We start from the raw sequence: 51,986 nt of genomic DNA, 5'->3' as shown, positions 1-51,986 counted from the left end.
CTTAGCTGGTGGTCTGGGCTGTTTCCCTTTCGACTACGGATCTTATCACTCGCAGTCTGACTCCCGGATATAAATGAATGGCATTCGGAGTTTATCTGAATTCGGTAACCCGAGATGGGCCCCTAGTCCAAACAGTGCTCTACCTCCATCATTCTCAATTCCGAGGCTAGCCCTAAAGCTATTTCGGAGAGAACCAGCTATCTCCAAGTTCGTTTGGAATTTCTCCGCTACCCACACCTCATCCCCGCACTTTTCAACGTACGTGGGTTCGGTCCTCCAGTGCGTTTTACCGCACCTTCAACCTGGACATGGGTAGATCACATGGTTTCGGGTCTACGACTACATACTCATTCGCCCTATTCAGACTCGCTTTCGCTGCGGCTCCGTCTCTTCGACTTAACCTCGCATGCAATCGTAACTCGCCGGTTCATTCTACAAAAGGCACGCCATCACTCATTAACGAGCTTTGACTTGTTGTAGGCACACGGTTTCAGGATCTATTTCACTCCCCTTCCGGGGTGCTTTTCACCTTTCCCTCACGGTACTGGTTCACTATCGGTCACTAGGGAGTATTTAGCCTTGCGGGATGGTCCCCGCGGATTCCGACGGAATTTCTCGTGTTCCGCCGTACTCAGGATCCTCCTAGGTGTTGTCAGCATTTCGTCTACGGGGCTTTCACCCTCTTTAGCGGAATTTTCCAAATCCTTCAACTATACTAACAGACTACCATATTGGAGTCCTACAACCCCAACAAGCAAGCTTGTTGGTTTGGGCTCTTCCCGTTTCGCTCGCCGCTACTCAGGGAATCGAATTTTCTTTCTCTTCCTGCAGGTACTAAGATGTTTCAGTTCTCTGCGTCTACCTCTAATCAGCTATGTATTCACTGAAAAGTAATATCCTATAAAAGATATTGGGTTCCCCCATTCGGAAATCTCTGGATCATAGCTTACTTACAGCTCCCCAAAGCATATCGGTGTTAGTCCCGTCCTTCATCGGCTCCTAGTGCCAAGGCATCCACCGTGCGCCCTTATTCACTTAACCTTATCAACCTTACGGTTGGGTCTTGATCACTTCTTCTAGCGATAGAAGGTTAATCAATAAATAAGCAATTGAACTTATTAAAAAACTCATTCAACGCGGTGTTCTCGGTTTGTTTTGATTCTTTTTACTTCAATATCCAGTTTTCAATGAACGAATGTTTTGAGAGTAGACCTCTCAAAACTGAACAAAGTAAAGACGAAATGTGTATTTCCGTAATATTCCTTAGAAAGGAGGTGATCCAGCCGCACCTTCCGATACGGCTACCTTGTTACGACTTCACCCCAATCATCTATCCCACCTTAGGCGGCTGGCTCCAAAAAGGTTACCTCACCGACTTCGGGTGTTACAAACTCTCGTGGTGTGACGGGCGGTGTGTACAAGGCCCGGGAACGTATTCACCGCGGCGTGCTGATCCGCGATTACTAGCGATTCCGGCTTCATGCAGGCGAGTTGCAGCCTGCAATCCGAACTGAGAGAAGCTTTAAGAGATTTGCATGACCTCGCGGTCTAGCGACTCGTTGTACTTCCCATTGTAGCACGTGTGTAGCCCAGGTCATAAGGGGCATGATGATTTGACGTCATCCCCACCTTCCTCCGGTTTGTCACCGGCAGTCTCGCTAGAGTGCCCAACTAAATGATGGCAACTAACAATAAGGGTTGCGCTCGTTGCGGGACTTAACCCAACATCTCACGACACGAGCTGACGACAACCATGCACCACCTGTCACTTTGTCCCCGAAGGGAAAGCTCTATCTCTAGAGTGGTCAAAGGATGTCAAGACCTGGTAAGGTTCTTCGCGTTGCTTCGAATTAAACCACATGCTCCACCGCTTGTGCGGGCCCCCGTCAATTCCTTTGAGTTTCAACCTTGCGGTCGTACTCCCCAGGCGGAGTGCTTAATGCGTTTGCTGCAGCACTGAAGGGCGGAAACCCTCCAACACTTAGCACTCATCGTTTACGGCGTGGACTACCAGGGTATCTAATCCTGTTTGCTCCCCACGCTTTCGAGCCTCAGCGTCAGTTACAGACCAGAGAGCCGCCTTCGCCACTGGTGTTCCTCCATATATCTACGCATTTCACCGCTACACATGGAATTCCACTCTCCTCTTCTGCACTCAAGTCTCCCAGTTTCCAATGACCCTCCCCGGTTGAGCCGGGGGCTTTCACATCAGACTTAAGAAACCGCCTGCGCTCGCTTTACGCCCAATAAATCCGGACAACGCTTGCCACCTACGTATTACCGCGGCTGCTGGCACGTAGTTAGCCGTGGCTTTCTGGTTAGATACCGTCAGGGGACGTTCAGTTACTAACGTCCTTGTTCTTCTCTAACAACAGAGTTTTACGATCCGAAAACCTTCTTCACTCACGCGGCGTTGCTCGGTCAGACTTTCGTCCATTGCCGAAGATTCCCTACTGCTGCCTCCCGTAGGAGTCTGGGCCGTGTCTCAGTCCCAGTGTGGCCGATCACCCTCTCAGGTCGGCTATGCATCGTGGCCTTGGTGAGCCGTTACCTCACCAACTAGCTAATGCACCGCGGGTCCATCCATCAGCGACACCCGAAAGCGCCTTTCACTCTTATGCCATGCGGCATAAACTGTTATGCGGTATTAGCACCTGTTTCCAAGTGTTATCCCCCTCTGATGGGTAGGTTACCCACGTGTTACTCACCCGTCCGCCACTCCTCTTTCCAATTGAGTGCAAGCACTCGGGAGGAAAGAAGCGTTCGACTTGCATGTATTAGGCACGCCGCCAGCGTTCGTCCTGAGCCAGGATCAAACTCTCATAATAAAAGTTAGAACAATCTTGCGATTGTTAAGCTCAATTTGTTTGCTAGCATATTGCTTGCTTGTTAAAAATGTTTGTTGTCTTGAATTGAATCAAGACGCCCTACACATTTGGTTCGTCTATTCTTTGTTCAGTTTTCAAAGGTCTACGTTACCTCGCAGCAACTTTTATATCATAACAAACTTTCGTTTGAATGTCAAGAACTTTTTTAAAAAAGTTTTTTTAAGTTGTTTTGCTCGGTTGTTGTTGTCTGTTGTGACAACTTCTATATCTTATCATCTCGTTTGTTATTTGTCAACAACTTTTTTGTTGTTTTTTCAAACTTTTTTCGAGAGATTTGAAATCAAGAATTGTTATTTAATTATTGATTTCTGAATCGCTCAGCTGTGTGACTCGCCTTGCGACATGTAATAATATACCAAGATTTCAAGCATTGGTCAATCATTATTTTCACTTTTTTTAAACTTTTTTTCAATACCGATTATTCTTTCTTATCCGATTAGATAAAGTTCGTTTTTTTTATCAGATTACCCATTCTTTTTATTACTCATCTTCGATTTTTTTATTTATTTTTTTGCGAATACAAAAAAAAGATGCCCTTAAGGCATCTTTTTTTATCTCATTGTTGGGAATAGCAAGACATCACGAATTGATTGTGCATCAGTCAATAACATAACTAGTCGATCAATCCCAATACCTAATCCTCCGGTTGGTGGTAAGCCATATTCTAAGGCTTCGATGAAATCTTCATCTACTCCGTGTGCTTCATCATTTCCTTGTTCCCGTTCTTTTTCTTGTTCTTCAAAACGTTCACGTTGGTCAATTGGATCATTTAATTCTGTAAATGCATTAGCAAACTCTTTTCCGATAATAAACAGTTCAAAGCGGTCAGTGAAACGACCATCTTCTGGATTTTTCTTCGCTAATGGTGAAACAGCGACTGGGTGACCATAAATAAATGTTGGTTGTTGCAACGTATCTTCTACAAATGTTTCGAAAAATTCATTAATGATATGACCGACTGTCATGGCATCTGTAATTTCAACATTATGTTCTTTAGCCAACGCACGGGCTTCTTCTATCGTCATCTCTTGCCAAAAATCTACGCCCGTTTGTTCTTTGACCGCATCTACCATGTGTAGACGTTTGAAAGGACTTCCTAAGTCAACCGCTTGACCATCGTACGTGATATCAGTAGTTCCTAAGACTTTTTCCGCAGCATTACGAATAATTCCCTCTGTTAAATCCATCACATCTTGATAATCAGTATAAGCGGTATAAGCTTCTAGCATTGTAAATTCTGGGTTATGAGTGGTATCGATTCCTTCATTACGGAAGACACGACCAATTTCATATACTTTTTCCATGCCACCGACAATTAAACGTTTTAAATGTAACTCTAGGGCAATGCGTAAGTATAAGTCCATATCTAATGCATTATGGTGTGTGATAAATGGACGAGCAGCAGCTCCTCCTGCTTCGTTATGCAAGACAGGCGTTTCTACTTCGACATAGCCATTGCCATCTAGATAACGACGGATTTCGCTAATAATTTGACTGCGTTTCATGAAACGATCAAAGCTTTCTTTGTTACTGATTAAATCCAAATAGCGTTGACGATAGCGTTGTTCCACATTCGTTAATCCATGGTATTTATCTGGCAACGGACGCAAAGCTTTAGTTAATAACGTAATTGTTTGAGCTTTAACAGTAACTTCCCCCGTATTGGTTTTCATTACTTGACCTGTCACACCAAAGAAGTCGCCTAAGTCAGCATGTTTAAATAGTTCATAGGCTTCATCTCCAACTTGGTCCTTCCGAACATAAATTTGAATTTGGCCTTCACGGTCTTGCAAATGGGCGAAACCAGCTTTTCCTTTACCACGTTTTGTCATCATACGTCCAGCAACGCTGACTTCTGTATTCATTTCACTAAGTTCTTCTTTTGTATGATTATCATATTGTTCATGAAGTTCTGCTGAATTATGAGTGCGATCGAAACGTTTACCGAAAGGATCAATCCCTTCTTCACGTAAAGCTTCCATTTTTTCGCGGCGCACGAGCATTTGATCATTTAAATCCTCTAAATGCGCTTGTTGTTCTTCTGCCACTGTTGTTCCTCCATTCTTGATTTCAACCTATCCTAATAATGCCACAGTAATTCGAAAAAAAGCAAGCCGAATTTTACTTTCGGCTTGAATTTTTTATTCTTCTATAGTAGTTACAGCAACTTTGGAAATCTTCTCTACAAAGGCATCAAGTAAATCGACAACTGCTTGTTGTGTTTCAACTTGGTTAATCGCAACTTTCACTTTGGCTGCTCGCGAAATTCCTTTTAGATAGTAAGAAGCATGTTGGCGAAACTCACGGACCGCAATTTTTTCACCTTTTAAATCCACTAATCGTTGTAAATGAACTTTTGCAATGTTAATTTTTTCAGCTGGTGAAGGCTCAGGCATCAATTCGCCCGTTTCCAAGTATTCTTTCGTCCGTTGAATCATCCAAGGATTGCCCAAAGCAGCTCGACCAATCATCACACCATCCGCTCCAACATATTCTAACATGCGTTTAGCATCTTCAGGCGTTTTGACATCGCCATTTCCCATAAAAGGAATGGTTAAATGCTTTTTCACTTCCTTTAAAACGTCCCAGTTGGCTGTCCCTTCGTACATTTGGACACGTGTCCGACCATGCATAGCAATTGCCGAAGCCCCTGCTTGTTCGGCAGCCAAAGCGTTGTCTACAGCATATAGATGATCTTCATCCCAGCCTGTTCGCATTTTTACAGTAACAGGCAAAGAAACTGCCGAAGAGACTGCGTGAACCATCTCATGCACTTTATTCGGATCCAGCAACCATTTCGCACCAGCTTCAGCTTTAATTATTTTATTGACAGGGCAACCCATGTTAATATCAATAATCGCCGCTTGCGTATTTTCTTCCACAAACTTAGCAGCTTCCACTAATGTTTCTTTATCTCCACCAAAAATTTGTACACTTAAAGGATATTCCCGCTCATCAATATATAGCATTTCTAAGGTTTTTTTGTTTCTTAATTTAATTCCTTTGTCACTAATCATTTCACAAACGACTAATCCTGCGCCAAATTCTTTTACAGTCACACGAAAAGCGGCGTTACTAATACCCGCCATCGGAGCTACGACAACACGGTTGGGGATTTCAACGTCTCCAATTTTCCACATAGTCTTTCCTCCTACTTTTGTTTCGTATTGCGAATCGCTTCATCGCGAAGTTCAATTAATTCTTCTTCACTATAGTGATATTTATTGTTACAGAATTGACAAACTGCTTCTGCTCCATGATCTTCATCAATCATCGCATTTAATTCATCGATCCCAACAGCAATCAAAGCGGTCGCAAATTTTTCTTTGGAACAGTCACATTTAAATTGTACAGGCATTTTTTCTAAAATTTCTACTTCGTCTTCTCCCAATAAGCGATACAAGACTTGTTCAGGTGTTTCTCCATTTTCTAGTAATTGTGAAATTGGTGGCACTTCCGCTAGACGCTGTTCAATAAAATCAATGGTACTTTCATCGGCACCTGGCATTACTTGAATCATAAAACCACCGGCTGCTTTCACAGATTCATCCGTGTCCACCAATACACCTAAACCGATAGCTGAAGGAACTTGTTCAGAGACCGCCATAAAATATGTAAAGTCTTCACCGATTTCACCAGAAACAATAGGTGTTTGTCCAGAAAAGGTTTCTTTTAATCCTAAATCTTTAATGACTGTGAAAATTCCTTCGTTACCGACAGCACCACGTACATCAATTTTACCTGTTGCATTCAACTTTAAGCTGACATGTGGATTTTTAATGTAGCCTTTTGTTTCTCCACGGCCATTACTATCAACAATTATAGCGCCAGCTGGGCCATTTCCTTGTACTTTTACAGTTAATTTATCGTCACCTTTTAAAGTCGCTCCTAGTAAAAGGGCTCCAATCAATGTGCGTCCTAACGCTGCGGTAGAAGAACTCCATGTATCATGTCTTCTTTGCGCTTCACTAACAGTTTCAGTGGCACTGATGGCATATGCTCGAATTGAACCTTTATAACAAAGGGCTTTTACTAAATAATCTTCCATTCTTTTTCCTCTTCTCTTGGTGCTTTTTTGTCCATTAGTCAGATAATACTAGGAATCAGGTGTTTTTTCAACCAAATAATCTTCCTTCTATAGAATATCTTAATATTATAGAAGGTGCAGTATTCGTCAACTCGACAAATACTGCACCTTCTACTAATTGGTTATTTATAACGATCTTCGTAGTTATTGCGATCATATTCAGAATTGGAATCTGAATCTTTTTTCTCTTCAGATTGGACTTCTTTTTCTGTTTGTTCGCTTTCTACTTTGACTTCTTCTGCTTCATCATGTAATTCTTTTTTCGCTTCTTCAAAGTCTTGCTTTTCTTCAACTTGTTTTTGCGCTTCTTTTTCTTCTAAAGCACGTTTTGCTTCTTCGAATGTTTGCGCTTCTTTTTCACTAGGATAGTCGCTGTCAGCACCTTCAGGCATTTTACCTGTTTCAAATAATGATTTGATTGCTTTTGCATCTAATGTTTCATATTCTAATAGTTTTTCAGCGATTAGTTTATGTTGTTCACGGTGCGCTTCGATAATTTCATGCGCTTTCGTATGAGCATCCATTAGTATACGGCGAACTTCCTGATCGATTTCAAACGCCACTTGTTCTGAGTAAGCTTTTGTTTGACCATAATCACGACCGACAAAGACTTGATGGTTTCCTTCATATTGAACAGGTCCTAATTTGTCACTCATTCCATATTCCGTTACCATGCTACGGGCAATCCCTGTTGCTTGTTCAAAGTCATTTGAAGCCCCTGTTGATTGAACGCCAAAGATAATTTCTTCTGCTGTACGTCCACCAAGTAAGCCAACGATTTGTTCAAACATATCTTCTTTAGTCATTAAGAATTGATCTTCTTTTGGTAAAGCAATCATATAACCGCCTGCGCGACCACGAGGGATAATTGTTACTTTGTGGACAACACGGGCACGACTTAAGACTAAACCAACAATTGTGTGTCCCGCTTCATGGTAAGCCACCATTTCGCGTTCTTTTTTATTAATCACGCGATCTTTTTTAGCTGGACCAGCAATTACGCGGTCTTCGGCTTCATCCACATCAGAAGCATCAATTTTTTTCTTGTTACGACGAGCGGCAACTAAGGCTGCTTCGTTTAAGACATTTTCTAAATCAGCACCAGCAAAACCTGGTGTTTGTTGTGCAACAACTTTCAAATCAACGTCATCAGCTAATGGCTTGTTTTTCGCATGAACACGTAAAATCGCTTCACGACCTTTGACATCTGGACGTCCTACCAAGATTTGGCGGTCAAAACGACCTGGACGTAACAACGCTGGGTCTAACACGTCTGAACGGTTCGTTGCAGCAATTACGATAACTCCTTCATTGCCATCAAAACCATCCATCTCAACTAATAATTGGTTAAGGGTTTGTTCACGTTCGTCGTGTCCGCCACCCATACCAGCACCACGTTGACGACCAACTGCATCTATTTCATCGATAAAGATAATCGCAGGCGCGTTTTTCTTCGCTGTTTCAAATAAATCCCGGACACGGCTAGCACCGACCCCGACAAACATTTCAACGAAATCTGAACCTGAGATTGAGTAAAATGGCACACCTGCTTCACCTGCTACGGCTTTAGCAAGTAACGTTTTACCAGTCCCTGGAGGTCCTTCTAATAGTACGCCCGCAGGAATCCGTGCGCCTAATTCAGCGAAACGACGTGGATCTTTTAAGAATTCCACTACTTCAACTAATTCTTGTTTTTCTTCTTCCGCACCAGCTACATCTGAGAAGCGGACACGGTTAGCTTTTTTATCGGCTTCTTTGGCTTTTGATTTACCGAAGTTCATCACACGGCCACCGCCGCCACCGCCACCGCCTTGTTGGCTCATCATCATGTAGAAGAAGAAGAAAATAATCACTAATGGTAAGAAACTAAACAACAGTGACAACCAAGCACCACTTGTTGATTGTTCTTTGACAACTAGCTTCACCTTGTTATTTTGTGCCGCATCTTGAATGCCAGCTAAGGTTGTATCACTAGGTAAAACGGTTGTTGTGAAGCCTTTTGACGACGCTTGCGTTGAGCCCCACAATGACAGACCACCTGTGTCTTTCACTTCTTGTTTTTCTTTATACTGACCTTCAATCCGGTAAACCCCATTGGTTGGTTGAATGGTCATGTCTTTGACTTTTCCGTCTTCCAATTGTTGTTGGAAGGTTGAGTAATCGATGTCTGGCGATTGTTGGTTGTTATTTCCAAAAATGAAATAGACAACCATGACCATGGCAAGTACTACTAAGACGTAGTATAAACCATTTTTCATGCCATTATTCTTTTTGTTCATGCCTGTCCTCCTTATGCTCATCATTACAATTCATGTTATTCTTTTATCAATCCTGACCTTTACATTGTAACACAATTAATTCCTTGATAGATATTAATTTGATTCGTAAACTTCAGGTTTTAAAACGCCAATATAAGGCAAGTTGCGGTACGTTTCTGCATAGTCTAATCCGTAACCGACCACAAACTCATTGGGCACATCAAACCCTACGTAGTCAGCTTTAATGTCTACCACACGGCCTTCTGGTTTATCTAATAAGGTAACAATTTTCACAGATGCAGCTTTACGGTATCTAAACAAATCTACTAAATACGCTAATGTACGACCACTATCGATGATATCTTCTACGATTAAAATATGTCTACCTTCGACATTTGTGTCCAAGTCTTTGACAATTTTTACTTCGCCTGAAGAAACTGTCGCGTTGCCGTAGCTAGATACATCCATAAAGTCCAATTCTAAATAAGTATTGATTTCACGAGTCAAATCAGCCATAAATGGTACTGCACCTTTTAAAATACCGACCACTAAAGGATTTTTCCCTTGATATTCTTCTGTCAGTTGCTTGCCAAGCTCTGCAGACTTCGCAAGAATTTCTTCTTTGGAGATTAGGACTTTCTCAATATCTTTTTCTATCATAGTGCGCTCCTTTCAGCATTACTCCTTTGTCTTAAAAAGGAGTCTGTAGTGTATTTTATCAGTTTCTAAAGGAATACTCAAATAGGAATTTGCAAATTTTGGTACCCAAATGATTTCCTCTTGCTCATCCGTAATGACCCAAGCACTCTCTCTCGCTTCATTTGGCACTTTTTGATCAATAAAAACTCTGCTTAATTTTTTCGTAAACCCTGGTTTTAATGTAATCCGATCACCACTTTGGCGATGACGAACGGTCAAAGGTGTGGCTGTGGTCAACGGGATCGCTAACAACTGACCCGTCCACTGATTAATCTCTTCAGGAAGAGGAAACGGTTTGTCTGTCGCAATTAATCCTAGCCACTCGGTTTCCGATAAATAAATCCCCGCACCAGGTACTAATAAATGTGTAACTTCTTCTCGCTGTGCAGCCTGTTTTTGTTCTAAGCATAGCCAATCATAACTTTTAGCTAGTTGCCATTGCTGTTCTAACATAACCGAGCCTTGCGGTTGCCGTTCATCATTCAAAACTTTTAAAATTTGTGTCATCTGGCGTTGGTTTAACGAAACCCCTAATGGCACTAATGTTTTTTGGAAAAACGCGGTTAAAAAGAAGTGCTGGTACGCAAGCGTTTCTTTTAATAATCTCTTCAAAGGAATGCGCCATCCTTGTTTGGTCGGTTCTACGGCTTCAGATAATTGAGGCTCAATTTGTTCTTGAATAAATTCTTGGGCAAAACGTTGTTCATTACTAAAAGAAGCAATCTGATCTAAGAATTGCGGATTTTCCTGCTTTAATAGCGGCAAAACCTGATTACGGAGCCGATTTCTCAAATATTCATTGGTTTGGTTCGTTTCGTCCTCAAAATAAACGAATGCTTGGCGCTGTGCAAATTGATACAATTCTTCTTTTGGATAAATGAGTAACGGACGAATCAATTCCCCTGTCGCAAAAGGACGTCTCTCTTTAATGCCCGCGGAATGGGAAAAATTAGTTCCTCGAATCAGTTTCATTAAAATCGTTTCCGCTTGATCGTCTAGATGATGTGCCGTCATTAAGACCGCCGCACCTTCAATTTCCATGACTTCTTTAAAAAATTCATAACGAAATGTGCGCGCTTTTGCTTCTAAATTCCGTTGCTTTTCAGGGTCTTCCCAACGTGTTTCATAATACGTTAGCTCTCGCTGCTGACAATAGGTAGCGAGATATTGCGCTTCCTGTGCCGACGCTTCTCGCAATTGATGATTGACGTGTGCAACAACCAATTGTAATTGTTCTTTTTCTGCCACCTGTTCCATTAACGTCAAAAGGGCCATGGAGTCTACACCACCAGAAACGGCGACCACGATTGTTTGATGCGGTTGCCAAAATCCTTGTTCTTTTCCTCGTTTATAAAACTGCCAAAACATTGTTCGCCCTTCTTTCTTCCTTAGAATAAAAGAGGAACCGAGAAATAACCCATTCGTTATCCCCAGTCCCCCTATTTGTTTGTGCTTAGCCGCGACGTCCGCCACGTCCGCCACGTTTGCCTTCAGTATTACGTTTTAATGAAGATAAACGATCATCACTATCTTTCAAGAAAGAGCTCATCAATGAGTCAAAATCTTGTTTATTGTTATTGTTATTTGCTTGTGGTTTATTGAAAGGCTTTTTGCCCCCTGCGCGTGGATTACGGTCACGATTCTCATAATTGTTTTCACGACGTTGAAATTCACGTTTTGGTTGTTGCCCTTCTGCTGGCTCTTGTGCTTTACGGATCGATAAGCCAATTTTGCCGTCGTCACCAACTGAGGTTACTTTCACTGTTACTTCGTCACCTACTGTTAATACATCATGAATATCTTTAACGAATCCATTAGACACTTCACTGATGTGTACTAACCCAGTTTTTCCTTCTCCTAAATCAATAAATGCACCAAAGTTAGTAATCCCTGACACTTTTCCTGGCAATTTAGCTCCTACTTCGATTGACATAAAAAAATTGTTCCTCCTATTTTTTCCCTAATTATAATTGCAGTTTATTCAGCTGAAGACTTAGTTGTTTCAGTTGAAGACTGTGATTGACTATTTTTTTCTGAACTGCTCTTGCTTTCTTCCGCTCCAGAAGTCTGTGTTTTTTTCATTTGTTCTGGTGTGGGATAAATCTGTTCGCCTTCTTTTGAGAGAAGGAAACGGCTACGTGCTAATTTTGCCACATAATCATCATCTTTTAACAAAGCAACGTCTTTTTTTAGATCCTTGACCTTCTTATCAACTGCTACGGATTCAGCAATTGCATCTGCTCGTTCTTGTTTGAAAGCACCTAAGCGATGATAATCTTTCATCAATTGGATGCCAGAAAAGGCAAAAATAATGAAGGCCACGAGAAAAATCGCTGCCAAGCGTCTGCGTCTAAAAATCAATTGTTTCTGTTGTTTTTGGAATTCGACATACTGTTCTTTCGTGTAGTCATTTTCCAATGCCGCAACTTTCTTCGAGTTTTTTTCATTCTTTCCCATCGTCTCGCTCCACTCGCTTTGGATTGTCCGTTTTATTATACCAACATCTAAGAACCTTGTCTAATGTTAATTTCAGAGAAGTTAAAGAAAATCAAGCTTTTTTCTAAAATATTCTTTGCTTTTGAAATAACAGCGGTTGATTTATTAATTTTTTTCAAAAGCGGCGCGTCTGTTTCATTAAAACGCTGAAAGGATGAAGCGCTTGGAATATTCATCTTTTCAATGAACTTGCCAAGCGCTCCATCCTCACCTGTTTATTCTTCAGAGACACGTGTTTCTGATTTTATTTCATACATTTTTGTGGCATCTTCTTTTTTCGTAGAGTCATTTAGTTGCAGGACTTCTACTTCTAAAATTCTGTTCCCAAATTGAATTTTGACAAGGTCACCAATCTTAACAGTACTAGAAGATTTGGCTAAGACTCCGTTGATTTGAATCCGACCTTTATCAGCGACTTCTTTGGCAACTGTTCTTCTTTTAATAATGCGAGAAACTTTTAAAAATTTATCTAACCGCATCACATTCACCTCTTTTATTTTTTTTGTCTCATCCGTAAAATTTTTGCGCCATACGGTAAACTTAACCATTCACGTATCGTAAATAATTCTACCTTAATGATGGTGCTAATAAAAACTGTACCACCCACTGCAACACCTAAAACTGTAACGAAAAACGCTTGACTTCGGTGATGCACACCTTGGAACAAGATGGAGATAATTCCTTGATAGACCAGTAATGACAGCATCATGATTGCTAAACTAAGCAACAGTTTTTTCAAAAAGTTTCGTTCTCGAACAAAACAATTAATCGCTGCATCCGATTGTCGGACTAAAACGAATAACGTCGCTAGTAACCCAAGAATAGTAGACCAACTAGCACCTAATGTTCCCCAACGAATGGTGAAAAAGCCCGTTGTCAGTAATTTCACTAATAAGCCCACACCAGCTGCCACTAAAGGACCTTTAAAACGATTGCGACTTTGTTCAATACTTTGGTAGGCCTGAATAATGGCCATAAAAGCGATGGATAAAACATACACCCCTAAAACATCGTTGCCTTTATAATCTTTAAAAAGCGTAAAGTTCATGTACGGCAATAACATCATCAGACCAATCGAAGCCGCCGATGCCAAGGTTGTGGTAAGACGCAAAAAGATTTTTGCAACTTGTAAAAATTGTTGACGGTCTTTTTTCATAAAATATTTTGTCAAACCTGGTAAAAAGGTCGAGCTTAAAGCTAAAGCAATTACCAATCCTAATTGAACTAGTGGTTGTCCTCTATCATAGACCCCTTTGTCAACTTTCGCAGCTAAATCAGAGAGCCCGAAAAGCATGAGGGCATTTTTTACTTTAAAGGAATCAATTAATTGAAATAGAATCAGAAAAGCACTATATAAAGAGACCAAACCACCCTCAATCATTAAACGTTTAAATAGTCCTGTGGTTTGAGGCATAATCTTCCATTGATGCAAGTATTCCGTACTTCCACTAAGAATTTTTCGATTGTAGTACCATAAGACAAGTACCGCTAAGACACCGCCAGCCAACGCACCACTCATGGCCACCGTCCCCGTTTGGTAAATGGAGCCACCAAAGTAATGATAGGACAACGCAGCTACTAGAATAACCCCGACACGCACAAACTGTTCCATCACCTGTGAAATACCACTAGGCACCATCAACAAATGACCTTGAAAATTCCCACGATAGAAAGAAAGAATTGGAACGAGTAAAAAGGTAAAGGAAACAACTTCCATTAATGGTTGGAGTGCAGCATCCCCCATACTAATAGCAATTTCTTGACTACCAAAGAAAAAGAAGGCCCAACAAGCAATCGCTAACCATAACACATAGGGATATAGTTGGCGCAACACTTGTTTTTGACTCCGAATATCTGGTTGTTCAGCAACAATTTTGGAAATAAATTGCGGTAAGCCTGACAATGCTAATGTCATCGCAATCCCATAGATTGGATAAACTTGCTGATACACGTAAAATCCTTCATCCCCTACAAAGTTCTGAAAAGGAACGCGATAAAACGCACTCAACACTTTTGCAATGAAGGAAGCAATGGTTAACACAACGGCACCTTGCATCATTCGTTGCATTTCTTTTTGTGCCATCTTCTAGGCCTCCTTTTAAAGGGAATCCGTTTCTTGCGAATGTTTGTATTTTTCTTGTCGCAATGCGGTTGTAAAAGTAGCAATTTCTTGAATCCAAACAGCTTCTTTACAATCTTTCGGCAACTTCAAGGAAATAGTCATTTGTTCTTTCTCAACTGCTAAATCCGCTTTTAAGCTGGTGGCCGATAACGCTTCAAACAACTGCTCCACAGAGTATGTTTTTGTGCCAATTTTACTTAACACAAACTTGACTTTTTGGTCGCGTTTACGAATACTTTCTAACAAGGCACGGTCGCCATCCATTTTGATACGGCCAGTGGTTAATAAATGCGCCACTTCGTCAGGATACTCTCCAAAGCGGTCTAACAAGTCCGCTTCTAATTCTTCGTACATATCCATATTTTCTAATTGACGAATCCGTTTATAAATTTCAATTTTTTGTCGTTCGTCTGTAATATACGTTCCTGGAATATAAGCATCAATGCCCAAATCAATCTCAACAGACGTTTTTTGGTCTTGGATATTTTTTCCTTGTTTACGAGCAACTGCCTCAGATAACATCTGTGAGTACATATCAAACCCAACCGAATCAATGAAGCCATGTTGTTGGGCACCAAGAAGGTTTCCGGCCCCTCGAATGGAAAGGTCACGCATCGCAATTTTGAACCCAGAACCTAATTCCGTAAAGTCTTTAATTGCTTCTAAACGTTTCTCACTAACTTCGTTTAGGATTTTTTGCTGTTCGTACATAAAATAAGCATAGGCCACTCGATTGCTACGCCCCACACGACCACGTAATTGATACAACGTAGATAAGCCCATGTAGTCCGCATTTTCTACAAACAAGGTATTAGCATTAGGAATATCTACTCCTGTTTCAATAATCGTTGTAGTGACTAATATATCATATTGTCCTTCAATAAAATCAAACAAAGTATTCTCCAGTTGTACTTCTGTCATTTGACCATGTGCATACGCAATTCGTGCATCTGGAACTAGTGCTTGTAACTCTTCAACTTTTCGTTCAATCGTATCTACTCGATTGTATAAATAAAAGACTTGGCCATCTCGGGCCATTTCTCGCTCAATCGCTTCCCGAATCGCCCCAGGATTATTTTCCATGACATACGTTTGGATCGGATAACGATTCTCTGGTGGGGTTTCGATGACGGATAAATCACGGACACCTAACATTGACATATGAAGGGTCCTTGGGATTGGCGTTGCTGTTAACGTCAAGACATCCACTTGTGAACGCAATTGTTTTAGTCGTTCTTTATGTTTCACTCCAAACCGTTGTTCCTCATCAATAATCAACAAGCCTAAATCACTAAAATTAATATCTTGCGACAATAAACGATGGGTACCAATCACAATATCTACTTGGCCATGTTTAATTTTTTCAATTGTTTCATTTTGCTGTTTTTTCGTGCGGAAACGACTTAATAAACCAATTTCTACAGGAAAGCCCTCAAACCGCTCTTGAATCGTTTCGTAATGTTGTTGCGCTAAAATAGTTGTTGGCACTAAAAAGGCGACCTGTTTATTGTTGCTAACAGCTTTGAAAGCCGCTCGTAAAGCCACTTCTGTTTTACCAAACCCTACATCGCCAACTAACAAACGATCCATTGGTCGAGATTTTTCCATGTCGTGTTTAATTTCGGCAGCACTACGTAATTGATCATCTGTTTCAGAATACGGAAAAGCCTCTTCAAATTCTTTTTGATACGCATCATCTGGCGGAAAAGCATAACCTTTTTCCGATTCTCTTGTCGCATAAAGTAAGATTAAATCATCCGCGATATCTTCAATTTTCGAAGCAACTTTTCGTTTAGTTTTCGTCCATTCACTGCCGCCTAGCTTGTTAATTTTCGGCGTTTTAGACTCGGAAGCAACGAACTTTTGAATCAAGTTCAATTGTGTTACTGGAATAAATAACTTGTCATCATTTTGGTACAAGATAGTCATGTAATCTTGATGGACCCCATCAACTTCTAAGGTTTCCATACCAATATATTTACCAATCCCGTGATTCGCATGAACGACATAATCGCCCGTTTTTAAGTCGCTATAACTTTTCAAACGTTCCGCATTAGAGATTGTTTGACGACGTGCCCGTTTTTTGGTCGTTGTATGAAAAATTTCTTTTTCCGTAATCGCCACGAGCTTGTTTTTAGGTAATTCAAACCCTGTTTGTAATGCCCCTTGAACAATTTGGACATGTCCATCTAACAGCTGATCCCAATTGCTTACTACGCTAGGTATGTCAAAGTCCTGGAATAGCTCTTCGACTTTTTGAATCCGTTCTTTCGTAGGAACAAAAACAACAACCGTTTGGTTTTGCTTTTGCCAACGGTCCACTTCCGCTTTTAGCAACGGCATTTGACCGAAGAATTGTTGCATTGAACGATATTGGAAATTATGGACTTCTTGGAAACGAAGATTCCCCATTCCTTTTTGAAAAAGTGAAAAGAAGGTCGTATTTCGTGCAGTTTTTCGCAATTGATCATGAAAGTCTACGCCAAAAGTTTGTTCAGAAAACACGCGCATTTCTTCAATTTTCAGGGTTTGCCATTCCGCTTCCTCTCTAGCGATTTCTCGCTCCGTTTCCATCATACGAGAATAATCATCCACAAAAAGCAAACTATTTTCTGGTAAATAATCTAACAGAGTAGTTTTTTGTTGGTACAGAAAATCTGTATAATAGTGAGCATTTTCTGTAGGAATCCCTTGTTCCCAAGAAGACAGCAAATGACCAAAATATTCTTCTAAAAAATCGGTCTCCGTTTGATCTTTAGCTGTCGCTAAACGTTTTTCTAGAGCATCTTGTAACCTCGTCATGCCATGATTCATATCTGCCTTTGAGAATACTAAATCAGTCATTGGTGAAATCGTTACTTCTTCAAGATTTTCTAATGAGCGTTGAGTATCCGCTTCAAAATAACGGATTGAGTCAATTTCAACATCAAACAGTTCCACCCGAACAGGGTATTCGGCATTTAGCGGATAGACATCAACAATGCTTCCGCGAATACTAAATTCGCCAGGCTTTCCGACCATCGATTGGCGTTCATAGCCCATTAACACTAAGCGTTGCGCGAGGATTTCAGGTTCTACTTCTGTCCCGATTTCCCAATGAAGTTGCGCATTTTGCCACGTTTCTTTCGTTGGCAAATATTTTCGTAGTCCAGCTACTGGTACGACCACGATTCCTGCATTCGCTGTCATCAGGAAATTTAACGCACTCACTCGATCTGCGCGCGCTTCTGGTGAAGAAAAGGCCATTTCGGCGGATAACACTTCATCTACTGGAAATAGATGAACTTGTTCTGAAGGTAAAATATTTAAAAAATCATCTACTAATTGATTGGCATAGTATAGGTTTGGGACCGCAATAACAATTTTTTGATGCGTCTTTTGTAAAGCGCCTGCCATCAGTAATGTTTTAGCAGAGCCTGATAACCCAGTAATTAGTTGGCGCGTTCCTGTTGTCATTAGTTGACTGCGCCATGATTTAGCAATTTCTGTTTGGCTAATTCGTTCGATAATATTCAAACAAGGGCCCTCCTTTCTGCTATTTTCCATTAAATTGATTCATTGTTTCAACAAACGTATGTCCTTCGCATGCATATAAAGCGGCATCGGCTGCTTTTTTTACAGCAAGTAACATCTCTTCGTGTGTTTCTTTGGGAAAAGTACTTAGTACATGGTGGATAACTGTATCATTTTTTGAGGGCCGACCAATGCCAATTTTAATTCTAGGAAAGACATTAGTTCCTAAATGGGCAATCAGACTTTTTATCCCATTGTGGCCGCCAGCACTACCTTTTTGCCGTAAACGAATTTTACCGACCTCTAAGTCTAAGTCATCATAAATAACAATCAAGTCTTCCTCATCTACCCCAAAGTAGGTCAACAGCGGCCCAACAGAGCGACCTGATTCATTCATAAATGTTAATGGTTTCACTAACAATACTTTCTCAGTCCCTATAAAAAACTCTGCAATATCTGCTTCAAAATTACTATTATTAAACGAAACATTTTGCCGATACGCAATTTCATCTAGCGTAATAAAGCCAATGTTGTGTTTTGTTTCTTTGTATTTACTACCGGGATTTCCCAGTCCTACGATTACTTTCATCTTTCATTCTCCTTGGATTATAAGCTTGCCAACACAAAATGGCTGGGAAGCGTATGCGCTACCCAGTTTTATTCATTATACCATAGAAATAAAAAAACTCGCAGTCTTTGAAGATTAAGAAAGATGTAAAAAAATTTTTTAGAAATTTAAATATGCGCAAGATAGTGAAATTACGCACATGTAAGAGCTACCATTTTGAAACAGGTCTGAAAACTGTATCATTTTTACAATCAAAGTTCGTGACATTTTTTACAAACCATGTTACTATCACTTTAGCAACAGGAAATAAAAACTCGTTGCTCACGAAAAAGAATGTAGAGGAAGGAATGGTACACATGACTGCAGCCGCAGGGAATAAAGATCACCAAAAAGTAATTTTAGTCGGGGACGGTGCCGTAGGTTCTAGCTATGCCTTTGCTTTAGTAACTCAGAATATTGCTCAAGAAGTTGGGATTATTGATATTAATGTACCAAAAACTGAAGGAGACGCGTTGGACTTATCTCACGCATTAGCATTTACTTCTCCTAAAAAAATCTATGCTGCTACTTATGACGATTGCCATGATGCAGACTTAGTTGTCTTAACAGCTGGTGCGCCTCAAAAACCAGGCGAAACTCGTTTAGACTTAGTTCATAAAAACTTGAAAATTAATAAAGAAATCGTTACAACAATTGTTGATTCTGGTTTCAACGGTATCTTCTTAGTTGCCGCAAACCCAGTCGACATTTTGACTTATTCAACTTGGAAATTCTCTGGCTTCCCGAAAGAACGAGTAATCGGTTCAGGAACTTCACTAGATTCTGCTCGTTTCCGTCAAGCAATTGCCGAATTAGTTGATGTTGATGCACGAAATGTCCATGCCTACATCTTAGGGGAACACGGAGATACAGAATTCCCAGTTTGGTCACATGCGAATGTCGCTGGCTTACAAATTTACGAATGGGTGAAAAATAATCCTGACGTCGATGAAGAAGCAATGGTTAATTTATTCTTCAACGTACGCGACGCTGCTTACACAATCATCGAGAAAAAAGGAGCTACTTTCTATGGAATCGCGGTTGCACTAGCGCGTATCACTAAAGCTATCCTAAACGATGAAAACTCTGTGTTACCATTATCTGTTTATTTAGAAGGTGAATATGGTCAAAACGATATTTATATCGGTGCACCAGCGATCATCAACCGCCAAGGAGTTAAACAAGTCATTGAAATTCCATTAACAGATGCTGAACAAGAAAAAATGGAAGCTTCTGCTTCTGCATTAAAAGAAGTTATTGAAACAGCTTTTGCTAAATTTGAAGCAGAAGAAGCAAAGTAACTCCTTCTATAATAGTCGAAAATTAAAAACAACCAAGAGTGAACACTATTGTTACTCCGCTTTAAAGCCTGGTACAAAAATCCAAAGTGATTTTTGCACCAGGCTTTACTTTTAATCTGTTTTACTTTACTCATCACTCAACTTTTAAAAAAAATTATTGTTTTGTTTAGCTCGAAAAATAACAATAACCAAAAATAAGTTTGTTATCTAAAATTCACTACACTACTTAATACAGTCCATCTGCTTCTTCTTTTGTCACAATGTAAATATTTTTCATTTGCGTATAAGCATCTAGCATTGATTTATGCGTTTCTCGACCAATTCCTGATTTTTTATAACCGCCAAATGGCGCGCCCGCAGGCAATTGATTGTATGTGTTGACCCACATCCGACCTGTCCGTACACCACGAGCAACCCGTAATGCCACATTGATATCTTGAGAAAAGACCGCACCACCTAGACCATATTCAGAATCATTAGCTAAACGAATGACTTCTTCTTCCGTTTCAAATTTAATCACTGTTGCAACAGGACCAAAGATTTCTTCTTGGGCCACACACATTGTATTCGTACCATTCGCTAATAACGTAGGTGCTAAAAACGCCCCCTTGTCTAGCCCATTTTCTGTTAAACGTTGCCCACCAGTAATCAGTGTAGCTCCTTCCTTCACACCAATTTCGACATATTTTAAAATTTCTTCCAATTGATGCTCATTGATCTGAGCGCCCATTTCAACATCTTTTTCCCACGGGAAACCAACGTTCACTTGTTCAAACTTTTCCTTTAAAGCTTCTACAAATTGATCATAAATACCTGACTGAACGAACACACGAGACCCAGCACAACAAACTTGCCCTTGATTGAATAAAATCCCTAACTGCACGCCTTCTAATGCACGTTCCCAATTGGCATCTTCAAAAATAATGTTGGCTGATTTTCCGCCAAGTTCTAAAGTGGCTGGAATTAGGCGGTCGGCCGCCGCTTTAGCGACAGTGTACCCCACCTCTGTTGAGCCTGTAAAAGCTAGCTTATCAAACCCTGGATGTGCCAACATATAATTTCCTGAATCAGAACCACGACCGGTGATTAAATTCACTACTCCTTTCGGCAAGACTTGATCAAAAATTTTAAACAATTCCAACAGACTTAATGATGTGCTCGAGGACGGATGAATCACAACCGTGTTACCTGCTGCCAACGCTGGTGCTAATTTCCAAGCACCCATTAATAAGGGGAAATTCCACGGAATAATTTGACCCACAACACCGATGGGTTCTTTCACAACAATGGATAACGTATCCTTATCAAATTCTTTGACAGATCCTTCTTCTCCACGAATCACACTAGCAAAATACCGAAAATGGTCTGCACTGGCAGGGACATCAATCGATTGCGTTTCCCGAAGCGGTTTTCCATTATCTAAAGTCTCCACCATAGCCAAATGTTCTTGATTTTCTTCAATCAAATCAGCAATTTTCAATAAAAGATTGCTTCTTGTTACAACGTCAACATCTTTCCATGTCTGAAACGCTTCTTGAGCTGCTTCTACAGCTCGATCCACATCTGCATTTGTGGCATCTACAAATTCTGCTAATTTTTCACCATTACTAGGATTGTAACTAGCAATCATTTTGTTACCACTACCTGTTGTCCACTCTCCATTAATATACAATTGATAGCTACTGGCAACTACTTGATTTATTTCTTTTTTACTCATTTACCCACCTCTTTTTTTATTTTTGTATCCGCTTACAATTATAAGACATCTTCCACCTAAAAGTAAATAATTCTACCTAAAAAAAATATAGCTATCAGCGACTGTTGCTAACTCATCCCGACCTCAAGCCTCCTGGCAATAACTGAATGTATTAAACTTTATTGGAGAGAACTTTTGCCACAAAAAAAGCTAGCACTGAAGAATTAAAATTGCTTCTTCAGTGCTAGCTTTGATTTTTCCAACTCATCCGTTCTTATTGACAAAGAGCTGATTTTTTTATTTATCTTTTGGAACGATATAGTTCATTAAATGTGTTTCATCAGCTGAGATTGTACGTGTCGAAACAACGTTTAATCCCTTCACGTTCATTTCAGAAATTAAGATGCTACCATCTTTAAAGACTTTTTCCACAAATGCGACATGACCATAAGTATTGTCTGCGCCTAAAACGCCAGCTGGGAAGGAAACCGCTGCACCTGCTTTTGGTGTACGACTTACTTTGTACCCGCGTGCACGACCTGTTTCGCCCCAATCTTGACCATTCCCCATTGTTAAGTCCACACGTTTACCTAATTGCGTAATACGGTTGTAGATATATTGTGTACAGTTGCCCCAAGCATAACTATTAAAGGTGTCATAGTTTTTGCCATTATAGGCTGGGAAATTTGATTCCATTGGTTCAACGGTTGCTTTTTCTTTATCATAATAAGTTAAATCGTATGTTTTAATTAACGCATTTAATTTCTTATGGTAATCTTTGTCCGTTGCGTATTTTCCTGTTAGGAAACGTGTCGCTTCTTTGTATGATTTGGCTTCCGTTTTCCAGACACCATGATAGAAATCTTTATTGGAATCTAAACCATTTTTCAATAATTTCGCATAATCTTCCATTGATTCTTTATACGTTGGATATTGACGGAATTTTGCTTCTACTGTGTATAGGTTACCGAAACCATTGTCTTCATAGGTAATAAAAGAAACAGATTGACCTTTGTAATCGCCTTTAATACCAAACAAATTGTAGTTTGGTTTCTGGCTTAATTTACTATTGCCGCTGCCACTTTCTAAAATTGCTTGAGCAATCATCACACTAGCATATAAGTTTTTGTCCTTGGCCACTTTCCGAGCAGATTCCCCGATTTCTTGAATAAACTCTTCTGTCTTCTTCGTTTTGCTGACCGTAAACGTCTCATCGTCTTCCACTAACCCAACCGTTTCATTTGTAACTGGTGGGACTATTTCGGGCTGCGGTGTTGACGCTGCTGGTTGTTCTACTGGTTTTTCAGCTGGCGCTGTTGGTGTCACTGGTTTCGCCGGCTGTTTTGATTCAGAAGTACTCGTGCCAGGTTTTGGCTGTTCTTTAGAAGAACTTGGTGTGGTCGTCGGCGTGGTACTTGATTCAGTTGTACTTGTTGACGTAGAATCTGTGGTTGACTCTGTTGTACTCGTTGAGGTGGAGTCAGTAGTCGATTCTGTCGTACTTGTGGATGTTGAATCCGTTGTGGAATCTGTCGTTTCGGTTCCTGACGTTTCCGTGGACTCCGTGGTTGTAGATTCACTTGATTCGGTTGAACTTTCTGTTTCAGTTGTTGATTCTTCTGTCGCTTCTGTTGTTTCACTAGTTGCTGTCGTTTCAGTGTCTTCAGCAGTTGTTGCTTCTGCGGTTGTTTCTGCAACAGAACTATTTTCAGCTACCAAGTTATTACCTTCTGCAAATGCACCTACTGGCATTGATGAACCTAAAAGTAATAAGGTAGAGAACAGGGCAAATTGTTTTTTCATACTCATTCTCCTTTTTTATTTTTCTCCATTTATTTTTATGTACCAACATATATAATTGACATAGTTATTGTTTAAATGGCTCCTTTTTTAATAGTATACTGTTTCATAAAAAATTTCTAGCAAAAAGTTAAAAAAATAGAAGAAAATTTACAAATTCTTCTATCTTTTTTTGGTAATTTTCTAAGAAAAAAAAGAAAGGGCTTGAACAAACATCAACGTCCTCTCTTTTTCTCGTTATCCTTCAAACAAAATACTTTTTTTTCGAAGTGCCTCTTTGATTTCTTGGAAAGTTTCTTCGTCTGCACAGCGAATAGTATGCAGATGGACGCCTCCTGTTAAAACTGATAGTAATGTAGCATGCTCTTTTTGATACTTGTCCATAAATTTATCAATATCTTTCTCTGATTGAATGCGCAAACTGCCGATTAATTCCCCATAAAGCGGATGTGCAATACTCACATCTACCACTTCTCCACCTTTGGCAACAATGACTGACAATTCTTCTCTCGTTTGTTCAGGTGTATGTTGACAAGCAATTTTCCGTTCAATTCCTTCTAAAGGTTGTTCCAACATATACCCTCGAGCTGTTGCGACAATTTCGACCCCTGTCGCCCGTAATAGAGCGACATCTCCTACAATAATTTGTCTGCTGACATCAAAAGCTTTTGCAAAACGAGTGGCACTAATTGGCTTTTCGGTCTCTCTTAATCTTTTAACAATCTCTCTTCTTCTGATTTCTCCATCCACGACCTTCGCCTCACTCTCCTAAATGTTTTTCTTGGAAACGTTTAGAGGCGTCCATAATTCCCTGGAAAGTCTCAGATAATGTTTCTTCATACTCGGCATTTTCAACATGATTCAGAATAGTTTCTAATACTTGTTGTTCTCTTTCAGAATCAAAAACCGCATGACCTGCTTTCTTTTTCACTGCAGCAATCTCTGCGACGACGTCCATCCGCTGTTCTAATAAACGGACCAGTTCCTTATCGATTTGGTTAATCTTTGCTCGTTGTTGTTCTAAAGAAGTTGTTGGGGCGTCATCTTCAGTCAATTCTTTAATTATCCGTGCTGGATTACCTGCGATCACACAGTTTTCTGGAAACGATTTGGTCACAACAGCACCTGCTGCCACCACTACATTATCGCCTAATGTTACGCCAGGAAGGACAATCGCTCCACCGCCAATCCAAACATTGTTGCCAATGATAATTCGTTTCCCTGATTCCATTCCGCTATTACGCTTGGCCGCTTGTAATGGATGCTCGGCTGTATAAAGTTGCACATTGGGTCCAAACATACAGTTATCGCCAATTTCGATTGGACAAACATCTAAAAAAACGTTATTAAAATTGGCATAGAAATTTTTTCCCACAGAAATGTTGTAGCCATAATCAAATTGAATCATCGGTTCGATGTACGTCCCGACACCCACTTTTCCAAACGTTTCTTCTATTAATTGACGACGAATATAAGTGTCTGGTTGTTGGTTAATTAACGCCATTTGTTCACGGGCTTTTTTGCGATCAGCCACTAATTCAGGATCTGAGGCAAAATATAGTGCACCTGCGATCATTTTTTCTTTTTCTGATTTAAATTCTTCCATTCCGTTACTCCTTTATCGTTAATTCTGCAAATATCGTTTCGGCTTTCGCTTCTAAAAAATAATAAGGTTGTTGTAAAAATAGCGGCGTTTGATTAATGGCTAAAATAGTTGCCGTTGGTTGTTTATAATGAATCAAATCGCAAAATGGATGCACTTGAAAACTCGTGCCGACAATCACGATTAAGTCGGCAGAAGCAACGGCCTGAATGGCTTTTTCAATTGCCTCTTCGGATAGTCCTTCTTCATACAAAGTAATAGCTGGACGGATTTGTCCATGACAATCAGCGTGCCGATCACTAAGCAAATAGTCTTTCCAAGGAACCGTTGCACCACAAGTTTGGCAATAACATTCATATAAATTACCATGAAAGTCCACCACTTCTTGGCTACCTGCTTTTCGATGAAGCCCATCAATATTTTGTGAAACAATTTTTCCCCGTTTCATTTGCTCTAATTGGGCCATTTTCTGGTGAATGATATTAGGTTGTGCGTCTGGATGATAGAGCGTTTTAACGAATTGATAAAACTTTTCTGGCTCTGTTTTTAAGCAAGTCCGGCTCAATAAGTATTCCGGTTGCTGGATTCCTTGATAGACACCTTTTAAGGAACGATAATCTGGCACACCTGAGGCTGTCGAGATACCCGCACCTGTTAAAAATGTGATTTTTTGTTGGGTTGCCAACCAATGAATTGCCTCGGCTTGCGTGATATCTTGCATATCGATTCAGCTCCTAATCTTCTATATTATAACGTATTTTAACATTAGCACCAAAAGTTTTTCCACTTTTTGAAAACTTCTTACCTATATATTGATTTATCTTGAAAGAGTTTGTGACAAATTTCTCAACTCGTGGTAAAATATGCATGAGTAAAAGTGAGGTGAAACAACAATGGTCGCATTTATTATTTATTGGGCTGCAATTATTGCCTGCATCGCTTGGGGCGTTTTAAGCATTTGGTTCTCTGTTTTTTATCTTTCTCGTAAAGAAAACGGAAATCTTTGGGCTTTTGCGTTCTTCAACGTTATCGCTATTATCGCCTTAGCAATTGTTTTATTAGTTTACAAAACTTGGGATTTCGGTATCTTAACTTACTCAAGTCTAATTTATACAATTTTAGCTTCTTTAGGTGTATTGACTGTTCTTCAAGCTATTTTAGGTCGTGAACCAAAAGCTGTCAAAGCTTAAGTAAAAAGCAACTGTTCCTTTAGGAATGGTTGCTTTTTTCGTATTAGTTTCTATTTCGTAGGGAAAATGTTACGCTAATTTCATGGTGTTTGTGTCCTCTTGATAAATTCCTTTGCTGGAACATATTGACTTTCTTCTGGATTTATCCTAAAATTAATAACTGAATTTAATAACTGAATAGTGCCTCAAAAAAGAGGTAGAGGTCGCGGTTTTTATTACGCTTGTGGAGTGAGAGGACACTGGGAAGCAAGTTTAGGATCAATCGCCGAAATGCATAACGGAGCCTCTTCTGTTGTGTGTTGGGACGTAAGTTAAGAGCTTGCGGACTGTCTTAGTAGTGATGCTAAGTTGTGCTATGTTTCGTTGAGGAATTTTTTTCGACATTACCTAGCAACCTTACATCTGTTTGGTTGTTTTTTTGTATTCAAAAATAGGTTGTGACAGAAGTATTCTCCTTTAAAAAGACAGAATCGCTTTTGCTCAGCTGATTATCAAAGCTTGTTGATTGAAAAAAGACAAAACGATCAATCAGACAAGAAATTTAAAGGAGAGAAAAAGATGAACAAAAAAGTTTTTTCATTCAGTCTACTACTTGTCACGCTATTTTCGTTACTTGGCATGACAACCAACGCTTCGGCGGAGGAAAATGGTGAATTTCGTGTCGGCATGGAAGCTGGCTACGCCCCTTTTAACTGGTCACAGAAAAATGACGCACATGTCGCAGTGCCTATTCAAGGCAACTCTTATGCAGGCGGCTATGATGTTCAAATTTCTAAAAAAATTGCCGATGGTTTAGGTCGTAAATTAGTAATCGTCCAAACCAAATGGGATGGCTTGGCGCCCGCCTTACAATCTGGAAAAATTGATGCCATTATCGCCGGAATGAGCCCAACCGCTGAACGAAAAAAAGAAATTGCTTTTACAAACCCTTATTATGAATCACAATTTGTCGTAATTGTAAAAAAAGATGGCAAATACGCTAATGCAAAAAGCTTGAAAGATTTAGCTGATGCTAAAATTACAGCTCAACTAAATACATTCCACTACGGATTAATTGATCAAATTCCAAATGTCAATAAACAGCAAGCAATGGATAACTTTTCAGCTATGCGAACAGCACTTGCTTCTGGCATGATTGATGGGTATGTTAGTGAACGCCCCGAAGGCATAACAGCAACTAGTGTCAATAAAGAATTAAAAATGTTAGAATTTCCAAAAGAAAATGGCTTTGATGCTAGCGCTGAAGACTCGCAAGTAGCAGTCGGCATGCGTAAAGGCGATCCAGACATTGAAAAAGTAAACAAAATTTTAGCAGGTATTTCTCAAGATGAACGGACAAAAATTATGGACCAAGCAATCAAGGATCAACCTGCAGCAACAGATAGTGATGAACAAAAAACAGGACTTATTAACGATTTCAAAAATATTTGGAATCAATATGGCGACATGTTTTTACGTGGTGCTGGTTTAACGCTATTTATCGCGTTAATTGGGACAGTTGTCGGAACAACCCTTGGTTTACTAATTGGTGTCTTCCGTACAATTCCAGATTCTGAAAACCCAGTCGCTCGTCTCTTCCAAAAATTAGGAAATTTAATTCTTTCTATTTATATTGAAGTTTTCCGTGGTACACCAATGATGGTTCAAGCAATGGTTATTTTCTATGGTTTAGCTCTAGCTTTTGGCATCTCTTTAGACCGAACAGTGGCCGCATTATTTATCGTTTCTGTGAATACTGGTGCCTATATGTCTGAAATTGTTCGCGGAGGTATTTTCGCAGTAGATAAAGGACAATTCGAGGCAGCACAAGCGATTGGGATGACCCATGGACAAACAATGCGTAAAGTCGTTATTCCCCAAGTATTACGTAATATTTTACCTGCAACAGGGAATGAATTTGTCATTAATATCAAAGATACGGCCGTGTTAAGTGTTATCGGTGTTGCAGATTTATTCTTCCAAGGGAATGCTGCTTCTGGCGCAAACTTCCAGTTCTTCCAAACCTTTACAATTGTCGGCATCATGTACTTGGTAATGACTTTTGTGATTACACGAATCTTACGTGTTGTGGAACGTAAAATGGATGGCCCTTCTGCTTACGTTAAAGTAGAAGAATTAACTGAAGAAGGAAAAGAAAGCTAGGAGGCAAACAGATGAGTGCAATTATTGAAATTGAACATTTACGAAAAAGCTTTGGCGAAAACGAAGTATTAAAAGATATCAATATGAACGTCAATAAAGGAGAAGTTGTCACCATTATCGGTTCTTCTGGTTCTGGTAAATCAACGTTACTACGTTGTATTAATTTGTTAGAAAAACCAACAGATGGCAAAATCATCTATAATGGTAAAAATGTTTTAGAACGTGGTTATAGTTTGCCCAAATATCGGACCCATTTAGGCATGGTTTTCCAATCATTCAATTTATTTAATAACATGAATGTCTTAGAAAACTGTACTTCTGGTCAGATGACTGTCCTAAAAAGAAACAAAGAAGAAGCCAAAAAAATTGCCTTAGAAAATTTAGAAAAAGTTGGCATGGCTCGTTTTATTGATGCCAAACCTGCTCAATTGTCTGGTGGACAAAAGCAACGGGTAGCCATTGCTCGAGCATTATCAATGGATCCAGATGTTTTACTTTTCGATGAACCAACTTCTGCATTGGATCCTGAAATGGTTGGCGAAGTGCTAAAAACGATGAAAAATCTTGCCCATACAGGGCTAACAATGGTGATTGTAACACATGAAATGGAATTTGCGCGGGACGTATCCGATCGTGTTATTTTCATGGATAAAGGTGTCATTGCCGAAGAAGGGACCGCTGAAGATATTTTTGTCCATCCAAAAGAAGCTCGGACAAAAGAGTTCTTACATCGGATTCTAACGAAAAACTAGTAAAAAAGAGGCAGTCATTCTGGTTAGAGTGACTGCCTCTTTTTTTATTTTTTGTATTGACGAATCATTGGCGGTTCATAGGAATCAATAAATGCACCAATTTCTTCTAAGGAATCTGAAATGAAAATTTTAGCTCGATCCGCCGCTGTTAAGAAATTAGTTTCTACCATTTTATCAAAAAAAGCAGCTAATAAATCATAGTAACCATTCACGTTGTATAAAATACAAGGATTCATATGTTCACCGACTCGGCCCCAAGAGATCACCTCGCTAATTTCTTCTAGCGTGCCGGGACCACCGGGTAAAGCTAAATACACATCTGCCAATTCAATCATCTTTTTCTTACGCGCATGCATATCACTGACTGTATGCATCTTTGTAATGCCATTATGTGCAATCTCCCGCTCCATTAAAAAAGTGGGCATGACACCAATTACCTCTCCACCTTCTGCTAAAAGCGTGTCAGCCACCGTACCCATTAGACCAACATTGCCACCGCCATAAACTAGATCATAGTGATTTTCTTTCATCCAAGCGGCTAACGCTACTGCAGCTTGCTGATAGATTGGCTCATTCCCCAGACTGGCGCCACAATATACTGCCATTTTTTTCACAAACATACCCTCCATTTAGATAGATTCTTTTTTACCATCTATCCTCTGGTAGCTATGGTAGCATATTTTGATTTTCTCGAAAAGGTGCAGCCATTTTTCTTTTCGTTTTAAAAGTATTTGAATTTTCAGACAATAAATGCTATAGTCTTTTTATATTTTAAAATTTCAGAAAAAGGAGCCCTATTATCTTGTCTACCTCACTCACTATTCGCTTAGTTGCCGAAGCAGATTGGCCCGCATTACATGCCTTGGATCAAATCATTTGGACAAAAAAGAATACCCCTGCCGAGATACAACCACTCTCGCTTGCGGCATATCAGGAAAAAATGAAAGATGAAACGATTTTTGTTGCCATCAGCGGACAACAACTCGCTGGATTTATTGAAGTCCATCCGCCCACTTCGTTAGCAGCTCATCAAAAGCAATGGTTACTAAGTATTGGCGTTTCGCCAGATTTCCAAGGACAAGGGATTGGTGGTTCTTTGTTGTCGTACGTCAAAGATATGGCCCAGATAAGCGGGATTCATAAGCTGAGTTTGCGAGTAATGGCTACCAATCAAGAAGCCATTCGATTCTATGAAAAACATGGTTTTGTGCAAGAAGCACATTTTAAAGAAGAATTTTATATAAATGGACACTATTGTGATGATTATCAGTATGCTTATTTCATAGAAAAATAAGAAAACCAATGTTTTCTATAAAAACTGGTTGCTCTCTGTTTCTTCTTCTGTTATTTTAAATAATAAGACAATATTAAGGAGTGTGAATCTATGCAAAAAAAGTTAGTTTGGCGTGATTATCTATACGTTGGTTCAATGTTATTCGGTTTGTTTTTCGGTGCTGGAAATTTAATTTTCCCTGTACATATGGGACAAGAAGCGGGGGCTTCCGTCTTTTTAGCAAACTTGGGCTTCTTAGCCACTGGAATTGGCTTACCTTTTCTTGGTGTCATTGCTATGGGTGTTTCTAAAAGTTCAGGTGTTTTTGACTTAGCTTCTCGGATTAATCGTCGTTATGCTCTTATTTTTACCTTACTATTATATTTAACGATTGGTCCTTTCTTTGCTTTACCAAGGTTAGCAACTACTTCTTTTGAGATTGGTCTTGCACCATTTGTTCCTAAAGACTTGCAATGGCTGGTTCTTGCTGGTTTTTCCGCATTATTTTTCTTAGCCGTTTGGCTCTTCTCTAGAAAGCCAAGTAAAATCTTAGATTATGTGGGTAAATTTTTAAATCCGTTATTTTTAGCATTGCTAGGAATTTTGATTGTTTTAGCCTTTGTAAAACCATTAGGTCATGTGGCCAGTGCCGCTGTTGGTGAAAATTATATTTCAAGTCCTTTCTTTAAAGGATTTACAGAAGGTTATAATACGTTGGATGCTTTAGCTTCATTAGCTTTTGGGATTGTTGTCGTTTCCACTTTACGAAATATGGGCGTCGAAAAACCAGGAGATATCGCTAAAGGAATGATTAAATCAGGTGCTTTCAGTGTTGTATTGATGGGGATTATCTATACCTTACTTGCTTATATGGGAACAATGAGTATCGGGGCTTTTCCAATCAGTGAAAACGGCGGGATTGCCTTAGCCCAAATTGCTAATTACTATTTAGGCCTACCAGGGAGTATTTTACTGGCTTTTATCGTAGTTCTTGCTTGTTTAAAAACCGGTATCGGCTTAAGCACAGCCTTTTCTGAGACTTTTGAAGAAATGTTTCCGAAAGTTTCCTATCAAAAATTCTTGGCAATTGTTGTTATTTTACCAGCTATTTTTGCAAATGTCGGCTTAACCAACATCATTCAATTTGCCGTTCCAGTCTTGATGTTCCTTTATCCATTGGCGATTACTTTAATGCTTTTGGTAATCATCAGTCCTATTTTCAAACATCGACGGGAAGTCTATCAAGCAACGACCTATATCACATTGATTGCTGCTGTTTTAGATGCATTAAATAGCGCGCCTGCCTTTATCAAAGATACGGCGTTTGTAACAACGCTTTTAGAAAAAGCCGGCCAATACTTACCATTGTTCACTATTGGTATGGGCTGGGTCGTTCCAGCAACGGTTGCTTTTCTAATTAGTTGGGTTTGGGTCATGATTTCTAAAAAAGATCCTATTCTTGATTAATTCTTACCAAAACGACACTAGAAAAAATGCGGAAGCGCATTTTTTCTAGTGTCGTTTTTATGTATATTCGTTGTACCAAACTCTTGACTATGGTAAATTGAAGTTACCAACAAGTACTGGAGGAAATTGCCCATGTTAGTTACAACAACCGAGAGAATTAGCGGTCAAGAATATGAAATTATTGGAGAAGTTTTCGGGTTAACCACACGTTCTAAAAATATGTTTAAAGATTTAGGTGCTGGACTAAAAAGCGTAGTTGGCGGTGAAATCAAAGGTTACACTGATATGCAACGAGAAGCACGCGACCAAGCAATCGAACGTTTAAAAGCAGAAGCCTCTAAATTAGGTGCAGATGCCGTTGTGATGATGCGTTTTGATTCTGGCACAATTGGCACAGACATGCAATCTGTCGTGGCTTACGGAACAGCTGTTAAATACATCTAAATTTTGCAACTAAAAAGACGCAGACCTTTGAGCCGACCCCCAAAAGTTAGACCTAGAAATCTAACTTTTGGAGGTTTTTTTGTATGGCAAAATACAGTTTTGAATTTAAACTTAAACTTGTTCATGACTACTTATCTGGTCAAGGAGGTCTAAGGTTTCTCGCAAAGAAGTATGGGTTTAAAGATAGTTCTCAAATAAGCAAATGGATAAATGCCTATAAAGAACTTGGTGAAGAAGGCCTACTTCGCAGTCGAAAAAATAAGAATTACTCTGTTCAATTTAAGCTAGATGCGATAGAGTTATATTTAACAACAGAGTTGTCCTATCAAGAAGTAGCTAATCTTCTAAAAATGAACAATCCATCATTGATTGCGAATTGGCTTAGAACGTATCAGAAGTTTGGTATAGAGGGACTCTCTAAACAGAAAGGACGTCCACCTACCATGCCTAAGAAGAAACAAAAGGAAACCCAACCATTACCAAGTGAACGATCTCAAGTAGAGAAACTAGAAAAAGAAAATAGAATGTTAAAAATTGAGAATGCCTATTTAAAAGAATTGAGGAGACTGCGTTTAGAGGACGAACAAAAAATGAACGAATCGCACGAATCATTCACAGTCTCCGAAGACACTTTCGATTAAAAGATATTTTGGAAACCCTAAGGTTTCCAAAATCTACTTACATGTACTGGCAAAAACGCCTCGACAGAACAGCTTCAACACAAATCATTGAAGAAGAAATTCAAGCGATTCGTAAAAAGCATCAACATTATGGCTATAGAAGGATGACCCAAGAATTGAAACGACGTGGATTTCAAGTGAATAAAAAGAAAGTCCAGCGATTAATACAAAAGTTAAAGTTACAAGTCAAAGCTTTTACTAAGAAATCAAGAAAATATAATTCCTATAAAGGAACCGTTGGTAAAATCGCTAAAAATTTGATTCGTCGCCGATTTAAAACCTCTGTTCCTCATCAAAAAATTACAACTGATACAACTGAATTTAAGTACTTTGAAGCAGATAACGCAGGCATCTTTCGTCAGAAAAAACTATACTTAGATCCATTTATGGATATGTATAATAGTGAAATTCTAAGCTATAGCCTTTCTACTCAACCAAATGGTAAAACAGTTATGGGAGGTCTGAAAGAAGCAATTTCTCAAACAAATGATTGTCCCTATCGGCGCACCTTTCACTCTGATCAAGGCTGGGCTTATCAAATGAATGTCTATATACAAGCATTAAAGGACAACAATATCTTTCAAAGTATGTCTCGAAAAGGAACCTGTTTAGATAATTCTCCTATGGAGAATTTCTTCAGTATCCTAAAACAAGAAGTGTACTATGGAAAAATCTATCAAAGTCAAAATGAATTGAGAGAAGCAATTGAGAACTACATTTATTATTACAATCATCACCGAATCAAGGAAAAACTTAACTGGAAAAGCCCAGTAGAATTTCGACAATTCAATCAAAAAACTGCATAAAAATAGAGTGGAAAAATCCACTCTATAAAAAGTCTAACTTTTTGGGGTCACTACACTTTTCTTGTAAGGTCTACGTCTTTTTACTTTTCATATTTCACTTCTGCTAAATACAATCCTTCTGGATGAGCAGTTGGACCCGCTAAATTTCGATCTTTAGCTGCGATAATTGCTGGAATCGCGGTTGGTTCCAGCCGCCCATTGCCGATTTTCAATAGCGTACCAACTAAAATCCGAATCATTTTGTACAAGAAACCATCGCCCCGAAAAGTGAATGTTAATTCATCCCCCGTTTCATTGACATGAACACTGGCTTCATGAATGGTTCGGACTTTATCTTCTACTGAACTTCCTGAGGCACAGAAAGAGGTAAAATCATGGGTACCTAATAAATCAGGCAAAGCTTGTTGGATTTTTTCGAGATCAATGGGATACGGAAAATAACTAGCATAAAAACGTCGAAATGGACTTCGCGGTTTGCCAATATCCACTTTAAATTGATAGGTTTTTTCGATCACGTGATAACGTGCATGAAAGTCTTCTGAAACACGTTCCACGCTGCGCACAGCAATGTCTTCTGGTGTTTGTGTGTCTAACGCAAAGCGCATTTTTTCCAACGGACGTTCCTGCGGATAATCAAAGTGAATCACTTGGCCCATTGCATGAACACCTGCATCTGTTCGTCCTGAACCAAAAACCGTCACGGAGTGTCCGTTATTCATGCGTGCTAACGTTTTTTCTATTTCTTCTTGAACGGTACGCTCATTAGGCTGCTTTTGAAAGCCATGAAAATGAGTGCCATCATAGGCAATGATTGCTTTATAGCGGGGCATAATTTTTCTTCACCTTTTCTAAGTTCTTAATACAAATAAGCCAATGGTTAACAAGACAAAGCCAAACATTACTATTGTATCTCGTAGGTGCCAATGAAGAATGCGATATTTTGTCCGTCCTTCGCCACCTTGATAACCTCTTGCTTCCATGGCAGTCGCTAAGTCTTCCGCACGATTAAAACTACTTACGAAAAGCGGAATTAACAGTGGAACAATAGCTTTCATTTTTTGAAGTAAGTTTCCTTCACCAAAATCAACACCACGGGCACGTTGAGCATTCATAATCTTTTCCGTTTCATCCATTAATGTTGGGACAAAACGTAAGGCAATTGATAACATCAATGAAACTTCATGAACTGGAAATTTCACCACACGAAGTGGGCGTAGCAAATATTCAATCGCATCTGATAACTCTAATGGTGCCGTCGTTAAAGTTAATAACGTTGACATGAAAATAATTAAAACAAAACGACAGAAAATAAATAGCCCATTCGTCACACCAAACTGGGTAATGGAAATAATTCCCCACTGAAAGTACACTTCTCCCCCTTGTGTAAACAAGGTTTGAAGAGCCACAGTAAACAGAATTAGCCATAATAATGGCCGAACACCGCGGATAAAGAAGCGGGCACTGATTTTTGATAATGAAATAGCAAAAGCAGTAAAAGCTGCTATTAAAACATAACTCTGCCAATTATTTGCTAAAAAGATAATCCCAATAAAATAAAAACTAGCTAATAATTTTGCGCGCGGATCTAAACGATGGATAAAAGAATCACCTGGAATATAGCGCCCAAAAATCAATTTATTCATCATTTTGCCTCACCTGCTTCCTGCATTTTTTTCAGAAGCTGATCGGCTAATTGATCGGCCGTTAATGGTAATTGCTCAAAAGAAAAGCCTTTTGCCACTAATTTTTCAGCAAATTCGGCTGCAGTTGGCACGCCTAATTGTTTTTCTTTCAGCCATTGTGTCTCTTGAAACACTTCTTGTGGTGCTCCCGCTCGGACGATTTGTCCTTTTTCTAAAACAATCACATGATCTGCGTAATTAGCCACGTCATCCATCAAATGTGTCACTAAAACGATGGTCATATTATGTTCCTTATGCAGACGACTAAACATCTCCATCATTTCTTTACGACCCTTAGGATCCAAACCAGCAGTCGGTTCGTCTAATACTAAGACTTCTGGTTCCATCGCTAGCACACCAGCAATTGCGACACGGCGCATTTGACCACCTGATAACTCAAACGGAGAATGTTGTAAGTATTTTTCATCTAAGCCGACTAAATCAAGCATTTTCTTAGCTAATTTTTTCGCTTCTTCGTCTGAAACACCAAAGTTTTTCGGTCCGAAAGCGATGTCTCGCTCCACTGTTTCTTCAAACAATTGTGCTTCTGGAAATTGAAAAACGATCCCAACTTTTTTACGAATTGGTTTTAAATTCTTATTATCAGTTTCTGGCGTAATTACACGCTCTCCAATTGTCACTTGGCCTTTAGTTGGTTTCACCAAAGCATTCAAATGTTGTAATAACGTTGATTTGCCACTGCCAGTATGACCGACAATCGCTGTATAAGAGCCGTCTTGAATCGTTAAATTAATATCGAATAATGCCCGTTGCTCAAAAGGAGTATTGGGTTGGTAAGTAAAATCTACTTGTTTAAAACGGATGTCCATAACCAATCCACCATCCCTTCTTCTGTTAAATAATTCGTTGGCACAACAACGCCACGCTCTTTCAAAGCTACTTTTAATTTTTCAGGAAACGGTAAATCCAAGCCCATTTCAACAAGCGCTTCTCCTGCAGAAAAAATCTTTTCTGGTGTTCCCTCGTTTGTCAATTGTCCTTGGCGCATCACTAAAATACGATTCGCATTAGCCGCTTCATCAATATCGTGGGTAATAGAAATAACTGTTAAATTGCTTTCTTCTTTAATCTTTTGAATGGTAGCAATTACTTCTGCACGACCTTCTGGATCTAACATACTTGTCGCTTCGTCTAAAATAATAATATCTGGTCGCAAAGCAACCACACCAGCGATAGCTACTCGTTGTTTTTGGCCGCCAGATAGCCGAGCAGGTTCTCGCTTGGCAAAATCTAACATACGAACCCTTTCTAATGCATCGTGAACACGTTCGACCATTTCATCACGCGGAATACCTTGATTTTCTAAACCAAAAGCCACATCGTCTTCGACTGTTGAACCGACAAATTGGTTATCTGGATTCTGAAAGACCATTCCTACCATACGCCGGATATCCCAGACGTTTGCTTCATTTAATTCTTTGCCGCCAACTTTGATAGTCCCAGCAGCTGGCAGTAACAGCCCATTGATCGTTTTGGCTAACGTTGATTTACCAGAACCATTATGGCCAATAATAGCGACCCATTCGCCTTGTTGAATGGAAAAAGACACATCTTTTAAAGCGGGAGAAGCATCTTCTGGTTGATAATTAAATTGGATATTATTTAGTTCAATGATTGGTTGCATCGCGTACTCCCTCAATCTATTTATTCTTTCTAACACTACCAAAAAAGTAGCGTTTTTTCAATCATCTGTTCTGATTCTTCACACTATTTTTTATTATACCAAAAGAACGGTCATTATGGGAGCTCTTATCTGTCTTGACAGGTCTATTTTTCATAAAAATAACTTCTTGTTCTCATAAAACAAGAAGTTACTGATTTTCTTTTAAAAATGTGTCTTCAAATATTCAAACGCATATTGGGCATATAACTCAGCACCCATTGCCATCGCATCTTCATCAATATTAAAACGACCATGGTGATGTGCCCATTCCGTATCTTTCTCTGGATTACCACTTCCCACTAAGGCAAAACAACCAGAAGCATGTTCAGTATAATAACTGAAGTCTTCGCCACCGGTTGTCGGCTCTTCTTGTCTTAAGGCCGCTTCACCAAAATTTTCCTTAATTAGTGTTTGAGCAAACAAGGCATCTTGCTCATCATTAATCACTGGCAACGTTCCATATTGATAATCTAACGAAGCCGTACCACCATAAATAGCGGCTGTTTGTTCCGCATAGCGTTGCAGCGCCTGTTCTACTCGATTACGCGTTGCTACACTAAAGCAACGAACCGTTCCTTCTAAACGTGCATTCTCAGCAATCACATTAAAACGGGTCCCCACATCCATCCGTCCAATCGTGACAACTACTGGATCTAAAGGATCTGTCTCCCGAGAAACAATCGTTTGCAGATTCATCACGAAAGAAGAAGCTATAACTGCCGCATCAATACAAGCGTTTGGCATGGCACCATGGCCACCACGGCCTGTAAAATCAACAGAAAAAATATCTGCGGATGCGAAACTTGAGCCCACTCGACACGAAGCGGTTCCTACAGGCATTTGTGACCAGATATGTAAGCCAAATACATCATCAACACCGGTCATTGCGCCTTGTGCAACCATTGCTTTAGCGCCTTGCGCATTTTCTTCAGATGGTTGAAAAATTAACCTTACTGTTCCCTGAAGTTCTTCTTGGATTTCTTTTAATACTTTAGCCGCTGTTACTAACATCGCGGTATGGGAATCATGCCCACATGCATGCATCTTGCCAGCTTCTAAAGATTTATAAGCTAAATCTTCATTTAATTCCTGTACAGGTAAGGCATCCATATCAGCCCGCAGCGCAACCACTCGGCCTGGTTTACCGCCCACAATTTCAGCAATTAAGCCCGTCGGTTCTGTTTTGCGATAAGTAATTCCTAATTGATCAAGAACTTCCGCGACTTTTTCTGTCGTTCGAAATTCTTCAAATTGTAATTCTGGATGTTGGTGTAAATCCCGTCGAAAAGCAATCATTTCTTGTGAATGCTGCTTGACTAGTGCTTTGATTTTTTTCATACTTACGCCCCGTTTCTACAAACTTAATAAAATACTTGAAAAAATACCCGCTAAAATAACCGAAACAATGGTGACTGTTACGAAACCTGCCACTAACATCGGTGGCATTAAATGGCTCGTTAAAGCCGCCTGTTCTTGTTCATCTTCTGTCAATGATTGAATCACTTCATTAGTAATAATATAATCGGCTGGAAAGCCATATAAAGCTGTCAACGAAACAGCGAATGCCATCTCTTTACTCACACCTAATACACGACCAACAATTGCTGAAAAGATGTACATCCCGATAACACCAATCACAATAATCCCAATCATTGGTAAAAATAAATCCATCAACATTTCAGGTGTGGCTTGTTTTAAGCCATCAAAGACAAAAAGCATTAACCCTAAAATCGCAAAACCAAAGCTATTTGCTTTCTGCAATAGTTGCTTTTCTAAAAAGCCTAAAGACGTTGCAATCACGCCAAAACATAAACACAGCACAAAAGGACTAATCATCACAAACGGTGCCGTCCACACAGAAACATAATAAGCGAGTGTGGCAACTAAGGCTAGACGTAAAATTCGTGAATAATCTGTATGATATCGTTTGGGTACTTTTTCAAATAGTTTAGGCACATCTGGTTCTGCTCCTGTTTCTTGCCCCTCTTGTTCATGAACCGGCTGCCATGTCCCTGCTCGATATTCTTGAAGCTTCCGCTTTCCTTCTTTTTTTAGAACAATTGAAGTTAAGGGATAACCAGCAAACCCTTGAATGACATAAATTAAAATTGCCAAAACCGAAAGTGAGGCTAAACCAGCTGATTGAGCCGCTTCTGACATTACTAATGAAGAAACTAAACCTCCTACTAACGGCGGGATTGCAACTAAAACTGTTTTTAAGTCAAAAACAAAAGTCCCTACAGCTAATAACAAGGCAATAATGCCCAGAATACCTGACAAAGCAATCACAATCGTTTTCCATTGATTAACCAATTCTTTAACAGAGAGCAGAGTGCCCATATTAGTAATCAACAGATACATTAATAAAGTGGCAACCACTGTAGGAATCCCTGCCACTTCCACAATATTTTGTGGAAAAATAGTCCAATAACCAAGAATAAATAAAACACCACAAACAAAAACGGATGGAATCCAAGCTTTTGTTTTGATAGAAACTACATCACCAATGTATAAAATAAACATCAGCAACAAAAAAGCAAACATTTGCGACATATAATTCCCCCTTCTACTAACTCAGATGTTTAATTATCTGAAAATTCCAATTAATAATCAGTATAACAAACCGGAAAAGCTTCTGCAATGCTTTTAAGAAACAAAAAAGCTTTGAGAAAACAGCGTTTTCCCAAAGCAAAAAAAAATCACCTTTATATGATGAGTGCTCCCCTGCTAAAGCTATCTTTAGCAGGGAAAGCAGAGCTAGACTCGGAGTCGCCTCCAACATCATAACACTCTAAAAGAAACATCTATAAAGTGATCGGTTTATTAATTATTTAACAAATTCGATAACTACCATTGGTGCTGCATCGCCGCGTCTTGGTTCTGTCTTCAAGATACGAGTGTAACCACCTTGGCGTTCCGCGAAACGAGGTCCTAAATCGTTAAATAGCTTTTGTAAAGCTGATTCAACAACGATAGACTCATCTTCTTCACGAACACTAGCAACTTCATTACGAACGAAAGTAGCTGCTTGACGACGTGCATGAAGATCTCCACGTTTACCTAAAGTAATCATTTTTTCTACAGTTGAACGTACTTCTTTCGCACGAGCTTCAGTAGTTACGATGCGTTCGTTGATGATTAAATCAGTTGTAATATCACGTAGCATAGCTTTACGTTGGCTTGATGTGCGTCCTAATTTACGGTAACTCACGTTGGGTTCCCTCCTTCGTTTCTGTTCTCACGAGCCACTGCTGTTAAGCAGGACTGGAAACTTCGTAAAAGTCTTAATCGTCCTTACGTAATCCTAATCCTAGATCATGCAATTTAAGTTTTACTTCTTCAAGAGATTTACGACCTAAATTACGTACTTTGATCATTTCTGGTTCAGATTTGTTTGTAAGTTCTTGTACAGTATTAATGCCTGCACGTTTTAAACAGTTATATGAACGAACTGATAAATCAAGTTCTTCAATCGTCATTTCTAGCATTTTCTCTTTTTGAGTTTCTTCTTTTTCCACCATGATTTCAGCGTTTTTCGCTTCGTCAGTAAGGTTTACAAAGATATCTAAATGCTCAGTCATGATTTTCGCAGCTAAACTTAGTGCTTCTTGAGGAATGATTGAACCATCTGTCCATATTTCCATTGTTAATTTGTCGAAATCATCACGACGACCAACACGTGTATTTTCTACTTGGTAGTTAACACGACGAACGGGTGTGTAGATGGAATCAACTGGAAGTACACCGATTGGCATATCTTCTTTTTTGTTTTCGTCTGCTTGAACATAGCCACGACCAGGTTTCACTGTTAAGCGAGCATGGAAAGTAGCTCCTTCAGCAACACTACAGATAACTAAATCTTTATTTAGGATCTCAACATCACTGTCTACGATAATATCGCCGGCAGTCACGGTAGCGGGTCCTGTAATATCGATCTCAAGGGTTTTCTCTTCTTCAGCATATAATTTCAATGCTAAGCCTTTAATATTCAAAATAATTTGTGTTACGTCTTCTCGTACACCTGGAATGGTTGAGAATTCGTGTAAAACACCATCGATTTGAATATTCGTAATTGCAGCTCCTGGTAAAGAAGACAATAAAATACGACGTAGAGAGTTACCTAAAGTAGTTCCGTAACCGCGTTCTAATGGTTCAACGACGAACTTACCATAATCTCTATTTTCATCAATTTTTTCGATTCTTGGTTTTTCAAATTCAATCATTCTTATCTATACCCCTTTCAAAACGAAAAGTGTCTTGTTCAATGACGTTCCTAATTCAAACTCAGAATGAGTGGCGCTCATTAAACACGACGGCGTTTTGGAGGGCGGCATCCATTATGAGGAACTGGAGTCACGTCACGAATTGCAGTCACTTCTAAACCTGTTGCTTGTAATGAACGAATTGCTGCTTCACGTCCAGAACCAGGTCCTTTAACTGTTACGTCTACAGTTTTAAGTCCATGTTCCATTGCCACTTTAGTTGCGGCTTCTGCAGCCATTTGAGCGGCAAAAGGAGTTGATTTTTTGCTTCCTTTAAAGCCTAATGATCCTGCTGATGACCATGCTAATGCATTACCATGTGTATCAGTAATCATTACGATTGTATTGTTGAATGTAGAATGGATATGTGCTACACCTGATTCTATATTCTTTTTGACACGGCGTTTACGACTAACTTTTTTTGCTGCCATGAAGTTCTAACCTCCTTCACTTAGGAATTATTTTTTCTTGCCTGCTACTGTTTTAGTAGGGCCTTTACGAGTACGTGCATTATTTTTCGTGTTTTGTCCACGAGTTGGTAATCCACGACGGTGACGGATTCCACGGTATGAACCGATTTCCATCAAGCGTTTGATGTTTAAGTTCACTTCACGACGAAGATCCCCTTCAACTTTTAACTTATCAATTTCCGCACGAATCGCATCTGTTTGTTCGTTTGTTAAATCACGTACACGAACATCTTCAGATACGCCAACGTTTGCTAAAACTTTTTTAGCTGTAGTGTTACCAATACCATAAATGTAAGTAAGAGAAACTACTACACGTTTGTCACGAGGGATGTCTACTCCTGCAATACGAGCCATTATTCGTTACACCTCCTAATTATCCTTGACGTTGTTTATGTTTTGGATTTGCTGGGCAAATAACCATAACACGTCCTTTACGGCGAATTACTTTACAATGTTCACACATTGGTTTTACTGATGGTCTTACTTTCATGATAATACCTCCTGTGGTTTTACGGAGTACAATTATTTAAAGCGATAAGTAATACGGCCACGCGTTAAATCATACGGTGATAATTCAACTGTTACTTTGTCACCAGGTAAGATACGGATGTAGTGCATACGGATTTTACCTGAAACAGTAGCAAGAACTTGGTGTCCATTTTCTAGTTCGACTTTAAACATTGCATTCGGCAAAGTTTCGACGACTGTACCTTCGACTTCAATCATATCTTCTTTTGCCACGCACAGTACCTCCTTGTACTTGTTTCGCGTTTTCACACGATAAAACGGCGGAAACTCCAGCTCCCACCTAGAAATTCTCAACTAACTTCGTTATTCATTTTGATGTCACAAAACTGTAGAAGTCGGACTGATATATTCTACCATATTTAGTTATGTTTTGGCAAGAGAAACTGAATACAACAACAGGGTTAAACTGCGGGCAATTGGAAATTAGTTTTCGTCAATGATTTTTTTCACATCAGAAAAAACAGTATCGATTTCGCGATTGCCATCGATTGTATGCATCAAGCCTTGTTCTTTATAGAAAGCTAAGATTGGTGCGCTACTTTCAATGTTGACTGCCAAACGATTTTTAACCGTTTCGGGCTTATCATCTTCTCTTTGGTAGAATTCATGTCCGCCACAGCGATCACAAGTGCCTTCAACTTTTGGCGGGTTGAATAATTTATGATACGTTGCGCCACATGTGCGACAGATGAATCGTCCAGCTAAACGCTCGATTAATACATCTTCTTCTACATGGATGTCAATGACAGCATCAATTTTTTTGTTTAATTCTTTAAGCATTATATCTAATGCTTTTGCTTGATCCAGTGTACGTGGGAAACCATCTAATAGGAATCCTTTGTCTGTATCTGGTTCAGCAAGGCGTTCTTTAACAATTCCGTTTGTTACTTCGTCAGGAACCAGTTCACCTTTATCGATATAAGATTTCGCTTCTAGGCCCAAGGCAGTTTCATTTTTCATTGCTGCACGGAACATATCTCCAGTAGAAATATGTGGAATGCCATACGTATCAATGATTTTTTCTGCTTGGGTGCCTTTACCTGCTCCAGGTAATCCCATTAAAATGAGGTTCATATATTCTCCTCCTAATTTTAAAGACCGGCTTATGAAGCTAGCCATATGTGAGAATGGTGCTGAGGTAAAACCTCAACACTCGATTCTTACTTATTGATAAAGCCGACATATTGACGTTTCATCATTAATCCTTCTAATTGTTTCGTTGTTTCTAATGCAACCCCGATAACGATTAGTAAACTTGTTCCACCTAAACCGATTGATTGAGGTAAGTTCCAAACCATTTGCGCAATGATTGGAAGTAAAGCAACAAGTCCTAGGAAAATTGAGCCGACAACACTTAATCTCATTAACACGCCAGATACATATTCTTCTGTACCTTTACCTGGTCGCACGCTTGGAATGTAGCTTCCTTGTTTTTGTAAGTTTTCCGCTAATTTCTCAGGGTTTACTTGAACAAATGCATAGAAGAACGTAAACGCAACGATTAGGACAGTATAGATGATTGCCCCTGGAACTGTGTTATAACTAAAGATTTTTGTCATAATGTCATACCAATTTTCACCAGCGAATTTTGATGAGAAAGCTTGTAAAATGGCATTTGGTGTTGCAATTAACGAGCTGGCAAAGATAACTGGAATAACCCCAGCAGCATTTACTTTTAACGGTAAATAACTACTTGTTGGTGCACCAGAAACACGTTTTGTATATTGGATTGGAATCTTACGTTCTGCTTGTTGGAAGAACGTTACGACTGTAACAATCACCAAAATAGCAATAACTAAGATTGCAATGAAAATAACAGATTGCCAAATACGAGAAGACTCGATATTGACGAAGTAATCTTCATAGATTTCTTTGACTGCTCCTGGCAAACGAGAAATAATCCCGGCAAAGATAATCATTGAAACACCATTTCCGATTCCTTTTTCTGTAATTTGTTCACCCATCCAAGTCACAAACATCGTCCCAGCAGTTAAAATAACTGCAATCATCACAAAGGTACCTAAGGTTGGATTGTTGACAATCCCAGTTTGACTTAAGCTATTAAAACCAGCAGTGATCCCCATTGACTGAGCCACACCCAAGACAATCGTTAGATATCTTGTTGCTTGATTTAATTTCTTACGCCCAACTTCCCCTTGTTTTGACCATTCTACAAATCTAGGTACAATATCCATTTGCAATAGTTGAATAATAATAGAGGCTGTAATGTATGGCGAAACCCCCATCGAGAAGATAGAGAAGTTTTGCATGGCACTACCACTCACCATATTCAACATATTCAAAAAGGGTAAGCTACTTAAATCAGACAATCCCTTTGCATTCACCCCGGGCACAGTAATGTGCGCACCTAGGCGAAATACAAACAAGATTAAAACTGTAAATAAGATTTTTGATCTAATGTCTTTGACTTTAAAGGCGTTCTTTAATAGCTTGAACAATTAGATCACCTCGATTGAACCACCAGCAGCTTCGATAGCTTCTTGTGCTGATTTCGAGAATTTAGCTGCTTTCACAGTTAATTTTTTCGTTAACTCACCATCTGCAAGAACTTTGATTCCCGCTTTTTCGTTTTTAACGATTCCTGCTTCTTTTAGGACAACAGGAGTTACTTCTGTTCCATCTTCAAAACGGTTTAAAGTATCTAAGTTCACAACAGCGTAATCTTTACGATTAATGTTTGTAAACCCACGTTTTGGTAAACGACGGAATAATGGAGTTTGACCCCCTTCAAATCCTAAACGAACACCACCGCCTGAACGGGCTTTTTGCCCTTTTTGTCCACGGCCAGCTGTTTTACCATTACCAGATGAAGTACCACGTCCAACACGGTTACGTACTTGGCGTGAGCCCTCAGCAGGTTTTAATTCATGAAGTTTCATAGGTTTGGCACCTCCTTAAGCAATCTTCTATTACAAATCTATAAATCTTAAACTTCTTCTACGTCCACTAAATGTGAAATAGTGTTAACCATACCTTTGATTGCTTCATTGGCAGGTTTTGTAACAGTACTATTCACTTTACCTAAACCTAACGCTTTAACTGTAGCACGTTGGTTTTGAGGACGTCCGATAACACTGCGTTTTAAAGTAATTTTTAATTCAGCCATTATTTTTGTCCTCCTTAACCGATAATTTCTTCTACAGATTTACCGCGAAGTGCTGCCACTTCTTCGGCACGTTTTAATTGTTTTAGACCTTCAACAGTTGCGCGAACAACGTTAATAGGTGTGTTTGAACCTAGTGATTTAGATGTAATATCTGCTACACCAGCTAATTCCAATACGGCACGAACTGGTCCACCAGCAGCTACCCCAGAACCTTCTACTGCAGGTTTCATAAGGATACGGCCGCCACCGAATACGCCAATTACTTCGTGCGGGATAGTAGAACCAACCATAGGCACTTCAACTAAGTTTTTCTTCGCGTCTTCGATTGCTTTACGGATAGCTTCAGGTACTTCTTGTGCTTTACCAGTACCGAAACCAACGTGTCCGTTTTTGTCACCGACAACAACTAAAGCTGCGAAACGTAAACGACGTCCACCTTTAACAACTTTTGTTACACGGTTGATCGCTACAACGCGGTCTTCTAATTCCAAATGTTTTGGATCAATATAAACCATGAATGGTGTTCCTCCTTCTCCTAAAATTCTAGTCCATTTTCACGAGCAGCTTCAGCTAAAGCTTGCACGCGGCCATGGTAAAGGTATCCACCACGGTCGAAGACTACTTTTTTGATGCCTTTTTCAGCGGCACGTTCAGCAACTAGTTTACCAACAGCTGCAGCTGTTTCTGTTTTTGTTCCACCTGAAATTTCTTTATCCAAGGCAGAGGCACTTGCTAGCGTCACACCCGCTACGTCATCAATGACTTGCGCGTAGATGTTTTTGTTAGAACGGAAAATGTTCAAGCGTGGGCACTCAGCAGTACCAGAGATTTTGTTACGTACACGACGATGTCTCTTTTGACGTGTTTTGTTTTTATCTGGTTTTGTAATCACAATTTTCACCTCTTTGATTTAATGTTTACTACTAATATTTCAAGCAGTCAGCAGATTACGGAAAAGAGAAGCTGGCAGACAAGACAAAAGCATTTTATTGGAAAAATCCCATAAAATGACAGTTGCTTGTTGTTGACTTCTGTTTTCTACACAGCTGTTATTATTTACCAGTTTTACCTTCTTTACGGCGTACAAATTCACCAACATAGCGAATCCCTTTGCCTTTATAAGGTTCTGGAGGACGAACGCCACGGATGTTAGCAGCTAATTCACCAACAACTTCTTTGTTGATGCCTTTAACGATAACTTGTGTGTTCGCAGGTACTTCAAATGTTACGCCTTCTGGTGCTGTCATTTCGACAGGATGAGAATAACCAACGTTTAAAGTTAATTTGTTGCCTTGTACTTGGGCACGGTATCCGACCCCGATAAGTTCAAGTGCTTTTTGGAAACCTTCAGAAACACCAACAACCATGTTGTTGAAGTTTGCACGAGTTGTTCCGTGGATTGTTTTCATTTCTTTTGAATCGTTTGGACGAGTGAATGTCACTTCGTTTCCTTCGATGTTCATTTTGATATCAGAAGAAAATTCGCGTGTTAATTCACCTTTAGGTCCTTTAACTGTAATGTTGTTTCCGTCTTGCTTGATTTCAACACCAGCAGGAAGAACAACAACTTTATTACCAATACGGCTCACTTAGAGACACCTCCTTGTGTATTTTTTAGAATTACCATACGTAGGCGATTACTTCGCCGCCGATATTTTTCGCTCTAGCTTCTTTGTCAGTAATTACACCCTCTGATGTAGAGATGATTGCAATTCCTAGACCGTTTAATACTTTTGGTACTTCGTCAGCTTTTACGTATGCACGTAAACCTGGTTTAGAAATACGTTTTAAGTTTGTGATAACACGTTCTTCGTTTTTACCATATTTTAGGAAAACACGGATTACGCCTTGTTTGTCATCTTCGATGTATTCTACGTCGCGGATAAATCCTTCACGTTTCAGGATTTCTGCGATATCACGTTTGATTTTTGAAGCAGGTACTTCTAAAGTTTCATGTTTAACCATGTTCGCATTACGAATGCGAGTTAGAAAATCTGCAATTGGATCTGTCATGACCATTGAACTATTTACCTCCTTTATGCGAGTTTACTTGTTTACCAGCTAGCTTTCTTCACGCCGGGAATTTGACCTTTATAGGCAAGTTCGCGGAAGCAAATACGGCAAAGATGAAATTTACGATAAACTGAATGTGGACGTCCACAACGTTCACAACGAGTATAAGCTTGTGTTGAATGTTTAGCAGGACGTTTGTTTTTAGCAATCATTGATTTTTTAGCCACGTAGTTCGCCTCCTTATATTATTTTTGGAATGGCATACCTAATTGTGCCAACAATTCGCGAGACTCTTCGTCAGTGTTCGCTGTTGTAACAATTACGATGTCCATACCGCGTACTTTATCTACTAAATCATAATCAACTTCTGGGAAGATTAATTGTTCTTTAATACCTAAAGTATAGTTACCACGACCATCGAAAGCTTTTTTGCTGACACCGTGGAAGTCACGTACACGAGGTAAAGAAACTGTTACTAATTTATCTAAAAATTCGTACATTCTTTCGCCGCGTAGCGTTACTTTCGCACCGATTGGCATTCCTTCACGTAAACGGAATCCAGCGATAGATTTTTTAGCTTTTGTGATAAGTGGTTTTTGACCAGTGATTAATGCTAATTCTTCAACAGCTTTGTCTAAGTTTTTAGCATTTGATACTGCATCACCCACACCCATGTTGATAACGATTTTATCAACTTTAGGTGTTTGCATAACTGAGCTGTAATTAAATTTTTCCACCAATGATGGTGTTACTTCTTTAATATATTTTTCTTTCAGGCGGTTCATTCAGTAAGCCCTCCTTCCGCAATTTTTATTTATCTAAAACTTCACCTGTTTTTTTAGAAACGCGGACTTTTTTGCCGTCGACTTCTTTAAACGCAACTTTAGTAGCTTCTCCGTTTGAAGGATCAATCACCATTACATTAGAAACATGAATTGGCGCTTCCACTTCAAGGATTCCACCTTGTGGGGCTGCTTGGTTTGGTTTTTGGTGTTTTTTAACGACGTTGACACCTTCAACGATAACTTTATCTTGTTTAGGAAACGCTGCTAAGACAACGCCTTCTTTGTTTTTATCTTTACCAGTGATAACTTTTACTTTATCGCCTTTTTTAACAAACATTACTGTTTCGCACCTCCTTTAACGTGGGCTCGAGATTATAATACTTCTGGTGCTAGAGAAACGATCTTCATGAAGTTGTTTTCACGTAATTCACGTGCAACTGGTCCGAAGATACGTGTTCCGCGTGGGCTTTTATCGTCACGGATAATTACCGCAGCATTTTCATCAAATTTGATGTAAGAACCGTCAGCACGACGAGCGCCAGATTTTGTACGAACGATAACGGCTTTAACTACTTCACCTTTTTTAACAACCCCACCTGGCGTTGCTTGTTTGACAGTAGCAACAATAACGTCACCGATGTTAGCAGTTTTACGACCAGATCCGCCTAGGACTTTGATCGTTAAAATTTCACGTGCGCCAGAATTGTCAGCGACTCTTAAACGACTTTCTTGTTGGATCACGATGTGTATCCCCCTTTCAGATTTTGTGCTTCAATCTATTAGGAAATTCTCGTTTTATTAGATAATAACTGCTTCTTCGACTACCTCTAGTAAACGGAAACGTTTTGTAGCTGATAATGGACGAGTTTCCATGATTTTTACGATGTCTCCAACTTTCGCTGTGTTGTTTTCATCATGCGCTTTATATTTTTTAGAATATTTCATACGTTTGCCATAGATAGGGTGGTTTTTCTTTGTTTCAACGACAACTGTGATTGTTTTATCCATTTTGTCTGATACCACGCGACCTTGGTAAACTTTACGTTGATTTCTTTCTTCAGTCATACGCGTTTGGCCTCCTTCCACTATTAGTTAGCTTGTTCACGCAATACTGTTTTGATGCGTGCAATCGATTGACGTACTTCTTTAATACGTGCAGTGTTTTCTAATTGACCTGTTGCTAATTGGAATCTTAAGTTGAACAATTCTTCTTTTAATTGTTTTTCTTTATCTAGCATTTCGGCAGTGGTTAATTCTCTGATTTCTTTAACCTTCATTCGATTCACCACCCATTTCCTCACGTTTTACGATCTTAGTTTTTACCGGCAATTTGTGAGATGCAAGACGAAGAGCTTCACGAGCTACTTCTTCAGGAACGCCTGCGATTTCAAACATGATTTTACCACGTTTAACTGGTGATACCCAGCCTTCTGGTGCCCCTTTACCTTTACCCATACGTACGCCGATAGCTTTACTTGTGTAAGACTTGTGAGGGAAAATTTTAATCCATACTTTCCCGCCACGTTTCATGTAACGAGTCATTGCAATACGGGCTGCTTCGATTTGACGGTTAGTAATCCAGTGAGATTCAGTTGCTTGTAAACCCCATTCACCAAATGCTACTTCTTTTCCGCCTTTAGCTTCACCGCGCATTTTTCCGCGGAATTCACGACGGTGTTTTACACGTTTAGGTACTAACATGATTATTTCCCTCCTTTCTCAGTGTTTTTTTTCGTTGGAAGAATTTCTCCACGATAGATCCACACTTTAACTCCTAGTTTTCCGTAAGTAGTGTCCGCTTCTTCCCATGCGTAATCAATGTCCGCACGTAATGTGTGAAGTGGTACAGTTCCTTCAGAGTATCCTTCTGAACGAGCGATATCCGCACCGTTTAGACGACCTGATACTTGAGTTTTGATTCCTTTAGCGCCAGCACGCATTGCGCGTTGGATGGCTTGTTTTTGAGCACGACGGAAAGCAACACGGTTTTCTAATTGACGTGCAATTCCTTCGCCTACTAATTTTGCATCTAAATCTGGTTTTTTGATTTCAACGATGTTGATGTGAACTCGTTTGCCAGTTAATTTGTTTAATTCTTTTCTTAGGTTTTCGACTTCAGATCCGCCTTTACCGATAACCATACCTGGTTTAGCTGTGTGAATTGAAATGTTAACACGGTTTGCAGCGCGTTCGATTTCAATTGTAGATACAGCAGCATCAGCAAGTTTTGTTGTGATAAATTTACGGATTCTTAAATCTTCGTGTAAGAATTCAGCATACTCTTTTTCAGCATACCATTTCGCATCCCAGTCGCGGATGATGCCTACACGCATTCCAATTGGATGTACTTTTTGACCCACTGATTGTCCCTCCTCTTAAATGTTTAAGCTCTGTTTTCATAAAGAAAACAGCCTATTTCATGAGACTTATTTCTCTGTTACAACTACTGTGATGTGACTAGTACGTTTGTTGATTGGTGAAGCTGAACCTTTTGCACGAGGACGGAAACGTTTCATTGTTGGTCCTTCGTTAACAAATGCTTCAGATACGACTAAGCTTTCAACGTCTAAGTCAAAGTTGTTTTCTGCGTTAGCAACTGCTGACATTAAAACTTTTTCAATGATTCCAGCAGACTTGTTCGGTGTGAATTTCAAGATTGAAATTGCATCCGCAACGCTTTTCCCTCTGATAAGATCGATTACTAAACGTGCTTTACGAGGTGAAGTGCGAACTGTTTTTGCAGTTGCTTTAGCTGATGTAATTTGTTCTGACATTTGCATATCCTCCCCTCAAAATTAGCGTTTAGTTTTTTTATCGTCAGCAACGTGGCCACGATAAGTTCTAGTTGGTGCAAATTCACCTAATTTATGTCCTACCATGTCTTCTTGAATGTAAACAGGGACATGTTTCCGTCCATCATATACAGCGATTGTGAAACCTACGAATGATGGAAAAATTGTAGAGCGGCGAGACCAAGTTTTAATTACTTTTTTCTTTTCGGCACCTTGTTGTGCTTCGACCTTTTTCATCAAATGATCATCGACGAAAGGTCCTTTTTTTAAACTACGACCCATGGTGAACCTCCTCTCAAAATGTACGACACATGGTCAAAAAAATTATTTAGTACGACGACGAACGATAAGTTTGTCTGATTTAGCTTTTTTATTACGTGTTTTGTATCCAATTGCTGGTTGACCCCATGGAGATACTGGCGCTTTACGTCCAATTGGTGTTTTACCTTCACCACCACCGTGTGGGTGATCGTTAGGGTTCATTACGCTACCACGAACAGTTGGGCGTTTACGCATCCAACGAGAGCGGCCAGCTTTACCAATGTTGATTAATTCGTGTTGTTCGTTACCAACTGAACCGATTGTTGCACGGCAAGTTGCTAAGATCATACGAACTTCGCCAGAGTTTAAGCGGATTAATACGTATTTGCCTTCTTTACCAAGTACTTGCGCGCTTGTTCCAGCCGAACGGATTAATTGTCCACCTTTACCAGGTTTCATTTCAATGTTGTGGATAACTGTACCAACTGGAATGTTTTCCAATGGTAATGCGTTACCTACTTTAATATCTGCTTCTGGACCAGATACTAGGCGCATGCC

The 51,986-nt window shown here is 39.6% G+C and carries 57 protein-coding genes, 2 rRNA genes, 1 pseudogene and 1 riboswitch (2 of these 61 running past the window's edge); of the genes and pseudogenes, 8 read left to right on the top strand and 52 right to left on the bottom strand.

Going from position 1 to position 51,986, the window contains the following annotated elements; genetic code table 11:
- The 14 genes from IGI97_RS01070 to pth all read right to left on the bottom strand — a co-directional run.
- Positions 1–1,041, bottom strand: a 23S ribosomal RNA gene (locus tag IGI97_RS01070); it reaches 1,872 nt to the left of the window's first position.
- A 226-nt stretch (positions 1,042–1,267) separates the two neighbouring features.
- Positions 1,268–2,828 (bottom strand): 16S ribosomal RNA (locus IGI97_RS01065).
- Together the 16S and 23S rRNA genes form the textbook arrangement of a ribosomal RNA operon.
- A gap of 611 nt (positions 2,829–3,439) precedes the next feature.
- Positions 3,440–4,936: a lysine--tRNA ligase gene (gene lysS / locus IGI97_RS01060; RefSeq protein ID WP_002359372.1), complete on the bottom strand. Its 1,497-nt coding sequence runs from the start codon at positions 4,934–4,936 to the stop codon at positions 3,440–3,442.
- Positions 4,937–5,029: 93 nt separating this feature from the next.
- Complete coding sequence (gene dusB, locus IGI97_RS01055; protein WP_002356263.1) at positions 5,030–6,028, bottom strand: tRNA dihydrouridine synthase DusB; 999 nt, start codon at positions 6,026–6,028, stop codon at positions 5,030–5,032.
- An 11-nt stretch (positions 6,029–6,039) separates the two neighbouring features.
- Complete coding sequence (gene hslO / locus IGI97_RS01050) at positions 6,040–6,936, bottom strand: Hsp33 family molecular chaperone HslO (protein ID WP_002359370.1); 897 nt, start codon at positions 6,934–6,936, stop codon at positions 6,040–6,042.
- A gap of 161 nt (positions 6,937–7,097) precedes the next feature.
- Positions 7,098–9,254 carry an ATP-dependent zinc metalloprotease FtsH gene (gene ftsH, locus IGI97_RS01045; RefSeq protein ID WP_002363441.1) on the bottom strand — a complete coding sequence of 719 codons (2,157 nt, stop codon included), beginning with the start codon at positions 9,252–9,254 and terminating at the stop codon, positions 7,098–7,100.
- A 93-nt stretch (positions 9,255–9,347) separates the two neighbouring features.
- A complete protein-coding gene (hpt, locus tag IGI97_RS01040) occupies positions 9,348–9,893 on the bottom strand; it encodes a hypoxanthine phosphoribosyltransferase (protein ID WP_002356260.1) in 546 nt (181 codons plus the stop codon).
- A gap of 18 nt (positions 9,894–9,911) precedes the next feature.
- Entirely contained in the window at positions 9,912–11,300 is a 1,389-nt protein-coding gene (tilS, locus tag IGI97_RS01035; RefSeq protein ID WP_324648870.1) for a tRNA lysidine(34) synthetase TilS, read from the bottom strand.
- 85 nt (positions 11,301–11,385) lie between these two features.
- Complete coding sequence (locus tag IGI97_RS01030) at positions 11,386–11,865, bottom strand: S1 domain-containing RNA-binding protein (protein ID WP_002356258.1); 480 nt, start codon at positions 11,863–11,865, stop codon at positions 11,386–11,388.
- A 44-nt stretch (positions 11,866–11,909) separates the two neighbouring features.
- Positions 11,910–12,389, bottom strand: a complete 480-nt coding sequence (locus tag IGI97_RS01025; RefSeq protein ID WP_002356257.1) for an FtsB family cell division protein — start codon at positions 12,387–12,389, stop codon at positions 11,910–11,912.
- Positions 12,390–12,643: 254 nt separating this feature from the next.
- Entirely contained in the window at positions 12,644–12,907 is a 264-nt protein-coding gene (locus tag IGI97_RS01020) for an RNA-binding S4 domain-containing protein (RefSeq protein ID WP_002356255.1), read from the bottom strand.
- A gap of 14 nt (positions 12,908–12,921) precedes the next feature.
- On the bottom strand, positions 12,922–14,511 hold the full coding sequence (locus IGI97_RS01015; RefSeq protein WP_048738147.1) for a putative polysaccharide biosynthesis protein: 1,590 nt from the start codon (positions 14,509–14,511) through the stop codon (positions 12,922–12,924).
- Positions 14,512–14,526: 15 nt separating this feature from the next.
- A complete protein-coding gene (gene mfd / locus IGI97_RS01010; protein ID WP_438737812.1) occupies positions 14,527–18,066 on the bottom strand; it encodes a transcription-repair coupling factor in 3,540 nt (1,179 codons plus the stop codon).
- Between the two features lie 19 nt (positions 18,067–18,085).
- Positions 18,086–18,652, bottom strand: a complete 567-nt coding sequence (gene pth, locus IGI97_RS01005; protein ID WP_002361556.1) for an aminoacyl-tRNA hydrolase — start codon at positions 18,650–18,652, stop codon at positions 18,086–18,088.
- A gap of 335 nt (positions 18,653–18,987) precedes the next feature.
- Here pth and IGI97_RS01000 point away from each other — a divergent pair, with 335 nt between their 5' ends.
- A complete protein-coding gene (locus IGI97_RS01000) occupies positions 18,988–19,971 on the top strand; it encodes an L-lactate dehydrogenase (RefSeq protein WP_002356251.1) in 984 nt (327 codons plus the stop codon).
- 226 nt (positions 19,972–20,197) lie between these two features.
- On the opposite strand, the gene IGI97_RS00995 is transcribed toward IGI97_RS01000, so the two are convergent.
- From IGI97_RS00995 to IGI97_RS00975, 5 genes are all read right to left on the bottom strand, one after another.
- Positions 20,198–21,688, bottom strand: a complete 1,491-nt coding sequence (locus IGI97_RS00995; RefSeq protein WP_002361555.1) for an aldehyde dehydrogenase family protein — start codon at positions 21,686–21,688, stop codon at positions 20,198–20,200.
- Positions 21,689–21,964: 276 nt separating this feature from the next.
- On the bottom strand, positions 21,965–23,476 hold the full coding sequence (locus tag IGI97_RS00990) for a glucosaminidase domain-containing protein (RefSeq protein WP_438737810.1): 1,512 nt from the start codon (positions 23,474–23,476) through the stop codon (positions 21,965–21,967).
- Positions 23,477–23,704: 228 nt separating this feature from the next.
- Positions 23,705–24,217, bottom strand: coding sequence for a transcription repressor NadR (locus IGI97_RS00985; RefSeq protein WP_002356248.1), 513 nt, complete (start codon positions 24,215–24,217; stop codon positions 23,705–23,707).
- 10 nt (positions 24,218–24,227) lie between these two features.
- Entirely contained in the window at positions 24,228–25,073 is an 846-nt protein-coding gene (locus IGI97_RS00980; protein WP_002363448.1) for a chorismate mutase, read from the bottom strand.
- Positions 25,074–25,077: 4 nt separating this feature from the next.
- Positions 25,078–25,791, bottom strand: a complete 714-nt coding sequence (locus tag IGI97_RS00975) for an NAD-dependent protein deacylase (protein ID WP_010818124.1) — start codon at positions 25,789–25,791, stop codon at positions 25,078–25,080.
- 172 nt (positions 25,792–25,963) lie between these two features.
- Between IGI97_RS00975 and IGI97_RS00970 the strand changes: the two genes are divergently transcribed.
- The 3 genes from IGI97_RS00970 to IGI97_RS00960 all read left to right on the top strand — a co-directional run bounded on the left by IGI97_RS00970 (position 25,964) and on the right by IGI97_RS00960 (position 29,154).
- Positions 25,964–26,260 carry a hypothetical protein gene (locus IGI97_RS00970; protein ID WP_002356244.1) on the top strand — a complete coding sequence of 99 codons (297 nt, stop codon included), beginning with the start codon at positions 25,964–25,966 and terminating at the stop codon, positions 26,258–26,260.
- 189 nt (positions 26,261–26,449) lie between these two features.
- A riboswitch (Lysine riboswitch) is annotated at positions 26,450–26,624 on the top strand.
- Between the two features lie 194 nt (positions 26,625–26,818).
- Positions 26,819–28,402, top strand: coding sequence for an ABC transporter substrate-binding protein/permease (locus IGI97_RS00965; RefSeq protein ID WP_438737808.1), 1,584 nt, complete (start codon positions 26,819–26,821; stop codon positions 28,400–28,402).
- An 11-nt stretch (positions 28,403–28,413) separates the two neighbouring features.
- A complete protein-coding gene (locus IGI97_RS00960) occupies positions 28,414–29,154 on the top strand; it encodes an amino acid ABC transporter ATP-binding protein (RefSeq protein WP_002356242.1) in 741 nt (246 codons plus the stop codon).
- A gap of 44 nt (positions 29,155–29,198) precedes the next feature.
- Here IGI97_RS00960 and IGI97_RS00955 read toward each other — a convergent pair whose 3' ends face one another.
- Positions 29,199–29,783, bottom strand: coding sequence for a TIGR00730 family Rossman fold protein (locus IGI97_RS00955; protein ID WP_002394583.1), 585 nt, complete (start codon positions 29,781–29,783; stop codon positions 29,199–29,201).
- Positions 29,784–29,956: 173 nt separating this feature from the next.
- On the opposite strand from IGI97_RS00955, the gene IGI97_RS00950 reads away from it, so the two are divergent.
- The 4 genes and pseudogenes from IGI97_RS00950 (at position 29,957) to IGI97_RS00935 (ending at position 33,824) form a co-directional block, all read left to right on the top strand.
- Complete coding sequence (locus tag IGI97_RS00950) at positions 29,957–30,448, top strand: GNAT family N-acetyltransferase (RefSeq protein WP_002367642.1); 492 nt, start codon at positions 29,957–29,959, stop codon at positions 30,446–30,448.
- A 90-nt stretch (positions 30,449–30,538) separates the two neighbouring features.
- Complete coding sequence (gene brnQ, locus IGI97_RS00945; protein WP_002361550.1) at positions 30,539–31,894, top strand: branched-chain amino acid transport system II carrier protein; 1,356 nt, start codon at positions 30,539–30,541, stop codon at positions 31,892–31,894.
- A 132-nt stretch (positions 31,895–32,026) separates the two neighbouring features.
- Positions 32,027–32,338, top strand: coding sequence for a heavy metal-binding domain-containing protein (locus IGI97_RS00940; protein ID WP_002381365.1), 312 nt, complete (start codon positions 32,027–32,029; stop codon positions 32,336–32,338).
- An 83-nt stretch (positions 32,339–32,421) separates the two neighbouring features.
- Positions 32,422–33,824, top strand: a pseudogene (locus IGI97_RS00935) (IS3 family transposase).
- Between the two features lie 80 nt (positions 33,825–33,904).
- Here the strand turns inward: IGI97_RS00935 and truA are convergent.
- The 32 genes from truA to rplB all read right to left on the bottom strand — a co-directional run.
- A complete protein-coding gene (gene truA / locus IGI97_RS00930) occupies positions 33,905–34,654 on the bottom strand; it encodes a tRNA pseudouridine(38-40) synthase TruA (protein WP_010821284.1) in 750 nt (249 codons plus the stop codon).
- Positions 34,655–34,672: 18 nt separating this feature from the next.
- A complete protein-coding gene (locus IGI97_RS00925) occupies positions 34,673–35,470 on the bottom strand; it encodes an energy-coupling factor transporter transmembrane component T family protein (RefSeq protein WP_002373841.1) in 798 nt (265 codons plus the stop codon).
- Entirely contained in the window at positions 35,467–36,336 is an 870-nt protein-coding gene (locus IGI97_RS00920) for an energy-coupling factor ABC transporter ATP-binding protein (RefSeq protein ID WP_002381364.1), read from the bottom strand. The genes IGI97_RS00925 and IGI97_RS00920 overlap by 4 nt, the downstream gene beginning before the upstream one ends.
- Positions 36,312–37,151, bottom strand: a complete 840-nt coding sequence (locus IGI97_RS00915) for an energy-coupling factor ABC transporter ATP-binding protein (RefSeq protein ID WP_002359354.1) — start codon at positions 37,149–37,151, stop codon at positions 36,312–36,314. The genes IGI97_RS00920 and IGI97_RS00915 overlap by 25 nt, the downstream gene beginning before the upstream one ends.
- Positions 37,152–37,352: 201 nt before the next feature.
- A complete protein-coding gene (locus IGI97_RS00910; RefSeq protein WP_438737805.1) occupies positions 37,353–38,528 on the bottom strand; it encodes a M20 family metallopeptidase in 1,176 nt (391 codons plus the stop codon).
- 15 nt (positions 38,529–38,543) lie between these two features.
- On the bottom strand, positions 38,544–39,743 hold the full coding sequence (locus tag IGI97_RS00905) for a hypothetical protein (protein WP_438737803.1): 1,200 nt from the start codon (positions 39,741–39,743) through the stop codon (positions 38,544–38,546).
- A 16-nt stretch (positions 39,744–39,759) separates the two neighbouring features.
- Positions 39,760–39,972 (bottom strand): hypothetical protein, encoded by a 213-nt coding sequence (locus IGI97_RS00900; RefSeq protein WP_438738770.1) that lies wholly within the window; start codon positions 39,970–39,972, stop codon positions 39,760–39,762.
- A 45-nt stretch (positions 39,973–40,017) separates the two neighbouring features.
- A complete protein-coding gene (rplQ, locus tag IGI97_RS00895; protein WP_002356228.1) occupies positions 40,018–40,401 on the bottom strand; it encodes a 50S ribosomal protein L17 in 384 nt (127 codons plus the stop codon).
- Positions 40,402–40,474: 73 nt separating this feature from the next.
- Positions 40,475–41,413 carry a DNA-directed RNA polymerase subunit alpha gene (locus tag IGI97_RS00890; RefSeq protein WP_002356227.1) on the bottom strand — a complete coding sequence of 313 codons (939 nt, stop codon included), beginning with the start codon at positions 41,411–41,413 and terminating at the stop codon, positions 40,475–40,477.
- Between the two features lie 80 nt (positions 41,414–41,493).
- A complete protein-coding gene (gene rpsK / locus IGI97_RS00885; RefSeq protein ID WP_002356226.1) occupies positions 41,494–41,883 on the bottom strand; it encodes a 30S ribosomal protein S11 in 390 nt (129 codons plus the stop codon).
- 27 nt (positions 41,884–41,910) lie between these two features.
- Positions 41,911–42,276 carry a 30S ribosomal protein S13 gene (rpsM, locus tag IGI97_RS00880; protein WP_002356225.1) on the bottom strand — a complete coding sequence of 122 codons (366 nt, stop codon included), beginning with the start codon at positions 42,274–42,276 and terminating at the stop codon, positions 41,911–41,913.
- 19 nt (positions 42,277–42,295) lie between these two features.
- Positions 42,296–42,412: a 50S ribosomal protein L36 gene (rpmJ, locus tag IGI97_RS00875; protein ID WP_002288710.1), complete on the bottom strand. Its 117-nt coding sequence runs from the start codon at positions 42,410–42,412 to the stop codon at positions 42,296–42,298.
- Positions 42,413–42,444: 32 nt separating this feature from the next.
- Positions 42,445–42,663 carry a translation initiation factor IF-1 gene (gene infA / locus IGI97_RS00870; RefSeq protein ID WP_002356224.1) on the bottom strand — a complete coding sequence of 73 codons (219 nt, stop codon included), beginning with the start codon at positions 42,661–42,663 and terminating at the stop codon, positions 42,445–42,447.
- Positions 42,664–42,873: 210 nt separating this feature from the next.
- Positions 42,874–43,524, bottom strand: coding sequence for an adenylate kinase (locus tag IGI97_RS00865; RefSeq protein ID WP_142957523.1), 651 nt, complete (start codon positions 43,522–43,524; stop codon positions 42,874–42,876).
- Positions 43,525–43,610: 86 nt separating this feature from the next.
- A complete protein-coding gene (gene secY / locus IGI97_RS00860; RefSeq protein WP_002359350.1) occupies positions 43,611–44,909 on the bottom strand; it encodes a preprotein translocase subunit SecY in 1,299 nt (432 codons plus the stop codon).
- Positions 44,910–45,350: a 50S ribosomal protein L15 gene (rplO, locus tag IGI97_RS00855; protein ID WP_002356221.1), complete on the bottom strand. Its 441-nt coding sequence runs from the start codon at positions 45,348–45,350 to the stop codon at positions 44,910–44,912.
- A gap of 47 nt (positions 45,351–45,397) precedes the next feature.
- Positions 45,398–45,577, bottom strand: a complete 180-nt coding sequence (rpmD, locus tag IGI97_RS00850) for a 50S ribosomal protein L30 (RefSeq protein WP_002356220.1) — start codon at positions 45,575–45,577, stop codon at positions 45,398–45,400.
- A 14-nt stretch (positions 45,578–45,591) separates the two neighbouring features.
- Entirely contained in the window at positions 45,592–46,092 is a 501-nt protein-coding gene (rpsE, locus tag IGI97_RS00845; RefSeq protein WP_002356219.1) for a 30S ribosomal protein S5, read from the bottom strand.
- A 20-nt stretch (positions 46,093–46,112) separates the two neighbouring features.
- Positions 46,113–46,469: a 50S ribosomal protein L18 gene (gene rplR, locus IGI97_RS00840; RefSeq protein WP_002356218.1), complete on the bottom strand. Its 357-nt coding sequence runs from the start codon at positions 46,467–46,469 to the stop codon at positions 46,113–46,115.
- Positions 46,470–46,629: 160 nt separating this feature from the next.
- The gene (gene rplF, locus IGI97_RS00835) at positions 46,630–47,166 is read right to left on the bottom strand and encodes a 50S ribosomal protein L6 (protein ID WP_002356217.1); all 537 of its coding nucleotides are present in this window, start codon (positions 47,164–47,166) and stop codon (positions 46,630–46,632) included.
- 31 nt (positions 47,167–47,197) lie between these two features.
- Positions 47,198–47,596 carry a 30S ribosomal protein S8 gene (gene rpsH, locus IGI97_RS00830; RefSeq protein ID WP_002356215.1) on the bottom strand — a complete coding sequence of 133 codons (399 nt, stop codon included), beginning with the start codon at positions 47,594–47,596 and terminating at the stop codon, positions 47,198–47,200.
- A gap of 35 nt (positions 47,597–47,631) precedes the next feature.
- Complete coding sequence (locus IGI97_RS00825; protein ID WP_002356214.1) at positions 47,632–47,817, bottom strand: type Z 30S ribosomal protein S14; 186 nt, start codon at positions 47,815–47,817, stop codon at positions 47,632–47,634.
- Between the two features lie 18 nt (positions 47,818–47,835).
- The gene (gene rplE, locus IGI97_RS00820; protein ID WP_002356213.1) at positions 47,836–48,375 is read right to left on the bottom strand and encodes a 50S ribosomal protein L5; all 540 of its coding nucleotides are present in this window, start codon (positions 48,373–48,375) and stop codon (positions 47,836–47,838) included.
- Positions 48,376–48,400: 25 nt separating this feature from the next.
- Positions 48,401–48,712 carry a 50S ribosomal protein L24 gene (gene rplX, locus IGI97_RS00815; protein WP_002356212.1) on the bottom strand — a complete coding sequence of 104 codons (312 nt, stop codon included), beginning with the start codon at positions 48,710–48,712 and terminating at the stop codon, positions 48,401–48,403.
- A 35-nt stretch (positions 48,713–48,747) separates the two neighbouring features.
- Positions 48,748–49,116, bottom strand: a complete 369-nt coding sequence (gene rplN / locus IGI97_RS00810; RefSeq protein ID WP_002356211.1) for a 50S ribosomal protein L14 — start codon at positions 49,114–49,116, stop codon at positions 48,748–48,750.
- A 57-nt stretch (positions 49,117–49,173) separates the two neighbouring features.
- Positions 49,174–49,440, bottom strand: coding sequence for a 30S ribosomal protein S17 (gene rpsQ / locus IGI97_RS00805; RefSeq protein WP_002359348.1), 267 nt, complete (start codon positions 49,438–49,440; stop codon positions 49,174–49,176).
- 23 nt (positions 49,441–49,463) lie between these two features.
- Entirely contained in the window at positions 49,464–49,652 is a 189-nt protein-coding gene (rpmC, locus tag IGI97_RS00800) for a 50S ribosomal protein L29 (protein ID WP_002383858.1), read from the bottom strand.
- On the bottom strand, positions 49,642–50,076 hold the full coding sequence (gene rplP / locus IGI97_RS00795; protein WP_002356208.1) for a 50S ribosomal protein L16: 435 nt from the start codon (positions 50,074–50,076) through the stop codon (positions 49,642–49,644). The genes rpmC and rplP overlap by 11 nt, the downstream gene beginning before the upstream one ends.
- Positions 50,077–50,078: 2 nt before the next feature.
- Positions 50,079–50,735 (bottom strand): 30S ribosomal protein S3, encoded by a 657-nt coding sequence (gene rpsC, locus IGI97_RS00790; protein WP_413555824.1) that lies wholly within the window; start codon positions 50,733–50,735, stop codon positions 50,079–50,081.
- Between the two features lie 66 nt (positions 50,736–50,801).
- Positions 50,802–51,149 (bottom strand): 50S ribosomal protein L22, encoded by a 348-nt coding sequence (gene rplV, locus IGI97_RS00785; RefSeq protein WP_002356206.1) that lies wholly within the window; start codon positions 51,147–51,149, stop codon positions 50,802–50,804.
- 21 nt (positions 51,150–51,170) lie between these two features.
- A complete protein-coding gene (gene rpsS / locus IGI97_RS00780) occupies positions 51,171–51,449 on the bottom strand; it encodes a 30S ribosomal protein S19 (RefSeq protein ID WP_002356205.1) in 279 nt (92 codons plus the stop codon).
- A 42-nt stretch (positions 51,450–51,491) separates the two neighbouring features.
- On the bottom strand, positions 51,492–51,986 hold the 3' portion of the coding sequence (gene rplB / locus IGI97_RS00775; RefSeq protein WP_002356204.1) for a 50S ribosomal protein L2. Its footprint extends 336 nt past the window's final position; only the last 495 of its 831 coding nucleotides appear in the window; the start codon falls outside the window, past its right edge; it ends in the stop codon at positions 51,492–51,494.

It is taken from the genome of Enterococcus sp. DIV2419 (assembly GCF_051711865.1).
Classification (GTDB): domain Bacteria; phylum Bacillota; class Bacilli; order Lactobacillales; family Enterococcaceae; genus Enterococcus; species Enterococcus faecalis.
This window is presented reverse-complemented; position numbering and strand designations above follow the sequence as displayed.

Bases quoted from the DNA above. Each gene is read 5' to 3' on its own strand.
- dusB (WP_002356263.1), bottom strand. From the start codon at position 6,028: ATGTGGAAAATTGGAGACGTTGAAATCCCCAACCGTGTTGTCGTAGCT.
- hslO (WP_002359370.1), bottom strand. From the start codon at position 6,936: ATGGAAGATTATTTAGTAAAAGCCCTTTGTTATAAAGGTTCAATTCGA.
- ftsH (WP_002363441.1), bottom strand. From the start codon at position 9,254: ATGAACAAAAAGAATAATGGCATGAAAAATGGTTTATACTACGTCTTA.
- hpt (WP_002356260.1), bottom strand. From the start codon at position 9,893: ATGATAGAAAAAGATATTGAGAAAGTCCTAATCTCCAAAGAAGAAATT.
- tilS (WP_324648870.1), bottom strand. From the start codon at position 11,300: ATGTTTTGGCAGTTTTATAAACGAGGAAAAGAACAAGGATTTTGGCAA.
- IGI97_RS01030 (WP_002356258.1), bottom strand. From the start codon at position 11,865: ATGTCAATCGAAGTAGGAGCTAAATTGCCAGGAAAAGTGTCAGGGATT.
- IGI97_RS01025 (WP_002356257.1), bottom strand. From the start codon at position 12,389: ATGGGAAAGAATGAAAAAAACTCGAAGAAAGTTGCGGCATTGGAAAAT.
- IGI97_RS01020 (WP_002356255.1), bottom strand. From the start codon at position 12,907: ATGCGGTTAGATAAATTTTTAAAAGTTTCTCGCATTATTAAAAGAAGA.
- IGI97_RS01015 (WP_048738147.1), bottom strand. From the start codon at position 14,511: ATGGCACAAAAAGAAATGCAACGAATGATGCAAGGTGCCGTTGTGTTA.
- pth (WP_002361556.1), bottom strand. From the start codon at position 18,652: ATGAAAGTAATCGTAGGACTGGGAAATCCCGGTAGTAAATACAAAGAA.
- IGI97_RS01000 (WP_002356251.1), top strand. From the start codon at position 18,988: ATGACTGCAGCCGCAGGGAATAAAGATCACCAAAAAGTAATTTTAGTC.
- IGI97_RS00995 (WP_002361555.1), bottom strand. From the start codon at position 21,688: ATGAGTAAAAAAGAAATAAATCAAGTAGTTGCCAGTAGCTATCAATTG.
- IGI97_RS00990 (WP_438737810.1), bottom strand. From the start codon at position 23,476: ATGAGTATGAAAAAACAATTTGCCCTGTTCTCTACCTTATTACTTTTA.
- IGI97_RS00980 (WP_002363448.1), bottom strand. From the start codon at position 25,073: ATGGAAGAATTTAAATCAGAAAAAGAAAAAATGATCGCAGGTGCACTA.
- IGI97_RS00975 (WP_010818124.1), bottom strand. From the start codon at position 25,791: ATGCAAGATATCACGCAAGCCGAGGCAATTCATTGGTTGGCAACCCAA.
- IGI97_RS00970 (WP_002356244.1), top strand. From the start codon at position 25,964: ATGGTCGCATTTATTATTTATTGGGCTGCAATTATTGCCTGCATCGCT.
- IGI97_RS00965 (WP_438737808.1), top strand. From the start codon at position 26,819: ATGAACAAAAAAGTTTTTTCATTCAGTCTACTACTTGTCACGCTATTT.
- IGI97_RS00960 (WP_002356242.1), top strand. From the start codon at position 28,414: ATGAGTGCAATTATTGAAATTGAACATTTACGAAAAAGCTTTGGCGAA.
- IGI97_RS00955 (WP_002394583.1), bottom strand. From the start codon at position 29,783: ATGGAGGGTATGTTTGTGAAAAAAATGGCAGTATATTGTGGCGCCAGT.
- brnQ (WP_002361550.1), top strand. From the start codon at position 30,539: ATGCAAAAAAAGTTAGTTTGGCGTGATTATCTATACGTTGGTTCAATG.
- IGI97_RS00940 (WP_002381365.1), top strand. From the start codon at position 32,027: ATGTTAGTTACAACAACCGAGAGAATTAGCGGTCAAGAATATGAAATT.
- truA (WP_010821284.1), bottom strand. From the start codon at position 34,654: ATGCCCCGCTATAAAGCAATCATTGCCTATGATGGCACTCATTTTCAT.
- IGI97_RS00925 (WP_002373841.1), bottom strand. From the start codon at position 35,470: ATGATGAATAAATTGATTTTTGGGCGCTATATTCCAGGTGATTCTTTT.
- IGI97_RS00920 (WP_002381364.1), bottom strand. From the start codon at position 36,336: ATGGACATCCGTTTTAAACAAGTAGATTTTACTTACCAACCCAATACT.
- IGI97_RS00915 (WP_002359354.1), bottom strand. From the start codon at position 37,151: ATGCAACCAATCATTGAACTAAATAATATCCAATTTAATTATCAACCA.
- IGI97_RS00910 (WP_438737805.1), bottom strand. From the start codon at position 38,528: ATGAAAAAAATCAAAGCACTAGTCAAGCAGCATTCACAAGAAATGATT.
- IGI97_RS00905 (WP_438737803.1), bottom strand. From the start codon at position 39,743: ATGTCGCAAATGTTTGCTTTTTTGTTGCTGATGTTTATTTTATACATT.
- IGI97_RS00900 (WP_438738770.1), bottom strand. From the start codon at position 39,972: ATGTTGGAGGCGACTCCGAGTCTAGCTCTGCTTTCCCTGCTAAAGATA.
- IGI97_RS00890 (WP_002356227.1), bottom strand. From the start codon at position 41,413: ATGATTGAATTTGAAAAACCAAGAATCGAAAAAATTGATGAAAATAGA.
- rpsK (WP_002356226.1), bottom strand. From the start codon at position 41,883: ATGGCAGCAAAAAAAGTTAGTCGTAAACGCCGTGTCAAAAAGAATATA.
- rpsM (WP_002356225.1), bottom strand. From the start codon at position 42,276: ATGGCTCGTATTGCAGGAGTAGACATCCCTCGTGACAAACGTGTAGTA.
- rpmJ (WP_002288710.1), bottom strand. From the start codon at position 42,412: ATGAAAGTAAGACCATCAGTAAAACCAATGTGTGAACATTGTAAAGTA.
- IGI97_RS00865 (WP_142957523.1), bottom strand. From the start codon at position 43,524: ATGAACCTCATTTTAATGGGATTACCTGGAGCAGGTAAAGGCACCCAA.
- rplO (WP_002356221.1), bottom strand. From the start codon at position 45,350: ATGAAACTTCATGAATTAAAACCTGCTGAGGGCTCACGCCAAGTACGT.
- rpmD (WP_002356220.1), bottom strand. From the start codon at position 45,577: ATGGCTGAATTAAAAATTACTTTAAAACGCAGTGTTATCGGACGTCCT.
- rpsE (WP_002356219.1), bottom strand. From the start codon at position 46,092: ATGGTTTATATTGATCCAAAACATTTGGAATTAGAAGACCGCGTTGTA.
- rpsH (WP_002356215.1), bottom strand. From the start codon at position 47,596: ATGGTCATGACAGATCCAATTGCAGATTTTCTAACTCGCATTCGTAAT.
- rplE (WP_002356213.1), bottom strand. From the start codon at position 48,375: ATGAACCGCCTGAAAGAAAAATATATTAAAGAAGTAACACCATCATTG.
- rplX (WP_002356212.1), bottom strand. From the start codon at position 48,712: ATGTTTGTTAAAAAAGGCGATAAAGTAAAAGTTATCACTGGTAAAGAT.
- rpsQ (WP_002359348.1), bottom strand. From the start codon at position 49,440: ATGACTGAAGAAAGAAATCAACGTAAAGTTTACCAAGGTCGCGTGGTA.
- rpmC (WP_002383858.1), bottom strand. From the start codon at position 49,652: ATGAAGGTTAAAGAAATCAGAGAATTAACCACTGCCGAAATGCTAGAT.
- rplP (WP_002356208.1), bottom strand. From the start codon at position 50,076: ATGTTAGTACCTAAACGTGTAAAACACCGTCGTGAATTCCGCGGAAAA.
- rplV (WP_002356206.1), bottom strand. From the start codon at position 51,149: ATGTCAGAACAAATTACATCAGCTAAAGCAACTGCAAAAACAGTTCGC.
- rpsS (WP_002356205.1), bottom strand. From the start codon at position 51,449: ATGGGTCGTAGTTTAAAAAAAGGACCTTTCGTCGATGATCATTTGATG.